Annotated in this window: 52 protein-coding genes (2 of these 52 cut by a window edge); 24 read left to right on the top strand and 28 right to left on the bottom strand. The window is 67.8% G+C overall.

All coding sequences use genetic code 11. The annotated features are described in order from the left end of the window. On the bottom strand, positions 1-471 hold the 5' portion of the coding sequence (locus tag LDL21_RS22005; RefSeq protein WP_067497217.1) for an AIM24 family protein. 153 nt of this gene lie to the left of the window's left edge; 471 of the gene's 624 nt are visible here — the first part of the coding sequence; its start codon is at positions 469-471; its stop codon lies off the left edge, out of view. A gap of 137 nt (positions 472-608) precedes the next feature. On the opposite strand from LDL21_RS22005, the gene LDL21_RS22000 reads away from it, so the two are divergent. Beyond that, positions 609-1952, top strand: coding sequence for a TerD family protein (locus tag LDL21_RS22000; RefSeq protein ID WP_225281581.1), 1344 nt, complete (start codon positions 609-611; stop codon positions 1950-1952). A 30-nt stretch (positions 1953-1982) separates the two neighbouring features. Continuing rightward, positions 1983-3842, top strand: a complete 1860-nt coding sequence (locus tag LDL21_RS21995) for a TerD family protein (RefSeq protein ID WP_225281580.1) — start codon at positions 1983-1985, stop codon at positions 3840-3842. Positions 3843-3848: 6 nt separating this feature from the next. On the opposite strand, the gene LDL21_RS21990 is transcribed toward LDL21_RS21995, so the two are convergent. From LDL21_RS21990 to LDL21_RS21980, 3 genes are all read right to left on the bottom strand, one after another. Next, positions 3849-5546: a glycosyltransferase family 87 protein gene (locus tag LDL21_RS21990; protein ID WP_225281722.1), complete on the bottom strand. Its 1698-nt coding sequence runs from the start codon at positions 5544-5546 to the stop codon at positions 3849-3851. 90 nt (positions 5547-5636) lie between these two features. Then, positions 5637-7811 carry a transglycosylase domain-containing protein gene (locus LDL21_RS21985; protein WP_220139617.1) on the bottom strand — a complete coding sequence of 725 codons (2175 nt, stop codon included), beginning with the start codon at positions 7809-7811 and terminating at the stop codon, positions 5637-5639. Between the two features lie 798 nt (positions 7812-8609). Further along, positions 8610-9029 carry a DUF5318 domain-containing protein gene (locus tag LDL21_RS21980; protein ID WP_181699749.1) on the bottom strand — a complete coding sequence of 140 codons (420 nt, stop codon included), beginning with the start codon at positions 9027-9029 and terminating at the stop codon, positions 8610-8612. Between the two features lie 123 nt (positions 9030-9152). On the opposite strand from LDL21_RS21980, the gene LDL21_RS21975 reads away from it, so the two are divergent. From LDL21_RS21975 to LDL21_RS21960, 4 genes are all read left to right on the top strand, one after another. Continuing rightward, a complete protein-coding gene (locus LDL21_RS21975; protein WP_225281578.1) occupies positions 9153-10217 on the top strand; it encodes a DUF1707 SHOCT-like domain-containing protein in 1065 nt (354 codons plus the stop codon). A 4-nt stretch (positions 10218-10221) separates the two neighbouring features. Beyond that, positions 10222-11010, top strand: a complete 789-nt coding sequence (locus LDL21_RS21970; RefSeq protein WP_181699754.1) for a DUF1707 SHOCT-like domain-containing protein — start codon at positions 10222-10224, stop codon at positions 11008-11010. A gap of 154 nt (positions 11011-11164) precedes the next feature. Beyond that, positions 11165-11722, top strand: coding sequence for a PadR family transcriptional regulator (locus LDL21_RS21965; RefSeq protein ID WP_067497596.1), 558 nt, complete (start codon positions 11165-11167; stop codon positions 11720-11722). After that, positions 11715-12824 carry an inositol-3-phosphate synthase gene (locus LDL21_RS21960; protein ID WP_181699757.1) on the top strand — a complete coding sequence of 370 codons (1110 nt, stop codon included), beginning with the start codon at positions 11715-11717 and terminating at the stop codon, positions 12822-12824. The genes LDL21_RS21965 and LDL21_RS21960 overlap by 8 nt, the downstream gene beginning before the upstream one ends. Before the next feature lie 53 nt (positions 12825-12877). Here the strand turns inward: LDL21_RS21960 and LDL21_RS21955 are convergent, their stop codons facing one another. The 6 genes from LDL21_RS21955 to LDL21_RS21930 all read right to left on the bottom strand — a co-directional run bounded on the left by LDL21_RS21955 (position 12878) and on the right by LDL21_RS21930 (position 19485). Next, on the bottom strand, positions 12878-13309 hold the full coding sequence (locus tag LDL21_RS21955; protein WP_067643408.1) for a GyrI-like domain-containing protein: 432 nt from the start codon (positions 13307-13309) through the stop codon (positions 12878-12880). Between the two features lie 3 nt (positions 13310-13312). Continuing rightward, the gene (locus LDL21_RS21950) at positions 13313-13777 is read right to left on the bottom strand and encodes a GyrI-like domain-containing protein (RefSeq protein ID WP_181699760.1); all 465 of its coding nucleotides are present in this window, start codon (positions 13775-13777) and stop codon (positions 13313-13315) included. Between the two features lie 169 nt (positions 13778-13946). Further along, complete coding sequence (locus LDL21_RS21945; RefSeq protein ID WP_225281577.1) at positions 13947-16220, bottom strand: transglycosylase domain-containing protein; 2274 nt, start codon at positions 16218-16220, stop codon at positions 13947-13949. 65 nt (positions 16221-16285) lie between these two features. After that, on the bottom strand, positions 16286-17185 hold the full coding sequence (locus tag LDL21_RS21940) for a carbohydrate ABC transporter permease (protein ID WP_370465847.1): 900 nt from the start codon (positions 17183-17185) through the stop codon (positions 16286-16288). Beyond that, a complete protein-coding gene (locus tag LDL21_RS21935; RefSeq protein WP_181699764.1) occupies positions 17185-18162 on the bottom strand; it encodes a carbohydrate ABC transporter permease in 978 nt (325 codons plus the stop codon). The genes LDL21_RS21940 and LDL21_RS21935 overlap by 1 nt, the downstream gene beginning before the upstream one ends. A 45-nt stretch (positions 18163-18207) precedes the next feature. Then, complete coding sequence (locus LDL21_RS21930) at positions 18208-19485, bottom strand: ABC transporter substrate-binding protein (RefSeq protein WP_181699767.1); 1278 nt, start codon at positions 19483-19485, stop codon at positions 18208-18210. Positions 19486-19805: 320 nt separating this feature from the next. Here LDL21_RS21930 and LDL21_RS21925 point away from each other — a divergent pair, with 320 nt between their 5' ends. Together LDL21_RS21925 and LDL21_RS21920 are read left to right on the top strand one after the other, a co-directional pair. Then, a complete protein-coding gene (locus LDL21_RS21925; protein ID WP_225281721.1) occupies positions 19806-20606 on the top strand; it encodes a DUF2786 domain-containing protein in 801 nt (266 codons plus the stop codon). Then, positions 20603-21139, top strand: coding sequence for a TIGR04338 family metallohydrolase (locus tag LDL21_RS21920; RefSeq protein ID WP_225281576.1), 537 nt, complete (start codon positions 20603-20605; stop codon positions 21137-21139). The genes LDL21_RS21925 and LDL21_RS21920 overlap by 4 nt, the downstream gene beginning before the upstream one ends. A 393-nt stretch (positions 21140-21532) precedes the next feature. Here LDL21_RS21920 and LDL21_RS21915 read toward each other — a convergent pair whose 3' ends face one another. The 4 genes from LDL21_RS21915 to LDL21_RS21900 all read right to left on the bottom strand — a co-directional run bounded on the left by LDL21_RS21915 (position 21533) and on the right by LDL21_RS21900 (position 24838). Further along, complete coding sequence (locus LDL21_RS21915; RefSeq protein WP_181699774.1) at positions 21533-21955, bottom strand: organic hydroperoxide resistance protein; 423 nt, start codon at positions 21953-21955, stop codon at positions 21533-21535. Positions 21956-21963: 8 nt separating this feature from the next. Next, positions 21964-22395: a MarR family winged helix-turn-helix transcriptional regulator gene (locus LDL21_RS21910; protein ID WP_181699777.1), complete on the bottom strand. Its 432-nt coding sequence runs from the start codon at positions 22393-22395 to the stop codon at positions 21964-21966. Between the two features lie 87 nt (positions 22396-22482). Further along, the gene (locus LDL21_RS21905) at positions 22483-23469 is read right to left on the bottom strand and encodes an o-succinylbenzoate synthase (RefSeq protein WP_225281575.1); all 987 of its coding nucleotides are present in this window, start codon (positions 23467-23469) and stop codon (positions 22483-22485) included. A gap of 199 nt (positions 23470-23668) precedes the next feature. Beyond that, on the bottom strand, positions 23669-24838 hold the full coding sequence (locus LDL21_RS21900; RefSeq protein WP_225281574.1) for a thiolase family protein: 1170 nt from the start codon (positions 24836-24838) through the stop codon (positions 23669-23671). A 92-nt stretch (positions 24839-24930) separates the two neighbouring features. On the opposite strand from LDL21_RS21900, the gene LDL21_RS21895 reads away from it, so the two are divergent. Further along, the gene (locus tag LDL21_RS21895) at positions 24931-25455 is read left to right on the top strand and encodes a winged helix-turn-helix transcriptional regulator (protein WP_372462217.1); all 525 of its coding nucleotides are present in this window, start codon (positions 24931-24933) and stop codon (positions 25453-25455) included. Between the two features lie 56 nt (positions 25456-25511). Here the strand turns inward: LDL21_RS21895 and LDL21_RS21890 are convergent, their stop codons facing one another. Beyond that, complete coding sequence (locus tag LDL21_RS21890) at positions 25512-26594, bottom strand: ABC transporter ATP-binding protein (RefSeq protein ID WP_225281572.1); 1083 nt, start codon at positions 26592-26594, stop codon at positions 25512-25514. Between the two features lie 141 nt (positions 26595-26735). Between LDL21_RS21890 and LDL21_RS21885 the strand changes: the two genes are divergently transcribed. From LDL21_RS21885 to LDL21_RS21870, 4 genes are all read left to right on the top strand, one after another. Next, entirely contained in the window at positions 26736-27530 is a 795-nt protein-coding gene (locus LDL21_RS21885; protein WP_067497643.1) for an LLM class F420-dependent oxidoreductase, read from the top strand. Positions 27531-27609: 79 nt separating this feature from the next. Beyond that, a complete protein-coding gene (locus LDL21_RS21880; RefSeq protein WP_181699787.1) occupies positions 27610-29406 on the top strand; it encodes an ABC transporter substrate-binding protein/permease in 1797 nt (598 codons plus the stop codon). A gap of 40 nt (positions 29407-29446) precedes the next feature. Continuing rightward, positions 29447-30172 (top strand): amino acid ABC transporter ATP-binding protein, encoded by a 726-nt coding sequence (locus tag LDL21_RS21875; protein ID WP_181699789.1) that lies wholly within the window; start codon positions 29447-29449, stop codon positions 30170-30172. 84 nt (positions 30173-30256) lie between these two features. Further along, positions 30257-30553: a hypothetical protein gene (locus LDL21_RS21870; protein WP_067497651.1), complete on the top strand. Its 297-nt coding sequence runs from the start codon at positions 30257-30259 to the stop codon at positions 30551-30553. A gap of 173 nt (positions 30554-30726) precedes the next feature. Here LDL21_RS21870 and LDL21_RS21865 read toward each other — a convergent pair whose 3' ends face one another. The 4 genes from LDL21_RS21865 to LDL21_RS21850 all read right to left on the bottom strand — a co-directional run bounded on the left by LDL21_RS21865 (position 30727) and on the right by LDL21_RS21850 (position 36104). Continuing rightward, positions 30727-31944: a CHAT domain-containing protein gene (locus LDL21_RS21865; RefSeq protein WP_225281720.1), complete on the bottom strand. Its 1218-nt coding sequence runs from the start codon at positions 31942-31944 to the stop codon at positions 30727-30729. 180 nt (positions 31945-32124) lie between these two features. Further along, positions 32125-33636, bottom strand: coding sequence for a tetratricopeptide repeat protein (locus LDL21_RS21860; protein ID WP_225281571.1), 1512 nt, complete (start codon positions 33634-33636; stop codon positions 32125-32127). Between the two features lie 39 nt (positions 33637-33675). After that, positions 33676-34770 (bottom strand): hypothetical protein, encoded by a 1095-nt coding sequence (locus tag LDL21_RS21855; RefSeq protein ID WP_225281570.1) that lies wholly within the window; start codon positions 34768-34770, stop codon positions 33676-33678. Further along, a complete protein-coding gene (locus tag LDL21_RS21850) occupies positions 34770-36104 on the bottom strand; it encodes a hypothetical protein (RefSeq protein ID WP_225281719.1) in 1335 nt (444 codons plus the stop codon). Before LDL21_RS21850 ends, LDL21_RS21855 begins: the two co-directional genes overlap by 1 nt. Positions 36105-36251: 147 nt before the next feature. On the opposite strand from LDL21_RS21850, the gene LDL21_RS21845 reads away from it, so the two are divergent. From LDL21_RS21845 to LDL21_RS21830, 4 genes are all read left to right on the top strand, one after another. Continuing rightward, positions 36252-36764 (top strand): lipoprotein LpqH, encoded by a 513-nt coding sequence (locus tag LDL21_RS21845; protein WP_225281569.1) that lies wholly within the window; start codon positions 36252-36254, stop codon positions 36762-36764. A 47-nt stretch (positions 36765-36811) separates the two neighbouring features. Then, entirely contained in the window at positions 36812-37612 is an 801-nt protein-coding gene (locus tag LDL21_RS21840; RefSeq protein ID WP_225281568.1) for a hypothetical protein, read from the top strand. 123 nt (positions 37613-37735) lie between these two features. Beyond that, positions 37736-39784: a PhoX family protein gene (locus LDL21_RS21835; RefSeq protein ID WP_225281567.1), complete on the top strand. Its 2049-nt coding sequence runs from the start codon at positions 37736-37738 to the stop codon at positions 39782-39784. 155 nt (positions 39785-39939) lie between these two features. Then, positions 39940-40593, top strand: a complete 654-nt coding sequence (locus LDL21_RS21830) for a pentapeptide repeat-containing protein (protein WP_225281566.1) — start codon at positions 39940-39942, stop codon at positions 40591-40593. On the opposite strand, the gene ggh is transcribed toward LDL21_RS21830, so the two are convergent. Together ggh and LDL21_RS21820 are read right to left on the bottom strand one after the other, a co-directional pair. Beyond that, entirely contained in the window at positions 40590-41930 is a 1341-nt protein-coding gene (gene ggh / locus LDL21_RS21825) for a glucosylglycerate hydrolase (protein WP_181699803.1), read from the bottom strand. The two genes, LDL21_RS21830 and ggh, sit on opposite strands and share 4 nt — an antisense overlap. A gap of 54 nt (positions 41931-41984) precedes the next feature. Then, the gene (locus LDL21_RS21820; protein WP_067497675.1) at positions 41985-42530 is read right to left on the bottom strand and encodes a DUF6069 family protein; all 546 of its coding nucleotides are present in this window, start codon (positions 42528-42530) and stop codon (positions 41985-41987) included. An 84-nt stretch (positions 42531-42614) separates the two neighbouring features. Here LDL21_RS21820 and LDL21_RS21815 point away from each other — a divergent pair, with 84 nt between their 5' ends. Beyond that, on the top strand, positions 42615-43304 hold the full coding sequence (locus tag LDL21_RS21815; protein ID WP_225281565.1) for an SDR family oxidoreductase: 690 nt from the start codon (positions 42615-42617) through the stop codon (positions 43302-43304). Positions 43305-43535: 231 nt separating this feature from the next. Next, a complete protein-coding gene (locus LDL21_RS21810) occupies positions 43536-44339 on the top strand; it encodes a polysaccharide deacetylase family protein (RefSeq protein ID WP_225281564.1) in 804 nt (267 codons plus the stop codon). A gap of 52 nt (positions 44340-44391) precedes the next feature. On the opposite strand, the gene leuS is transcribed toward LDL21_RS21810, so the two are convergent. Then, positions 44392-47274: a leucine--tRNA ligase gene (leuS, locus tag LDL21_RS21805; protein ID WP_255675304.1), complete on the bottom strand. Its 2883-nt coding sequence runs from the start codon at positions 47272-47274 to the stop codon at positions 44392-44394. Between the two features lie 130 nt (positions 47275-47404). Between leuS and LDL21_RS21800 the strand changes: the two genes are divergently transcribed. Together LDL21_RS21800 and LDL21_RS21795 are read left to right on the top strand one after the other, a co-directional pair. After that, complete coding sequence (locus LDL21_RS21800; protein ID WP_181699812.1) at positions 47405-47812, top strand: SdpI family protein; 408 nt, start codon at positions 47405-47407, stop codon at positions 47810-47812. A gap of 59 nt (positions 47813-47871) precedes the next feature. Continuing rightward, a complete protein-coding gene (locus tag LDL21_RS21795) occupies positions 47872-48186 on the top strand; it encodes a hypothetical protein (RefSeq protein WP_067643487.1) in 315 nt (104 codons plus the stop codon). Between the two features lie 447 nt (positions 48187-48633). On the opposite strand, the gene LDL21_RS21790 is transcribed toward LDL21_RS21795, so the two are convergent. The 5 genes from LDL21_RS21790 to LDL21_RS21770 form a co-directional block, all read right to left on the bottom strand. Beyond that, positions 48634-49017 (bottom strand): cupin domain-containing protein, encoded by a 384-nt coding sequence (locus LDL21_RS21790; protein ID WP_225281562.1) that lies wholly within the window; start codon positions 49015-49017, stop codon positions 48634-48636. Beyond that, the gene (locus LDL21_RS21785) at positions 49014-50063 is read right to left on the bottom strand and encodes an aminotransferase class I/II-fold pyridoxal phosphate-dependent enzyme (RefSeq protein ID WP_225281561.1); all 1050 of its coding nucleotides are present in this window, start codon (positions 50061-50063) and stop codon (positions 49014-49016) included. The genes LDL21_RS21790 and LDL21_RS21785 overlap by 4 nt, the downstream gene beginning before the upstream one ends. Beyond that, positions 50060-51073 (bottom strand): 3-oxoacyl-ACP synthase III family protein, encoded by a 1014-nt coding sequence (locus LDL21_RS21780; RefSeq protein WP_181699821.1) that lies wholly within the window; start codon positions 51071-51073, stop codon positions 50060-50062. The genes LDL21_RS21785 and LDL21_RS21780 overlap by 4 nt, the downstream gene beginning before the upstream one ends. A gap of 2 nt (positions 51074-51075) precedes the next feature. Next, the gene (locus LDL21_RS21775) at positions 51076-51690 is read right to left on the bottom strand and encodes a DUF8713 domain-containing protein (protein WP_225281718.1); all 615 of its coding nucleotides are present in this window, start codon (positions 51688-51690) and stop codon (positions 51076-51078) included. A 62-nt stretch (positions 51691-51752) separates the two neighbouring features. Next, positions 51753-53462 carry a thiamine pyrophosphate-binding protein gene (locus LDL21_RS21770; RefSeq protein ID WP_225281560.1) on the bottom strand — a complete coding sequence of 570 codons (1710 nt, stop codon included), beginning with the start codon at positions 53460-53462 and terminating at the stop codon, positions 51753-51755. Between the two features lie 141 nt (positions 53463-53603). Here LDL21_RS21770 and LDL21_RS21765 point away from each other — a divergent pair, with 141 nt between their 5' ends. The 3 genes from LDL21_RS21765 (at position 53604) to LDL21_RS21755 (ending at position 55968) form a co-directional block, all read left to right on the top strand. Then, positions 53604-54128 carry an EXLDI protein gene (locus LDL21_RS21765; protein ID WP_067643858.1) on the top strand — a complete coding sequence of 175 codons (525 nt, stop codon included), beginning with the start codon at positions 53604-53606 and terminating at the stop codon, positions 54126-54128. Positions 54129-54232: 104 nt separating this feature from the next. Beyond that, positions 54233-55189, top strand: coding sequence for an ATP-binding cassette domain-containing protein (locus LDL21_RS21760; RefSeq protein ID WP_225281559.1), 957 nt, complete (start codon positions 54233-54235; stop codon positions 55187-55189). Beyond that, complete coding sequence (locus LDL21_RS21755) at positions 55186-55968, top strand: ABC transporter permease (protein WP_225281558.1); 783 nt, start codon at positions 55186-55188, stop codon at positions 55966-55968. Before LDL21_RS21760 ends, LDL21_RS21755 begins: the two co-directional genes overlap by 4 nt. A gap of 42 nt (positions 55969-56010) precedes the next feature. On the opposite strand, the gene LDL21_RS21750 is transcribed toward LDL21_RS21755, so the two are convergent. Continuing rightward, positions 56011-56576: the 3' portion of a YqgE/AlgH family protein gene (locus tag LDL21_RS21750; protein ID WP_225281557.1), read on the bottom strand. 73 nt of this gene lie beyond the right edge of the window; only the last 566 of its 639 coding nucleotides appear in the window; the start codon falls outside the window, past its right edge; it ends in the stop codon at positions 56011-56013.

Below are 56576 nucleotides of genomic sequence, written 5' to 3'. Positions count from 1 at the left end.
GTCGACGATCAGCGGGTACTGCGGCGACACCTCGAGGTGGATCAGCGGCCCACCGGCCGACAGCAGCGCCACCTGGCCCTGACCGCTCACCGTTGTGGTGAAAAGGCCACTGCCCGAAGACATCCCGCCGACGCCGGCGAACCGCACGTCGGTGCGCAGATTGCCCGCGAAGGCCAGCAACTGCTGCGACTCGACCTGCAACGTGTCGTTGTTCAGGTTCACCACGGTGACGTTCTGGCCGTTGACCGCGAAGAACACCCGGCCGTTGCCGGTGCACTCCATCAACGACAGCTTCTCGCCGGTGGCGCGGCGCTTGAGACCGTTGAGCACGCCCTCGCCGCCGCCGAAACCCGCCGATTTGAACTGCACATTGCCCTCGTAGGCAACCATCGAGCCCGCGATCGCGCGGATACTGGTCCCCGCGAGATGTGCCTCGATCACTTTCTTCGATTGTTCGAACAACTGCGCCATTCCTGGCCCCTTTGTAAGGCGGGTGCGACGCCCCGTTCCGACAGCGACGTCACCCTAACCGATCGGGAGGCTGAACGCCCGGGCCCGGTTTCTCGTACAGTGACAACAAGACCGCACCGACAAGCGAAGGGTCGAACTTGTCTGCAACACTCGCCAAAGGCCAGAACGGTCCATTGGCCGTCAGTGACGTGGTGATCTCACTCCAGCTCACGGCACCGGCCGATCTGTCCGCGCTGCTCGTCACCGAGCAGGGCAAGGTCCGCACCGACGCCGATTTCGTGTTCTACAACCAGCCGAGCGGTCCGGGTGTGGACCTGCGACCCGGTCCGGCCGGGCAGCCCGCCTCGCTCGCGGTGTCGCTGTCCGCCGTGCCCGCCGAGATCGACCAGATCCGCGCGGTCATCACCCTCGACGACGCGACGAGCAATTTCGGTCGTTTCGCCCCGCCGACCGCGATCGTCTCCGACGCCGCGGGCAATCAGCTGTACTCGTATCTCATCGAGGGCCTCAACGCCGAGTCGATCGTGATCGCGTTGGAGCTGTACCGCCGTCAAGGTGGCTGGAAGGTGCGCGCCGTCGGTCAGGGGTACGCCGGTGGGTTCGCCGCGCTGGTCACCGATCACGGTGTGCAGGTGGATGATTCGCCCGCTCAGCCCGCCGCCGCACCCCAGCAGGCCGCACCGCCGCCGCCCGCGCCGAGCTACCAGCAGCCCGCGCCCGCCTACGCGCCGCCCGGTGGGGGTTACCCGCCGCCCGCGCCGCCGCAGCAGCCCCCCGCGGGCGGTGGCTATCCGCCGCCGCAGCAGGGTGGTTACCCGCCGCCGCCCGGTGGGGGATACCCGCCCGCCGCCTCGCCGGCCGCGCCGCCGCAGCCGACCGGGGAGGTCAGCCTGAGCAAGGACCGGCCGGTCAGCCTGCAGAAGGGGCAGCGGGTCACCCTGCGCAAGGAAGGCGCCGCGCTCACCTTCGTGAAGATGGGTCTCGGCTGGGACCCGGTGCGCACCCGAGGCATGTTCGGCAACCGCACCGTAGACATCGACCTCGACGCCTCGGTGTGCCTGTTCGCCGACCAGAACCTGGTCGACGTGGCCTACTACGGTCAGCTCTCGTCCAAGGACGGATCGGTGCGCCACCAGGGTGACAACCTCACCGGTGAGGGCGAAGGCGACGACGAGATGATCCTCGTCGACCTCACCCGCATCCCAGCCCACATCTCCACGCTGCTGTTCATCGTCACCTCCTACAAGGGGCACACCTTCGAGCAGGTGCAGAACGCCTTCTGCCGCCTGATCGACGGCACGACCAACGGCGAACTCGCCCGCTACACCCTCGCCGGCGGCATGCCGTTCACCGCGATGGCGATGGCGAAGGTGTACCGCTCCGGTGGTGACTGGAAGATGCAGGCGCTCGGCGAGGGTTTCCAGGCCAAGCATCCCGGCGAGGCCGTCCCACAGCTCGGCCGTTTCCTCGGCCGCGACTGACCTTCCGCACCACACAGCAAGGCAGACACCGTGATTCACCTGAAGGCAGGGCAGAACACCGCACTGACCGCCGACTCCGTGCGCTTCACCGCGCAGACCACGGGCACCGTCGAACTCGGCGCGCTCGTGGTCGGCGAGAACCTGCGGGTGCGCGACGAACACGATCATGTGTGCGCGTCGCGTCCCTCGGCTCCCGGTGTGCGGTTCGGTGGTTCGTCGGTGGAACTAGCCCTGTCCCAGGTGCGTTCGGATGCGCACGCGGTGCTGTTGTTCGTTGCCGCCGGGCACGTGCTCGGGCCGGTGACTGCCTCGTTCGCCGAGAACGGTGTTCCCGCAGCGGAATTCGTCATCTCGCCGACGTCAGGTGAGAGTTCGCTGATCTGTCTCGAAGTGTATCGGCGGGGTCCGGGCTGGAAGTTGCGTGCGCTCGGCCAGGGTTATGCCGGTGGTGTGGCTCAGTTGTTGAGCACACATGGCGTTCCCGGCCAAAGTGCTTCGGGTGCTGCCGCTTTCGGGCACAACGCGGTAAATGGCGTGCCGTCGGCGTCCGGTGGTTTCGGGTCGGGCGCGCAGGGCGATTCATTCAGCGGTAGTGCCCAAGGTGGCGTACCTGGCGGTGCTGCCTTCGGCGGTGTGCCTGGCGGTGCTGCGCATGGCGGCGTGCCCGACGGTAGTGCGCAGGGCGGTGTGCCCGGCGGCGGCGCGCAGGGCGGCATGCCCGGTAGTGCGCAGGGCGGTGTGCCTGGCGGTGCTGCGCACGGCGGTCACGTTCCGGACGGGACGGTGCCGGTGGCACCGGTTCATGGAGCAGGCGCGTCGGCGGGACCGGCTTCGGGCCATGCTGCTGCCTCGACCGAATCGCTCGCCCAACCGACGCCTGCCCCCGGCATCCCCCTCGAAGTCGACCACGGCCTACAGCGCATGTGGATGATCTTCGAGGACGCCGCACGCTCCGCCGCAGCACTCATCTCGGCGCGCGACTACGCCGCCAAACGCTTGGATCAGGAACTGTCGGAAGCGGTGTCGAATCCCGCCACCCGCAACACCCCCGCCGCCGAGGCCGCCCGTCAGGCCGCGCAACGCCGCCACGACGAGCTGATCGGCCGCGCCGATACCGACCACCGTCGCGACAGCGACATGCTCGCCCGCGAGATCGCCGAGGCCGATTCCGTGATGCCCGCGGCCCTGGCCTCCTGGCTCGCGCCCGCCTGGACCACCCGCGCCGCCGCCAGCGACGGCATCCGCCTCGGCGAACTCTACGCACCCGACCGAGGCGACCTCCGTGTCCCGTATTGCGTTCCGGTGCCACTGAACCGGCCGCTGTGGGTCGACACGGAGTCCAGCGCCGCCGCCTCCCGCGTGGTCGGCGCCTTGCTGGCCCGCCTCGTCGCCGCCATCCCCGACCGGCCGACCCGCATCGACCTGATCGACCTCACCGGTGGCCTCCGCAGCCTCGCCACACCCCTGTCCCCACTACTCGCGGGCCCGGTGATCACCGACCACCTCGACATCTCCCCGCGCCTGGCCGAACTGGCCAATGCCGCCGAACTGGCCGAAATCGCCTACCACGCAGGCGAAGTCGCGCCCCCGAAAGAACATCGCATCCTGGTAGCGGCCGACTTCCCCCACGGCTACCAAGCCACCGATGTAGTCCGCCTCGGCCAGCTCATGGTCCGCGGCGACCTCATCGGCCTCTCCCTCCTCATCGTCGGCACCGCAACCCCCGACGCGGCCGACGCCCCCGCCACCCTCCTCTCCCAATCCTGCCGCCACCTCCCCACCCTCCCCGGCACCCCCCTCTTCGACCCCTGGACCGGCAACGCCTGGGAACTCGACCTCGACATGCTCCCCCTCGAACCCGAACTCCAGGCCCGCTACTTGCGGATGTAGGACGGCTCAGAGGATGCGGGGTGGTCCCGCGTCTACTCGGACAGCGTCCGGATGCGCGGCGTCGGTCCAGCTCCGCCGTGGCTGGAGGAAGTGGGGAAGCCAGGGGAGGAGGGGGTCCGGGGCGCGGTCGAGGATTCCTCCCGCGGGGTCGTCTACGTAGTCGCGGCGGACCAGGTCGGCTTCGGGGCGCAGGATTTGGTAGATGATCATGGCGCACAGGCCGACGACGGCCAGGTCACGCAGTACAACCGTGCTGGTGAACCACTGTTCGGGCAGGCCCTTGTTGTCTTCGCCGAGGTAGTAGAACATGCGCGGTACCCAGACGAGGGCATCGATTGTCATCCAGGCCAATAGGATTCGGCGGTGGGGCAGCGCCAGGACGGCGAGGGGGACCAGCCACAGGGAGTACTGCGGGCTCCACACCTTGTTGGTGAGCAGGAACGCGGCGACCACCAGGAAGCACAGCTGGGCGAGGCGGGGACGGCGGTTGGCGGTGAGTGCCAGATAGGCGATGCCCGCGCAGGCCAGCACGAACAGCAGCAGCGAGACCGTGTTCAGGATTGTCGGGGGTTCACCGTGCGACAGCGGACCGTCGAAGCCCTCCCAGCCGGTGAACGAGGAGATCACGTTGTAGATCGAGTCGGGGTCGGCGTGACGGGTGGTGTTGAGGCGGAAGAACTCTCGCCACCCGTTCGGGAACAACACCGCGATCGGCAGGTTCACCGCACCCCACGTGCCGAGTGCCGCCGCCACGGCGAGCGTGGCCGAGCCGAGCGGACGCTGCGCGAAAACCTGTGTCCGCGTCGGTGTTGCGCGCAGCCAGGCGCGGGCCGCGGCGAGACTGTCGATATCGCGTAATCGCAGGCCGGCCTCGGCGGCGGGCAGACGCCGCATCGGATCGGTGCGCAGACACAGCACAATGATCGGTCCGAGCAGCAGCAGCGGATACAACTTCGCGGCACCACCCAGACCGAGCAGCACCCCCGCGAGCACCGGCCGCCGCCGCGCCCACGCCAGCAGTCCGGTGGCCGCGAAAGCCGTTGCCAGGGCGTCGAAATTGGTGAAGATGTGCACGATCACCAACGGCGACACCGCGATCAACGCGGCATCCCAGACCCGTCGCCCGGCTAGTCGCGACGACGCCCACACCGTGATCAACCACCCGACGGCCAACCCGAGCGCGACCACATTGAAGTACACGACAACCGACAGCGCACCGGGCAGCGGCAGGTGATCCCACACATTGCCGACCTGCATGGCCGCGTACTGGTAGAGCCCCGAAAGCACCGGGTACTCCATGTATCTGACCTCGGTGCCACCGTCGGGGGTCGACTCGAGCCAGTACTTCTTGTACGGGAACGCGCCCTCGTTGAGCCGCTCGGCGCCGTAGAGCGGCACCGTGTCGGAGTAGCACATGGCCACGTACTGGCGGCCGTTGTTCCAGTCGAGCATCAGCCCGCCCGCGCCGTCGTCGGTCTGCTGGATGCAGCCGGCCTTCGTCGCCCAGCCCAGCGCGAGGAAGACGACGGTGAAGGCGAACAGCACCCGCAGCGGCGTCCAGAACCGGACCCGCCCGATCAGCGCGTGCTCGCCGACCGGGCCGCCGATCACCGTCGACAGTTGCGAGGTGAGGGAATCGTTGCGGCTCGGGCGGTCTCGCGCGTCGATCGAACGCAGGTCCGGTGCCAGTGGTGCGGGCGACACGTACTGCGGCTCGCGGCCGGGCCAGGTGTCATTCGGCGCCGGCTGGTCCGCGAGTTGCTGATCGGTCACGACATCCGAGGCTACCGGTGGCTATCGGGAGCGCGTCGGTGTGGCTCCCGCGCCGCCGCTCTCCTCGTCGTCGTTGCCGCCGCCGCCACCCGGCCTGCCACCACCGTTGCCGTTGCCGGGGGACTCACCGGGAGTCGCGGTCGGCTGACCGGGCAGCGGGCCGGTGGTCGGCTCCGCCTGCTGCGGCTGCTGCACGGCGGGCTGCTGCACACCGGGCACGGGGATGCGGATGCCGGGCAGGATCTCCACCTGCGACGGCACGATCACCGGCGGCGCGATGGTGGGCGCGGTGGTCTCCGGCGCCGTGTAGGGCGCCGACCATTCCGGCACACCGGCCTGGCCCTTGATCGCGGCAGGCTTGGGGAACGTCTCGGTGGGGGTGCCCGCCAGGGCGCCGTCCATCGTGGCCTTCCAGATGTCGGACGGCAGGCCGGAACCGTAGATGTGCGAGCCGCCGTAGTTCTTCAGCGGGTCACCCTGTTCGGTACCGACCCACACCGCGGTCGACAGCGACGGCGTGTAGCCGACCATCCAGGCGTCGCGGTTGTTGCCGGTGTCGCCGAGCTGGTGGGTACCGGTCTTCGCGGCCGATTCCCGGCCACCGGCCAGGTTGTGGTTGTTGGAGTAGGCCGCGATCGGCTTCATCGCCGCGGTGACGTTGTCGGCGACGGCCGCGCTCACCCGCTGCTCACCGGCCGGTTCACCGCGATCGAGCAGCACCTGTCCGTCGGCGGTGACGACGCGCTGCACGAAATGCGGTGCGTGGTACATGCCGGAGGCGGCCAGCGTGGCGTAGGCCGAGGCCATGTCGAGCGGACGCGACTGGTACTGGCCGAGGATGATGCCGTTGTTGGGGCCAGCACCGTTGGGCTCGGTAAGTGTGGGGCCGACGCCCGGCAGTTCCTTGGCGATACCGAGCTTGTGACCCATGTCGGCGATCTTCTGCGGACCGTTCTGCATGTCGAGCTGCATCCGGTAGAAGCTGGTGTTCAGCGAACGCTTCAGCGACTCGGCGATCGTGCACATACCGCACGACTGGCCCTCGACATTGTTGATCTCGATGCCGTTGACCTTGAGCGGCGAGCTGTCGTACATCTGCGACAGTGGAATGCCCTGCTCGAGGTTGGCGGCAAGACCGATCACCTTGAACGACGAACCGGTCGGCAGCCCCGCGTTGGCGAAGTCGTAGCCCTGGCCGTCCTCACCGCCGTAGTAGGCGCGGACAGCACCGGTGCGCGGGTCGATGGACACCACCGCGGTGCGCAGGTTCTCGGGTTCCCCGTCGAGCTTGTTGCGCGCGGCGTTCACCGCGGCCTCCTGCGCCTTCGGGTCGATGGTCGTGGTGATCTGCAGACCCTCGGTGTTGAGCTGCTGCTCACTGATCCCCGCGGCCGACAGCTCCTCGAGCACCCGGTTCTTCACGTGCCCTTCGGGCCCGGAGTCCAGACTGTTCTCGCCGAGCGACGCGGCGGGCACCACGGCCGGGTACTGCATCGACTGACGTTCGGCCGCGGCGAGGTTGCCGCCCGAGACCATGCCGTCGAGCACGTAGTTCCAGCGCGACTTCGCGCCGGTGGGGTTCTTCTCCGGGTCGAGCAGCGAGGGCAGCTGAATGGTCGCGGCGAGGACGGCGCCCTCGGACACCGACAGCTCCTGCACCGGCTTGCCGAAGTAGGCCTTGGCGGCGGCGTCGATGCCGTACGCGCCACGACCGAAGTAGATGGTGTTCAGGTAGGCGGCAAGGATTTCCTCCTTGCTCCACTGGCGGGCCATCTTGGCCGAGATCACCAGCTCGTGCATCTTTCGGGTCATCGAGCGCTCGTCACCGACCAGCGCGTTCTTCACGTACTGCTGGGTGATGGTCGAACCACCACCGGCGCTCTCCTTGCCGAGGATGTTGTCGCGGGCGGCGCGGGCGAAGCCCGACACAGAGAAGCCCGGGTTGGTGTAGAAGTCGCGGTCCTCGGCGGCGATCACGGCATTGCGCACATGCGGCGGGATCTGGTCGATGGAGACCTCGGTGCGGTTGCCCTGCGGCGGCACCACCTTGCTGATCACGCTCGTCCCGTCGGAGGCGTAGATCATGGCGACCTGATTGGTCTCGAGGTCTTCCGGCTTGGGCACCGAAACGGTGGTGTAGGCGACGAGGAAAACGGCACTCGGCACGACGATGGCCAAGGCCATCAGGACATACATTGTCCGGCGCACGGCACGCCACGGCGATTTCTTGGTCACCGAACCATCCCTACCCGAGCCGTCGTCGCCCCCGCCACCATCGCGGCGATTGCGTGGCCCGACCGGCGGCGGTGTGCCGCCCGCACCGGTGGCGCGGCGTTCACCGGTGGTCGGTCCGCCCGGGCGGCGACCCGCGCCGGGTCGCGCGGCGACTGGAGTGCCACCGGTCCGCGGACGACCTGCCTCCTCGCGCACGGTCCGCGGCGGATGATTCGCCCGCACCGTCGACTCGTCGACACCGGGACGGGGAAGTTTCTGAGTGGCGCCGGCAGCCCCGGCGGCGGGTGCGGCCGGACGACCCGGCGCGGGCCTGCCTTGCGGCGCACCGGGACGCTGACCCGGCTGACCGGGCTGACCCGGCCGACGCGGCGGCACCCCACCCGGCGGCGGCGCAGGCTGACGGTTCTGCGGCTGCGGACCACGCGCGCCCGGCACAGGCCCACGCCCACCCGGGGCGGGCGGACGCCCATCCGGCGCGGGTGGACGCCCACCGGGACCACCCTGCGGACGCGGCGGACCGGCAGGCGGCGTCGGCCGACGCGGCGGCCCCACGGGACGATCACCGGACTGCGGACCTGGTTGTGCGCCCCGCGACGGGCGGCCGCCGCGCGGATCGTCACCGTAGGGGGAGGGCTCGTAGGGCGAACTCACTGACCAGATCTCCATAACTCGTAAGGTTCAACCGGCACACAACATCCGCGCCGGCGAACCGGCGCGGATATCTTGCACCCCGAACTGCGGCGCATCATGCGGCCGCCGTCATTCGGCGGCAGAGCGACGTCCCGCTCTGGGGCTCGCCCGGCGGCGGGCGGGCGCGGGCGCCGACCCGAGCACGTACGACTGCACCAGGTGGTTCCAGCTGCACGAGCGGCACACCTCGACGACATGCACCGAGAATTCCTCGTTCGACTCTGCCATCCGCGTCAACTCGTCGGGTGTGCGCGCCGACCCGGCCGCCTGGCCGAGCCCGTCGCCGAACACCCACGACACCAACGTCAGCTGCTCTTTTCGGCAGATCGGGCAGGTCACCTCGCTGCCGCGACCGTGGAACTTCGCGGCCCGCAGCAGGTAGGGATTGGCATCGCACACCTCGGCGACGCCGACCCGCCCCGCGTAGACATCGGCGAGCAGCGACCTGCGCCGGAGCGCATAGTCCACCACCTGCCGCTGAATTCGCACGATCACCAGAGTAGCCGGGATTGATTTTCACCGCCGGTGCCACCGCTTGTTGCCCCCTGCGGCCTTAGACTCCCGATACCGGGTACTTTCCGGGTCTTTTCGCAGGTGAGGCGTGGCAAGTAGATGGCAGATCCCCCGCAGGCGCATTCCGCCGCCGATTCCCGGACGAGGGCGCGTGATATCGATCGCGCCGAGGTGTCGACCGTGCTTGACGCGGCCTATGCCGAGGGCCAGCTCGGTGCCCAGGAGTACCACGACCGGGTGGAACGGGCCGGTTCGGCACGCACGCTCGGTGAATTGCGTGGTCTGACCGCCGATCTGCAGTCGCCCGCGGTATTCGGCCCGACCACCGAACGGAAGCGCTTCGGTCGCAGGCATTCCGGCGAGTACCCGACCAAGACCAAGGCGCGCGACGCCGACCGGGCACGCACGATCGCCGCCCTCGACACGGCCCGCGCCGACGGTCAGCTCGACGCCGAGGAGCACACGGCGATGACCGAGCTGGCCGCCGAAGCGCGCACGCTCGGTGAGCTGGCCACCCTCGTCGCCGAGTTGCAGCAGCGCCCGGCGGCGCCGGTGAAGCCCAAGGCGCGCAACACCTTCCGCATCGCGACGATCGCGGCCGTCGTGCTCGCGGCGGTCGGCGGCTTCGCCTGGACGATCCGGGCCGACGAACCGGCCGCGGCGGAAGCCGCCGCATCGATCAACTACGACGCGGCCCCACCCCTGGTGATCCCCACCCCGAACCTCAACACCATCGCCGGATTCGTGCAGTTCCGCGACGACTACCGCACCAAGTTCGGCGACGCCGTCGTCGACGAGGCCGTGCTACACGACGAGCACGCCTCGGCGGTCCGCCGCGCACCCGACAACGGCGACTGGACGGTGAGCTACACCTATCGTGGCGGGTTCGAACGCTCGAATTCGCAGGTCACCACCCGTGACCGCCAGGCGGTCGACATCGACCTGGCACAGGTGAATACCGATGCTCTCGGCGCGGTGCTGAACACCGCCGCGACCACCCTTGGCGTCCCCGACGGCGTGGTCTCCCACTACCGGATCGCCAACGACAGCTGGGTCGGCAGGCCCTCGATCACGGTCTACGTGCGCAACGAGGTCTCCCAGTCCGCGCATCTCGTCCTCGCGCTCTCGGGCGAAGTGCTGAAGACCTACCCGTACGAAAGATGACGCCATGAAGACCACCTCCCCGGCGAAGAACCTGCGGGCCCGCGACGCCGACCGCGCCGACGTGTGCGCCCTGCTCGACGCCGCCCTGGCCGACGGTCAGCTCACCGAGGCTGAGCACGGCAGACGCACCGCCACCGCCATGCGCGCCGAGACCTTCGGCGACCTCGACCGCCTCGTCGACGACCTACAGATCCCCGACGGCCTGGCCGCCACCCCGGTAGCGCGCGGAATCCCTCGCGCCCCGCGCCGCTGGTGGCTCCCGGTGGGCGCGGTGATCCTCGCCGGCCTGGTCGGCGCGGGTGCCGGTCTGCTCGGGCGCAGTACCGTCCTCGCGCCGCCGCTGCCCGATCTCACGACCGGCAACGGCTTCGCCCATTTCCTCGCCGACTACCGCGCCGAATACGGAAGCGCGCTCGCCGACGAGTTGACGCTCTACCCGGAGTACGCGCTGGTCGAGCGTGATTCCGGGAAGCCGGGCAAGCAGGACGAGCTGCAATATCGTGGCGATTTCGACCGGTGGGGTTCGCCCGGTTCGCGACCGCCCGACACCCGCTCGTTCGACCTGGCCACCGTCGACCTGGCGAAGTACGCGCGGATGATGTCGGGTGCTCCGCAGACCACCCGCGTGCCCGGCGGCTGGGTGTCACACGTACTCGTCCGGTTCCCACCGGCCGGCGGCAAAGATGCCGAACCCGAGATCAGCATCTACGTCAAGAACGAGGCGGAACAGAGCGGATATCTGAAGATCCGGCTCAGCGGTGAACCCATCGCGGTGCACCCGGCAGACGCCTGACCTGCTGATTCGCCCGAACCGGGCAGTCGGTCCCCTGCTCATGTGAGGGATACGACTACGCCCTGATGTATCGCTCCGATATAGTGGGAAGTCGCATCCATCGGTTAGGTCCGTTCGGCCTGTCAGGCCGTCATAGTCAGGGAGTGAGGTCGGCATGCTCGAGTTGGCGATTCTCGGCCTGCTCCTCGACGCGCCCATGCACGGTTACGAGCTGCGCAAGCGGTTGACGGGCCTGCTCGGGGCGTTCCGGGCCTTCTCCTACGGTTCGCTCTACCCGACGCTGCGCCGGATGCAGGCCGACGGGTTGATCGCCGAGGAGATACCGGAGGGCGCGACCGCGCGCCGTGCGCGCCGCGTCTACCGGCTCACGCCGGTCGGGCGGGAACGGTTCAAAGAACTCCTCGCCGATACCGGTCCGCAGAACTACACCGATGACGGCTTCGGTGTTCATCTGGCCTTTTTCAGCCGCACCCCCGCCGAGGCGAGGATGCGGATCCTGGAGGGCAGGCGACGCCAGGTCGAGGAGCGCCGAGAGGGTCTGCGGGAAGCGATCAAGAAGGCCAGCGGCTCGCTGGATCGCTACACCCGCCAGCTCCACCAGCTCGGATTGGAATCAAGCGAGCGCGAAGTGCGCTGGCTCAACGAGTTGATTGCGGCGGAGCAATCGACGAAGGCGGCACCACAGAAAGAGGGAAAGAGCGGCCATGAGTGATGTCAACAAGGTTGGATCCGGCGAAGTACGCGTCGCGATCGTCGGTGTCGGCAACTGCGCATCGTCGCTGGTGCAGGGCGTGCAGTATTACAAGGACGCCGATGAGAACGCGGTCGTTCCGGGTCTGATGCACGTCCGGTTCGGTCCCTACCACGTCAAGGACGTGAAGTTCGTCGCCGCGTTCGACGTCGACGCCAAGAAGGTCGGCTTCGACCTGGCCGAGGCCATCTTCGCCAGCGAGAACAACACCATCAAGATCTCCGACGTGCCGCCCACCGACGTGACGGTCCTGCGTGGCCCGACCCTCGACGGCATCGGCAAGTACTACGCCGAGACCATCGAGCAGTCCGAGGCCCCCGCGGTCGACGTCGTGAAGGCGTTGAAGGACGCGAACGTCGACGTGCTGGTGTCCTACCTGCCGGTGGGTTCGGAAGAGGCCGACAAGTTCTACGCCCAGTGCGCCATCGACGCGGGTGTCGCGTTCGTCAACGCGCTGCCGGTGTTCATCGCCTCCGACCCGGTGTGGGCCAAGAAGTTCACCGACGCCGGTGTGCCGATCGTCGGCGACGACATCAAGTCCCAGGTCGGCGCGACCATCACCCACCGCGTGATGGCCAAGCTGTTCGAAGACCGCGGCGTGGCGCTGGACCGCACCTACCAGCTCAATGTCGGCGGCAACATGGACTTCAAGAACATGCTCGAGCGTGAGCGCCTGGAGTCCAAGAAGGTCTCCAAGACCCAGGCCGTCACCTCGAACCTGAGCGGATCGCTGGCGGGCAAGGTGCACGACCGCAACGTCCACATCGGTCCCTCGGACTACGTGGAGTGGCTCGACGACCGCAAGTGGGCCTACGTGCGCCTCGAGGGTCGCGCCTTCGGCGATGTGCCGCTGAACCTGGAGTACAAGCTCGAGGTGTGGGACTCGCCGAACTCGGCGGGCATCATCATCGACGCGGTGCGCGCGGCCAAGATCGCCAAGGACCGCGGCATCGGCGGGCCGGTCATCCCGGCCTCGGCCTACCTGATGAAGTCCCCGCCGGAGCAGATCGCCGACGATGTCGCGCGTAAGCAGCTCGAGGCATTCATCATCGGTGCCGACTAGTCACTGAACAGAAAGGCCGGGCGCACATCGGTGCGCCCGGCTTTTTTGTCTGCTCAGTCGAGGGAGACGTACACCTCGACGCTGGTCGGGCCGGTGTAGCGCTCCAGTTCCGCGGTGTGGGAGCGGGTGATGGTCCCGGCGTTCTCGGCCTTGATCACCTGGGCCCACGCGGTGCGCAGGAGGTCGTAGGGCTTGTCGGAGACGACGAATTTGGCGTAGCGGCCCGCGGGAATGCGGGTCAGGACGTCGCCTTCGTCCACATCGTCGAGGCCGGCGACCTCGTAGCCGAGGACGGCTACGGCATGGTCGTTCTGGCCGATGTAGGCGGCGGCCCGGGTGACCGGCTTCTCGCGGGACAGGTAGCGGTCCCAGGTGAAGTTCACCAGGTCGAGATCGCGGGCGGTGACCTCGCGACCGGCCAGCGGCACGGTGAGTCCGGCGATCAGGCTGTTGTCCAGGGTGACGATCTCGAAGTCGGCGGTCATCGGCTATTCCCCGCTCTGCGCGTCGTCGGTCAAGGAAACGAAGATCTCGACGGTGCGTTCGTCGGGGTACTGCTCGCAGTCGCCGGTATAGGCGCGCACGAACTCGCCCGCGGCCTCGGCGTCCCACACCTGCCGCCACAGGGCGACGATGGTGTCGCCGATCTCGTCACCGTGCGCCACGAACCGCGCGTAGCGGCCCGCCGGAATCCGCGCGAGCACATCGCCTACCTGCAGGTCGGCAAGGGTTTTGCATTCGTAGCCGACGATATGGGTGAGGTAGGAGTTGATCTCCGGAGCGAAGTCGACGTAGCCCGTCGCGAACGGTCCGGGTAAGTCCTGTCGTGCCCGTAGCCGCTGCCACGCTTCCACCACTTTGGCGCGTCGCGGCCCCTCCACAGCGAGCGCCGGACTGCGCAGCACTGTGCCCGCGATCAGCATCTCGGGACGGTCAACGACATTGAAATCCACCTGCGTAGCCCCTATGTCTAGTCTCGTCGTCGCTCGAGCGCACATCTTCCCGCATGGATACGACAGGTTCCGCGCCGGGATTCCGCCGGCGCCCGACTCCGGATGCGCACTGGCCAACGATGTTGCCATGTTCGTGCAGATGTGTGGTCACGCCTGTCCAATCCGTGATCTATCGCGGCGCCTCACCACCCAGTCCGGGGAACCATTCGCCGGGTGTACTCGGGCTCGGAGCGGGCGGGATGATGATGATCGGCGCCGGATTGCGTGGTGTGTCGCTCGGCGGGTTGAGGATGTCGAAGCCACCGCCACCGCCACCGCCACCGCCGCCACCGGACGAGGGCGGCGGGGCAGGTACCAGTGACCCGCTGCCGCCCAACGGCGGAGTCGGGAACTCCTCCACCGGCGAACCGGCGAGCGCGGAGTCCATCGTCTGCTTCCAGATGTCGGCGGGCAGCCCCGAACCCCAGATCGGGTTGCCGCGTCCGTCGCGCAACGGTTGCGGATGCTCGGTGCCCACCCACACCGCTGTCGACAGCGACGGCGTGTACCCGACCATCCAGGCGTCCTTGTTGGCCTTGGTCTCACCCAGCTGGGTCGTCCCCGTCTTGCTCGCCGACGGCCTGCCCCCCGCCAGGCCGTGCCCGTTGGAGTAGTTGGCGATCGGTTCCATCGCCCGCGTGGTCGCGTCGGCGATGGCCGGGCTGATGCGCTGCTCCGGCTCCGGAAGTTGTTTGCCCCTGCGGGTTTCCGGCGGACCACGATCGAGCAGCACCCGGCCGTTGCCGGTGGTCACTCGCTGCACGAAGTACGGCTGCCGGTACACCCCCGACGCGGCGAGGGTGCCATACGCCGATGCCATATCGATCGGCCGAACGAGATACTGCCCCAACACGATTCCGTTGAGCGGCGGCTCGCCGTTCTCGGTGAGCGTCTCGCCCTCCACCCCCGGGATGTGCTCGGGGATGCCAGCGAGATGGGCGGCCTGGGCCACCGAGCGCGGACCGTCGGCCATCGTCATGGTGAGCCGGTAGAAGCTGGTGTTGAGCGAGCGTTTCAGTGCCTCGGCCAGCGAACACCGCCCACACGAGTCACCGTCCACATTGGTGATGGTCGTGCCACGGTCGGTGATGGGTGAACTGTCGATCGCCCGCGTCACCGGGATGCCCTGCATCTGGGCGGCGACGAGCGCGAAAACCTTGAAGGCCGAACCGGTTTGCAGCGGCGCCTGGGCGAAGTCGAATCCGGTGCCATCCTCGCCGCCGTAGTAGGCGCGCACCGCACCGCTTCGAGGGTCGATCGACACCACGGCCGCCCGCAATTCCGGTGGCTGCCAAGAGGATCGGGCTCGCACGCTGTCGACGGCGCCCGCCTGCGCGACCGGATCGATGGTCGTGGTGATCTGCAGGGCGCCGGTATTGATGTCGGCGTCGGTGAGTCCGGCGGCGCGCAGTTCCCGCAGCACCATGGTGCGGATGTGGCCCTCGGGGCCCGATGTCTCGGGCTCGGTCGCCACGTCGTCGAGGGCCAGGATCGGCGGGAACACCGTCGCGTCACGGTCACCGGGGGCGAGCACGCGCATCTCGACCATCCCGTCGAGCACGTACTGCCAGCGGGCGCGCAACTGGTCGAAGTGGGTTTCCGGGTCGAGCACCGAGGGCGAGCGGATCACCGCGGCCAGCACGGCGCCTTCGGCCAGTGTCAGTTCCGGCACCGGCTTACCGAAGTACGCCTTGGCCGCCGCCGCGATACCGTAGGCGCCGCGACCGTAGTAGATGGTGTTCAGATACGCGGCGAGGATCTCGTCCTTGCTCCACTGCCGCGACATCTTCGCCGCGATGATGAGCTCGCGCATCTTGCGGGTGACGGTGCGTTCGGAGCTCAGGAAGGCGTTCTTCACGTACTGCTGGGTGATCGTCGACCCGCCACCGGCGTTGTCGTGCCCGGCCAGGTTGTCCCGCGCCGCGCGCAGGAACCCGCTCGTGGAGTATCCGGCGTTGGTGTAGAAGGTGCGGTCCTCGGCCGCGAGCACCGCCTCCCGCACGTGCATCGGCACCTCGGTCAGCGGAATCGGAATCCGGTTGCCTTGCGGCGGAATGATTTTCGCCAGCACCGTGGTTCCGTCGGCGGCCAGCACCGTCGCCGGTTGCTCGACGGCCACTTCGCCCGGTTCGGGGATCTCCGAACTCCAGTACACCGCGAAGAACAGCAGCGCGGGCACACACACGAAGATCACGAACAGCGCGAAGACCAGCCGCCGGATCCGCTGTGCCCTGGTGCGTGGCGGGCGGGGTTCCGGGTCGTCGTCGCCCGCCAGCCGGGCAGCCTGGGCTCGCCGGGCCGCCCCTTTGCGCGGCTGCTGCTCGCGCAGAGGATCCCGGAAGCCCGCGATCGAGGTATACGGCACGTCCTCGTCGGAACGCCCGCGCCTGCCGGCCACGACCATCTCCTCCCGTCGGTGCAGGCGACTTTACCCGCCTGCACCGGCACAACCCGGGAGGAGCGCGCCCGTCAGCTCTTCACGCCGCCCGCGGTGAGGCCGGAGATGATGCGGCGCTGGAAGATCAGCACCATGATCACCAGCGGTACGGTGACGATCACACCGGCCGCCATGATCGCCGCGTACGGCTGGACGAGCGGGTCGTTGCCGGAGAAGCTCGCGATGGCGACCGTCACCGGCTTGGTCTGCTCACCGGAGAGCAACCGGGCGAGCAGATATTCGTTGACCGAGGCGATGAACGCCAGGATCGCGGTGGTGAACACCGCGGGCGCCGCCAGCGGCAGCATGACCAGCCGGAACGCCTGCAGCTTGCTCGCACCGTCGATGCGCGCGGCTTCTTCGAGCTCCCAGGGCAGTTCGGCGAAGAACGACGCCAGGATGTACACCGTCATCGGCAGTACGAACGAGATGTTCGGGATGATCATCGCCTGGTACTGGCCGATCCAGCCGAGGTCGGTGAACAGCTGGAACAGCGGCGTCACCAGCACGACGGCGGGGAACATCGACGCCGACAGGATCAGCCCCGAAACCAGGTACTTGCCCGCGAAGGTCATCCGCGCGAGCGCGTACGCGGCGAGCACGCCGAGCACCAACGCGACCGCCGTCGTCACCGAGCCGATGATCACGCTGTTGAGCAGCGCCTTGCCGAAGTCGTTGCCACGGCTGGTGTCGAAGGCGTTGCGGAAGTTCTCCAGCGTCACGTGGGTCGGCCACGGAGTGCTGTCGAAGGTGTGGGCCGGGTCGCGGAACGCGACAACGGCCATCCAGTAGAACGGTCCGAGCCCCCACACGAGCACGATCGCCACACCGAGGTACAGGCGAACGGTTCCGAGCCGTTTCCGCCACGAAACCGACTGTTCCGCAACGGGTTTGCGTTCGACGGTGGGCTCTTTGGTCATCGAGATGCTCATCAGTTCGCCTTCCGCTGCTCTTCCTGCGTGCGAACGGCGTTGGCGCCCAACACCTTCACCAGCAGGAACGCGATCGCGAACACCAGCACGAAGGTGATCGTCGACAGGGCGGCCGCGCTGTTGGGACCTTGGCGCACCTGGTCGACCACCAGGATCGACAGGGTGCTGGTGGCCGGGTTCGCGCCGGTCATGATCGCGGGCAGGTCGTACATGCGTAGCGCGTCCATGGTGCGGAACAGCACCGCGACCAGCAGAGCGGGCTTGAGCAACGGCAGGGTGATGTGTACGAACCGCTGCCAGGCCGACGCGCCGTCGACCTTGGCCGCCTCGTACACGTCGTTCGGGATCACCTGCAACCCGGCCAGGATCAGCAGCGCCATGAACGGGGTGGTCTTCCACACGTCGGCCACGATCACCGCGAACCGCGAGGCCCACACATCCGAGGTCCACAGGATCTCGGTGCCGAGCACCCGGTTCACCACGCCGTCGTACTGGAACATGAACTCCCACAGCCGCGCGGTGACAGCGGTGGGGATGGCCCATGGGATCAGCACCGCGGCTCGCAACAGCGCCCGGCCACGGAAGGTCTTGCCCATCACCATGGCCATGCCGAGGCCGAGGGTCGCCTCGATCGTCACGGTCACCACCGTGAAGAACAGGGTGACCCCGACCGCCGCCCAGAACTGCGACCCGAGCGTGCCGGTCGGGCACGACACCGTACCCATCAGCGAATTGCATTGCTGCAGTAGCCAATGGGTGTAGTTGTCGAAGCCCGCGCTGCCGCCCTCGACGAACATGCCGGTGGCCGGGTCGATGCCGGCGTCCTTGCGGAACGACATCCACAGCGCCTGGAACACCGGATAACCGATGACCACGGCCAGTGCGACCATCACCGGCGTCACGAACAGCCACGCCCGCCGCGATTGCCTCAGTTGCAGCGCTAGCCCGCGCTGCTTGGCTCCCGAAGGATCCGACACCGTTTCTACTCTCCTACGGTCTGGTCGGGTCCGCTGCGCGTACCGCTACGAACCAGCGGTCTCGATGCCCTTTTGCATGCCTGCGACTGCGTCGTCGACGGACTTCGTGCCGTTCAGAGCAGCATATGCGTTGTCCTGGATGGCCTTTGACACCGCCTCGTAGAACGGCGAGACCGGTCGCGGCACCGCGTTGGCGATCGACTCCTTCAACGCGGGCAGGTACGGCATCTTCGCGATCAGGGCCGGGTCGTCGTAGAGCGAGGTACGCACCGGCGGGAAGGCGCCTTGGGCGACGATCTGCTGTGCCTCTTCGCTGACCATGAAGCGAACGAAGTCGGCGGCGGTGGCCTTGTTCTTGGAGAACGCGCTGATCGCGACGTTGTAGCCGCCGAGGGTCGAGGCGCCGACATCGGTCTTGCCGGGCAGCGGTGCCACGCCGAAGCGGTCCTTCACCGACGAGCCCTCGCCGTTGGCCTGGCCGTACAGGTACGGCCAGGTGCGCAGGAACAGCAGCTTGCCCGACTCGAACGCGTTCGCGCTCTCGCCTTCCTTGAAGCTGATGGCCTCTTTGGGGATGTCGCCGCGCTGGTAGGCGTCGACCAGAACCTTCAGCCCCTCTTTGGATTCGGGGCTGTTCACGGTGGGGGTTTTGCCGTCGGCGCCGACGAAGCTGCCGCCGTAGGCGTTGATGACCTCGGAGGTGTTCACGGTCAGGCCCTCGTAGGGGAACAGCTGACCGGCGTAGCAGCCGATGTTGTTGTCGCGCGCGATCTGGCACTGGGCGAGCATCTCGGACCAGGTGCGCGGCGGGTTGGGAACCAGGTCCTTGCGGTAGTACAGCAGGCCGCCGTTGGTGTTGCGCGGTGCCGCGTACAGCTTGCCGTTGTAGGTGGCGCTGGCGACGGTCGGCGCGAGCAGCGGCGCGGTGTCGATGGCGAAGCTGCCCTCGAGCGGCTGGATCCAGCCCTTGGCGGCGAACTCCGCGGTGTAGGGCACGTCGAGGGCGACCACGTCGTAGCCGTCCTGCTTGGAGCGGAAGTGCTCGGCCATGTCGTCGCGCTGCTGGTCGGCGTCGGCCGACTGCTCCTTGAACGTCACCTGCTCGTTCGGGTGCGCGGCGTTCCAGCGGTCGATGAGCTGCTTGACCATGCCGGTCTCGGAGACGTCCTTACCCTCGACGTAGGTGATCGGCCCACGCCCGGTCAGGTTCTGGTCGAGGGCGTTGCCGCCGTTGTCACTCGAGCAGGCGCTGGCGAACGATGCGGTAAGCAACGCAATCGAGGCAGCAGCCATCGTCGCTCTGGGGACAAACTTCAAGGCCATCGCAGACACTCCAGGGTCGAGACAGTGAGCAGCAGCACAGTGCGTCGGTGCAGGGGCAAACATACAGGATTTGTGGCGGCGCGGGCGCCGCGTGTTCGCGGCCCCGCCGGTCCCGACGATCAGGTACCGTTGCTTGCTCCTTCGTCGCCTACGCAACGGCACCTGATCGTCGGGACGGCCGCGAACCGCCGCTGCGCGGCGATCCCTCCTCGAGGTCGGGATGTGGTGGCGGGGAGTGCGGTTATGCGTGCTGAAGTGTGTCGGTGTGGTGGCCTACCCTCGATCGGGTGACCATTGCATCGTCGGCGGGGCCGGACCGGATGCTCTCCCGGATCGGTGGTTTGCTGCGCAAGGCCGAGGCCACCGACAACGAACACGAGGCCGAGGCCTTTCTCGCGGCAGCACAACGGCTCGCGACGAAGTCGTCGATCGATCTGGCGGTCGCGCGCTCGCATGTGGCGCGGCGCGAACGCAGGTCCACCCCGGTGCAGCGGATCATCCCGATCGGGGAGCCGGGGCGGAAGGGGTTGCGCACCTACGTGCAGTTGTTCGTCGCCATCGCCACGGCCAACGACGTGCGCTGCGATGTCGCGCGCACCTCCACGCAGGTCTACGCCTACGGTTTCGAAGCCGATATCGACGCCTGCGAGGCGCTGTACGCGAGTCTGCTGGTGCAGATGGTGCGGGCCTCGGATCACTACATCAAGTCGGGTGCGTATCGCGAGGCCACGGTGGTGAAGGTGGTCGCCGAGAAGCGGTTCGGCCGCACGGTCCGTCGCAGGGTGCAGGCCCCGGTCGCAGGTGTGACGGCGCGACTGAATTTCCAGATGGCGTTCGCGGCGCGGATCGGCGCTCGACTGGCCGAGGTGAAGGCCGAGGTGGTCGCCGAGGAATCGGCGGTCGAGTCGACCGGAACCGCACTCGCCCTGCGCGACAAGGAACTCGCCCTCACCGACTTCTACACCGCCACCTCGGAAGCGCGCGGCACCTGGCGAGGACCGCAGACCTCCACCGGCCACTCGGCCGCCGCCCGGCAAGCGGGCGACCGGGCGGGCCGCAACGCCCGCCTCGGCCCCTCCACCGAACTACCTGCCGCTCGCGGCAAGCTCACGGGACGATGAATCGCGACGATGTTTCCCGTCCGGCTCCGCGGCGCGACACGCAGCGGGCGCGGGTATACGACGCCGAGCAGTTGGTGCGTGGTGTCTTCGATCGCGCCGAGGAATTCGGGCATCGCACTGTCGATATCTATGGTTCGCAGGTGACCTTGCCGGTCGAGCGGCGATTCGCGTCGGTGGAATCGGTGCAGAGTTATGTCGACAAGGTGCTTACGCTGAATTGGGTTCGAGCCCGATGGGATCGGGCGGTGGTTTCGGTGCGGGTCCGTGCGCGGGCGGGCACGGCCGCGGCACATTACGAACGTGCCGCTGCCGTGCTCGCCGTCCCACTCCATACCGGCGCCACCGCATGGGCGTTGCGGGAACTGGTTGTTCTGCACGAACTCGCCCATCATTTGGCGCCGACCCCCGACGAAGTGTCGCACGGACCCGAATTCTGCACTCGCTATGCGGAATTGGCCGACGGCGTGATCGGTCCCGAGGCGGCTCTGCTGATCCGGGCGACATTCGCCGGTTGCGGAGTCCGCTTCGGGTAAGCCTCGATTACCGGCCCCCGGTGCTGCCCGGGGCGCTGCCGCGCCCGCCCTGTCCGCTTCCGCGCGGACCGGTCGAGGTGCAGGACTTGCTGTCCGTGCAGGGTGAACCGCTCGTCGAACCGCCACTCCCGCCACCGCCGAGCGATCCCCGAGCAGCGACGAAACTCGACTGCGCGGGGTCTGGTGTCGCTGCGGCGGCCACGCCGACCCCCATCACGCTGAACGCGGCGATCATCGCGGCGGCAATTGCTGTTCTCATTGTTTCCCCTTCGTTCTCGGCTACGAGTCGATCGTGCGGGAAGGGGGCTAATGAATTCTCAACGGCCGCTTGTAGATAAGGCTCGAGGCCCCGGTGCAGGCGCACCGGGACCTCGATTGGACGGGTGTTGCCGATCAGTCCTCGGTGACCTGGACGTCGACGTCGATATTGCCGCGGGTCGCGTTGGAGTACGGGCACACCTGATGTGCCTGGTCGGCCAGCTGCTGCGCTTCCTCGCGGGTGAGGTGGGGAAGGGTGACCTCGAGGGTGACGGCGAGCTGGAAGCCGCCCTTGTCGTTCGGGCCGATCGAAACCTGCGCACCCACAGCGGAATCGGCGATATTCGCGCCTGCCTTCTTGCCGACCAGGCGCAGCGCGGAGTGGAAGCACGCGGCGTAGCCGGCCGCGAACAGCTGCTCGGGGTTGGTCCCTGCGCCGTCGCCGCCCATTTCCTTCGGCGGGGCGAGCACCACGTCGAGCTTGCCGTCGGTGGTGCGGGCGGAGCCGGTACGGCCTTCGCCGGTGGCAAGGGCTTCAGCGGTGTAGAGAACCTGCATGGGGAGTCTCATTTCTCGATGAGGGAATCGGTCAGTTTGCGGAGCAGAGTGCGAAGGGCCGCGGCTTCGTCGCCGGTCAGACCCGCGGCTTGCGCCATTTCCGTGGGAATGGCGCAAGCTCGGGCGCGCACGGCCCGCCCGTGATCGGTGAGCACGATGTCGACGCGGCGTTCGTCGTCGGCCGCGCGCCTGCGTTGCACGAACCCGGTTGCTTCCAGCCGCTTGAGCAGCGGTGACAGAGTGCCGGAGTCCAGATCGAGCGCCCTGCCGAGCTCGCCGACGCTGCGGCCGTCGCGTTCCCACAGTGCCAGCATCACCAGGTACTGCGGGTAGGTGAGCCCTAGTTGTTCCAGTTTCGGACGGTAGACCGCCGTCATCGCTCGCGAGGCCGCGTAGAGCGGGAAGCACAGCTGCTCGTCGAGGGTGAGTCCGTCGGTCATGAAAAAACCATAGCGCACAATTAAGTTGTGTGCAACCAAATTGGGCCGATGGCTACCCTCGGTGGCCGAGGCGTCTAGGAGTGGCGCCTACGGACCGGGGTCGGCAGCTGAACCGTCCTCGAGCAATGCGCGCACCCGTTCATACCGCCGCATCCACCACTGGGCCCGCTCGGCATCCGGATGCCGGTATCGATCCATCGCAGCGGGATCGGGTTCCGGCGCACTGGTCGGCACCGCCAACCACCCGTCCACCGGTCGCAGCGAATCGGCAACGAGATCGCCCTCGAACAGCGCGAGAGTGCCGAGCCCACAGGCGAATTCGAGCTCCGGCAGCGTCCCGGCCAGAGCGATCTGGGCTGCCAGCCCCACACTCGTCTCCAGTGCCGACGACACCACCGTCGGCAGCCCGGCGGCCTCGGCAACCGCGAGCGCCCGCCGCACCCCACCCAGCGGCGTGCATTTGAGCACCGCAACATCCGCCGCGCCTGCCACCGCAACGCGCAACGGGTCCTCCGCCCGCCGGATCGACTCGTCGGCCGCGATCGGCACCGAGACCCGCGCCCGCACCTCAGCGAGTTCCTCGATGCTCCCGCACGGTTGCTCGACGTACTCCAATCCGCCTGCCGCCGAATCAAGTTCCCGAATTCGCCGCACCGCTGTCTCGACATCCCACGCCGCATTGGCGTCGACCCGGACGGCGCCGGAATCCCCGAGCGCCGCCCGCACCGCCGCCACCCGCGCCAGATCTTCGGCCGACGAATCAGGATGATCGGCGACCTTAACCTTCGCTGTCGCACAACCGGATTCACGGACGATTCGCGCCGCACGCTCGGGATCTACGGCAGGCACAATGCAGTTCACCGGCACCCGCTCCCGCACCGGCGCAGGCCACCCGATCGTCGCCTGCTCGACAGCGGTAGCCAACCACCCCGCCGCCTCCCGATCGTCGTACTCGGGAAACGCGCAGAACTCTCCCCACCCGTTCTCCCCGCGAATCAGCATCCCCTCGCGCACGGTGATCCCCCGAAACCGCGTACGCAGCGGAATCGCGTAAACAAAGGTCTCGAAGTCCACGCCATCACCCTAAGCGTTGCGCAGTGTCGGAGAGGGTGACCTGCTCTGCCTACTTGTACGCCGGACCGTAGAAGTCGGGTCGCAGGCCAGACGGCAGAAACGGGCGCGGTCGGATACGGCGCACCGGTGACGGGTCTCGGCCGTAGCCGAGGACGACCGTCGGCGGCGGCATCCGAGTGGACGCCGCCGGCGACCGCATTCACAACCTTTCGATGATGGTCGCGTTGGCGAGCCCGCCCGCTTCGCACATGGTCTGCAAGCCATAACGCGCGCCACGCTGGTGCAGGGCGTGTACCAGGGTGGTCATCAGACGTGCCCCGGAGGCACCGAGCGGGTGACCGAGGGCGATGGCACCGCCGTTGACGTTCACCTTGCTGTGGTCGGCGCCGGTTTCCTGCGCCCAGGCCAGGACGACGGGCGAGAACGCCTCGTTGATCTCGATCAGGTCGATGTCGGACAGGTCGAGGCCCGCCCGGCGCAGCACCTTCTCGGTCGCGGGGATCACCGCGGTGAGCATGAGCAACGGGTCGTCGCCCGCGACGGCGAAGCTGTGCAGCCGGGCAAGCGGGCGCAGGCCGAGCTGCTCGGCCCGCTCGCCCGACATGATGAGCACGGCCGAACTGCCGTCACTGACCTGGCTGGCGGAGGCGGCGGTGATCTCCCAGCCGATCTGCGGGAAGCGCGCCGCCATGGCCGGGTCGTAGTAGGCGGGCTTCAGCTTCGCCAGCGTTTCGAGGGTGGAGCCGATGCGAATGCCCTCGTCGGCGGTCAACCCGTTCAGCGGGGCGAGTTCGTCGGCGAAGAGCCCATCTTTCGTTGCGCGGGCGGCCTTTTCGTGGCTGTTCAGCGCGAACTCGTCGAGCTGGGTGCGGCTCAGCCCCCACTTGGCGGCGATGAGCTCGGCGCTGATGCCCTGCGGGACCAGGTCCTCCGGATACCGTTCCGCGAAGGCGACCCCGGACAGATCGGCGGCCCCGACCGCACTGGCGCCCATCGGGACTCGCCCCATGGACTCGACGCCTGCCGCGACGACGATGTCGTACGCGCCCGCGATGACGCCTTGGGCGGCGAAGTGGATGGCCTGCTGGCTGCTTCCGCACTGCCGGTCGACGGTGGTCGCCGGCACCGACTCGGGGTACCCCGCGGCCAGTGCGGCCCGCCGGGTCATATTCACGCCCTGCTCGCCGACCTGGGTGACGATGCCGCCGATCACGTCGTCGACCAGCGCCGGGTCGATGCCGCTGCGCTCGATCACCGCGCGCAGGCTGTGGGCGAGCAGGTCGACGGGATGGACGTCGTGGAGTGCGCCGTCGGGTTTGCCCCGGCCGATGGGGGTGCGTACCGCTTCGACGATGACCGCGTCTCGCATGGGAGTCCTCTTCCCTCTGGCTATATCAGACAATAGCCAGATTAGACGCTAGCTATCATTTGCTCAAGTCAGGGAGGCGTATGATGACGGCTATGGCAGCGGTGATGGAAGGACCCTTGGCCGATCTGAGTAGGTGGGAGACCGAAGGCTGTTCGATCGCCAGAGCCATGGAGCTCATCGGCACCCGCTCGGCCGTCCTCATCCTGCGCGAGGCCTACTACGGCACCACCCGCTTCGACGGCTTCGCCCGCCGCGTCGGCATCACCGACGCGGCGGCGGCGAGCCAGCTCCGCAAACTCACCGCGGCGGGCATCCTGGAAAAGCACCCCTACCAGGAAGAAGGCAAGCGCACCCGGCACGAGTACGTCCTCACCCAGATGGGCAGGGACCTACTCCCGGCGGTCGTGGCGCTGTGGCAGTGGGGCGACACCTACCTCCAGCCGGGCCCGGCGCCGCTACTGCGCGTCGATACCGAAACCGGCGAACCGGTCCGTGCGCGGCTCACCACACCCACCGGCGAACCGGTCGAACTCGAACAGCTCACCATTCGCGTCAACCCGGACTACCTGCGTGCCCGCAAGAAGGCGGGCCGCCGACCGGAGGGCACCGGTGCCTGATCGGTACGACGACGGAAGCCGACCGCACCGATGATGCGGTCGGCATGTCCGGCCGATCAGCGCAGCCGCTGACCGTTCTCCGTGCTGAAGAAGTAGAGGTTCGCCGGATCGGTGGACAGCGAAAGCCGCTCGCCCTTGGCCGGTGGGTTACGCCAATCCACCCGCGCCACAAGGGTTTCCCCGGACGTGCCGCTCGCACCGGTGGACAGTGCCCGGCCGTAGACGTAGGCGTCGGAACCCAGTTCCTCCACCACGTCCACCTCCATCTGCATCCCCTGACCGCCGACCTCGAGATGCTCGGGACGGATGCCGAGGACCACCGAACCCTCGCCCGCGTCGGCCACCGCGCGCGGTACCGGGACGGGGTAGCCACCGATGGTGACGGTGCCGTCGGTGACTGGCAGGGTGAACAGATTCATCGCGGGCGAGCCCATGAACCCGGCCACGAAAACATTCGCAGGGTCCCGGTACAGGTCGCGCGGCGACGCGCACTGCTGCAGCAGGCCGTCCTTGAGCACGGCGACGCGGTCGCCCATGGTCATGGCCTCGACCTGGTCGTGGGTGACGTACACCGTCGTCGTCCCGAGCCGCCGCTGCAACTGGGCGATCTGGGTGCGGGTCTGCACGCGCAGCTTGGCGTCGAGGTTCGACAGCGGCTCGTCCATCAGGAACACCTGCGGCTGCCGCACGATCGCGCGCCCCATCGCCACGCGCTGGCGCTGACCACCCGAGAGTGCCTTGGGCTTGCGGTCCAGGTATTCGGTGAGGTCGAGCAATTCGGCTGCCGCGCGCACCCTTTCGTCGCGCTCGGTCTTGGACACCTTGGCCAGCTTCAGCGCGAAACCCATGTTCTCCGCGACCGACATGTGCGGGTAGAGCGCGTAGTTCTGGAACACCATCGCGATGTCGCGATCCTTGGGTTCGGCGTGGGTCACATCGTTGTCGCCGATGAGGATGCGCCCGCCGTTGACCTCCTCGAGGCCGGCGAGCATGCGCAGCGAGGTCGACTTGCCACAGCCGGAGGGGCCGACGAGGACGAGGAATTCGCCGTCGGCGATTTCGAGGTCGAGGGCGTCGACGGCGGGTTTGCCCGCACCGGGGTAGAGCCGGGTGGCGCCTTCGAAGGTCACGGTAGCCATGCGTAGATCATTCTTCCCATCCCGGCAGGAACGTGCCGGACGATCCGAGAACAGGGTCGGCTCGGATCGTAGCGGCCCGGTGCTCCGGACGTGCTGCGGTAGCCTCGGTCCCGGAGCCCACCGAGTACCGAGGAGCGCGGTATGAGTCGTCCAGTTCGTATCGGAGTCCAGCTTCAGCCCCAGCACGCACCGGATTACGGGCTGATTCGTGATGCGGTGTTGCGGGCCGAGGACGCCGGGGTGGACATCGTCTTCAACTGGGACCATTTCTATCCGCTCACCGGTGATCCGGCGGGCGCGCATTTCGAATGCTGGACCATGCTCGGCGCGTGGGCCGAGCAGACCGAGCGGGTCGAGTTCGGTGCGCTGGTCACCGGCGGCGGCTATCGCAATCCCGATCTGCTCGCCGATATGGCGCGCACGGTCGACCGGATCAGCGGCGGCCGGTTGATTCTCGGCATCGGTGCGGGCTGGTTCCAGCGCGACTACACCGAGTACGGGTACGAATTCGGTACGGCCGGTAGCAGGCTGAACCTGTTGAAGGACAACATGTCCCGGCTCACCGCCCGCCTGCGCGTGCTTAGTCCGCCGCCGGTGCGCGACATCCCGATCCTCATCGGTGGCGGCGGCGAGCGCAAAACGCTGCGCCTGGTCGCCGAGTACGCCGACATCTGGCATTCCTTCGTCGACGTGGAGACGCTGGCGCACAAGAACAAGATCCTGGCCGAGCACGCCGCCGCCGTCGGCACCGACGAGAGCCGCATCGAACGGTCGGTGCAGTGGCAGGGCCGGGCGCAGGCCGAACAGTTGCGCGCGGCGGGTGTGAGCCTGTTCACCATCGGCGTCTCCGGTCCCGACTACGACCTCGCCGAGGTGCGCCGCGCGATCGAGTGGCGCGACGAAGTGAACCCGGAATTACTGGAAGGCCTCGCATAAAATCTTTGACCTGCCCGGATGCACCACACCAGGCGCGGGTGGCGAGTGGGGACACGGGCGGGCATTAGGGTCTATCGGCATGGCAGGTGTGCGTGCTGTGCGAACCCGGGCGCGGATTGCCGCGCTGTTGCTCCTCGTCGGCGTGGCCGCGACCGGATGCGGTGGCTCCGGTGGCGAGACGTCGACGGGTGACCTGTGCTCGCCTCCGGGCCAGAGCGCGGCGGCCGCGGCGCCGACCAATCTCGCCTCCTCCGAGACTGCGGGCACCGACCGCTACACGACCCCGACCACGGTGCCGCTCGAGTCGATCGACACCAGCAAGCTCGGCCTGCTCAGCCCGGGCAAGCTCAGCGTCGGCACCCTCTCGGACGCGCCGCCGAGCATCTGTGTGAACGGGCAGGGCACCTTCACCGGTTTCGACAACGAACTGCTGCGTGAGATCGGCGCGAAACTGGGCCTGCAGGTGGAGTTCTCGGGCACCGAGTTCGCCGGGCTGCTCGCCCAGGTGGCGGGCAAGCGCTTCGATGTCGGTTCGTCCAACATCACCACCACCGATGCCAGGCGCGAACTCGTCGGCTTCACCAACGGCTACGACTTCGGCTATTTCTCGCTGGTGGTTCCGCAGGGTTCGGCGGTCAAGGGCTTCGGTGATCTGAACTCGGGTTCGCGGATCGCCGTGGTGCAGGGCACCGTGCAGGACGAGTTCGTGGTGAACCAGCTGCGCCTGGACCCGGTGAAGTTCCCCGACTACAACACCGCGTACGCGAATCTGAAGTCCGGCCAGGTCGACGCCTGGGTCGCCCCGTCGGCGCAGGCCGAGGGCGCGATCAAACCCGGCGACGGAATCGTGGTGTCGGAGAACACCTTCAGTCTCGACAACTTCGTCGGCTACGCGGTGGCCAAGAACAACCAGCCGCTCATCGACGCCCTCAACGCGGGCTTGGACGCGGTGATCGCCGACGGCACCTACGCGCGCCTCTACGCCGACTGGGTGCCGCGCGAGCTGCCACCGGGCTGGAAGCCGGGCTCCAAAGCCGCACCGGCGCCGCAGCTTCCGGACTTCGCCGCCATCGCCGCGAGCAAAGACCCCGGCGAAGCCGAAGTGGCGCAACAGAAGTCGACCATCCAGCAGTTGAAGGACACCTTCTTCGACTGGTCGCTGTACACCAAGGCCTTCCCCGACCTCATCAAGACCGGTCTGCCGAATACGCTGATCCTGGCCGTGGTTTCGGGTGTCCTCGGCACGGTGCTCGGCATGCTGCTCGCGGTGATGGGAATCTCGCGCACCCGCTGGTTGCGCTGGCCCGCCCGCGTGTACACCGATATTTTCCGCGGCCTGCCCGCCGTGGTCATCATCCTGCTGATCGGGCTCGGTATCGGCCCGGTGGTTCGTAATGTCACCGGCGGCAATCCGTACTGGCTCGGCGCGGTGGCGTTGGCCTTGCTGGCGGCGGCTTACATCGGGGAGATCTTCCGGTCCGGTATCCAGTCGGTGGAGCCGGGTCAGCTCGAAGCGGCCCGCGCGATCGGGTTCGGGTACCGCCAGGCGATGACTCTCGTGGTGATCCCGCAGGGTGTGCGCCGGGTGCTGCCCGCGCTGATGAACCAGTTCATCGCCCTCATCAAGGACTCCTCGCTCATCTACTTCCTCGGGTTGCTCGCTTCCCAGCGCGAGCTGTTCGCGGTCGGCCGCGACCTCAACGCCCAGACCGGCAACCTGTCCCCGCTGGTCGCGGCGGGTCTGATGTATCTGGTGCTGACCATCCCGCTCACCCACCTGGTGAACTACATCGACCGCCGGATGCGCACCGGAAAACCGGTTCCCCCGGTCGATCCGCTCGAACAGGCCGTCATCACGGAAGGCCGGGGCGCATGACCGCCACGCCCGCCCGCGCTTGCGAAGGAGTTACAGCTCGATGAGTGCATCCCTGACCGGTACCGGCCTGCATCTGACGCTGGGCAACAATCACATCCTGCGCGGCGTCGACATCCACGTCGACGCGGGCCGGACCACCACCGTCATCGGGCCGTCCGGTTCCGGCAAGTCGACCCTGCTGCGGGTGCTCAACCGCCTGCACGAACCCGATTCCGGCGACATCCTGCTCGACGGCGAATCGGTGCTGCGCGAGAACCCCGACCGGTTGCGTCAGCGCATCGGCATGGTGTTCCAGCAGTTCAACCTGTTCCCGCACAAAACGGTCGCCGACAATATCGCCCTCGGACCGCGCAAACTGCGCGGGCTCTCGACCGAGCAGGCACGGGCGCTCGCGGTGGAGCAGCTCGAGATCGTCGGCCTTGCCGACAAGGCCGACGCGCGACCAGGTTCGCTGTCGGGTGGTCAGCAGCAGCGCGTCGCCATCGCCCGCGCCCTCGCCATGAAACCGGAACTGATGTTCTTCGACGAGGCCACCTCCGCGCTCGACCCCGAGCTGGTGAAGGGCGTGCTCGCGCTCATGGCCGACCTCGCCGCCGGCGGCATGTCGATGATCGTGGTGACCCACGAGATGGGGTTCGCGCGCAGCGTCTCCGACAGCGTGGTGTTCATGGATCAGGGCCAGGTCGTGGAGACCGGCGCGCCCGGCGAACTGTTCGACGATGCCAAGACCCCGCGTCTGCGCCGCTTCCTCGATCAGGTCCTCTGACCAGCACGAAGGGCTCGCAGCAACGTATGCGCAACTGCTAATGTCGGGAGAGTTGCAAGCTCGATTCGACCCGGAGGAGAGCAGATGACCACCGCGCACGCCGAACATCCGCAGCACACCCACGTCCACGGCCCCACCTGTGGGCACGTCGCCGTCCCCCACCAGGACCACGTCGACTACGTCCACGACGGGCATTTGCACCGCGAACACGAGGGCCACTTCGACGAGTGCGAACCCTCGTCACACGTCGCCTGCTCCAACCACGACCACGTCCACGGCCCCGGCTGTGGGCACGTCGCCGTCCCACACAACGACCACGTCGACTACATCCACGACGGCCACCGCCACGCACCCCACGACGGGCACTACGACGACCACTGACCGCCCCGGCCCGCTGTGGTGCCGCCGGCCGCAGCCACTGCGGGTCTTCGAGGATGTCGCTGAAAGCGAGGGCGGCTGAACCGAGACATCGCCGTCGCGGCCGAGACCGGGGTTGCGGTCGGGATCGCCGGTTGAGCGGTCGCGGTGGTTGCACCGCCGACCAGGCAAGCTGGTCAATCGGTGACAGTGGCGAAGGCCGACCAGAGGAGCGGGGAGTTCTCGGGGGTCGGGGTGGTTTGCCATGCTGCGAGCTGGGTTCGTTGCCAGTTCAGGAGGGTCGATACCGGGGTGGGGGAGTCGTGGGCGGTGTCGACGGCGCGGATGGCGGCTTGCAGCGGGTAGCCGGTCGTCGCGGTGAGGGTGTGGAAGGCGTGGTCGGTGGGCAGCGGCCAGCGGGTGGCGGTGACTAGTTCGGCGCCTGCCGACAGCGCTGCGGTTGTCAGGCCGAGGGCTTCGGTGAAGCGCTGGTCGCCACCGCTTTCGCAGGCGATGAGCGCTACCCGGCTCGGCATCGGCCACAGGTCGCGGCCGGGGACCGGGGTGGGGTCGAGGGTGTAGGTGCCGAGCAGCAGGTCCTTGGCCGACAGCGGGCGGTGGGAGCGGGTCGGCGCCGCGAAGCCACGAGTGTCCGTGGTGCACGCCAGGTGCAGTTGCGCGTGCTCGCTTTCCCCGGACTCCGGTGCGGGTGCGGTGACATGGCCGACGTAGATCAGGCGGCTCGCGCCCGCGCGGAGTGTGTCGGACAGCCAGTCGCGGTCCAGATCGGTGCGACGGAACAGTTCCACCGTATCGGCGACCGTCGGCACGACGCGGTCACCGTAGGTACTGAAATGTTGCGCCACAACGGAATCCGCACTCGGGCGGCCGAGCACCGACCCGAGCTCGGAGTCCGCGCGGAAACCGGGAACTCGCGGATCCAGCACCGCCACCACCGGCAGGTCCCGGGTCTCACTCCAGCGCCGCACCATTCGATCCGGTGCCCGAACCACCGACACCGGCGCCAGCAGGCTCACATCGGCGATATCGAGGAGCCGGATCGCCGGATCGGGCGCGATGATCTCCCACGGAACCTGGGCGAGCCGAGGCGACGGCTGAATCCGCAGATGCGGTCGAGTGCCCCGCTGCGACAGTTCGTACAGTTGCACCGCCAGCCCGTATGGGAGCAGTGCCCGCGACAATGCCTGCGCCAGTGCGTTTTCCGCCTCGGGATCGACCAGTGCGCCCTCGGTCATCACCCGGCTCAACTCGTCCGGGCGGCTGGGATCAGGCACAGCTGCGGCCAGCTGTCGCAACACCGCACGCACATCATCACGCGGCAGCATCGCCACCCCGCGCGCCGAAGTGTCGCCGACCCACCTCCAGGAAACGTAGACGTCGCCGGCATCGGCCATCCGGATCAGCGTGGTCGGCTGTTCAATGCTCACGGTCACTCACTCATTGCTCTCGGGGGTCGACAGCCGCAGACACAGACTCGTGGCGCGCAGGCACTCGCCGGCTTGCCGATTGCCGGGCGCCGGCTGGTTGCTTGCGGGGGAGCGGGCGCCGGCTCGTTGCGCTCGGGAGTGCGGCGGTCACAGGGCGATCACCCGTTCGTCGCGGATCAGCCGGCCGTACCGCTGCTCGGCGTGGGAAATGTAGTCGGACAGAAGGAGTCGACCGTTATCGGAAAGGCGGGGCGGTGGGGCCACGGGGATTCCTGCTGCTGCGGCTACGTCGGCGAGGGCGGTGCCGAGGTGAAGGGCTGGGGTCGCGTCGTCGGGTGGGGGCGGGTCGAGCAGCTCGAATTCGAGAGTGGCCGAGGGCGGTTCGGCCAGGAGCCCGACATCGAGAGCTGTTCCCGCGCAACGGCTGTCGACCAGGTCTGCAACCAATTGCCCGTCCCCGGTGCGGGCCGCGCACTGAAAGGCCAGGCGCATGGCGGGTTCGGCGACCGTGCGGTGCCAGTGTTCGCGCTGGTTCCCGTTGGGCAGGGTGTGGCGGACCGCATCGATGGCCAGCGCGGCAGGGACCGCGAGGGTGAGCGCGCGCGACAGTGTGGCCGGATCGGGCTGAGCGTCGGACTCGATCCTCCGGTGCAACAATTCGGCGTGCCAGTAATCGAGCTGCGCGCAGTGCATTCCGAGACCGTGTTCGGCGTAGACCTCGAACGACATCGCGAGCAGTTCCTCCGCGAGGGCGAGGTCGTCCTCGGCGGCGGCGACGGTGGCCAGCCGCAACCGCACATCGGCCGCGTCGAGCACTGCACCGGCCTTGTCGAAACAATCGAGCGCATGCCGATATCGGGCGCGCGCGGTGTCGAAGTCACCCCTGCCTTCGGCCAGGTAGCCGTAGGTTTTCGCGCCGATACCCGCGCGATGCTCCAGCTCGGCTCCCGCGAAGAACCCCTGGCTGGCCGCCAACGGCTCCTCGGCATCGCCGAAGCGGCCCGACCGCACGAACATGATGGCCAGGTTCTGCTGGGTTTCGGCCACGGCCGCGGCATCGCCCGCCGCCTCGAACGCGGCCAGCGCCTGCTGCGCGAAGTCGACGGCCAGCTCACGTCGGCCGATCTCGAACGACGCGGCCGCCAGATTCATCAGCGGATGACCGATCAGCTCGGGCGCCAGCCGGCGCGTGACGTCGAGCGACTCGGCGGCGAGCTCATTGGCCCGCGCCCACTGCTGGCGGTGCAGCGCGACAGCCGTCAGCGAGAGCAGGCACGCCACCGGCAACAAGCCCTGGTCGGTGCCGTCGGCGAGCAGCAGCCGGGCCTCTTCCAGCGTCTCCTGGGCGGAATCGAGTTCACCCAGATGCTGGTATGCCTGCGACAGATTGACCAGTGCGGCCGGTCGTTGATGCGCCGCGTCGGCCGGCATCACGGCAAGCGCGGTCCGCATCAGACTCACCGACCGTCGATGCTCGCCCAGCTCGTCGGCCATGCTCGCCGCATTGATCAGCGCGGCGCTGCGCAATCGGGGCGGTGCGTCCTGCGCGGCGCGTTCGAAGATCTCCAGCGCCCCGAGCACGTCACCACGCTGGTAGGCCGCATAGCCCGCGGCGAGCTGGTCGTCGTCGCCGTCCGATGTTCTACCGGTCGCTGCCATCGCATCGGCTCCTTGTCGTTCGGGCGGTGCCTGCGCGCATCAGAAGTCCTCGTCGGACTCGGCCGCTGCGGATTCGGCGGTGAGCAGCGGGTCGGTGGTCTGGCCGGTGAGCCGTCTGCGGACGAAGTCGCGGATGCGCGCACGCTCAGCGGATTCGTCGTGGGTGCTCTCCGGGCCGACGCCGGGGACGAAAACCGAGAGAGTGGTGAAGGTTTCGACGCCCTCCGGTAGCTGGATCTCGGCCGACCAGCTGTCTGTCCGCAGCTTCAGCCCGATGGTGACGAAGAGCTCGGTTCCGATGTCGAAGCCGAGCCCGACGCGAGGGCGCAGGTGCTCGGGAACATTCGGTGGGCAGTCCGGTGCGGCAACAACCGTGACGCGCACCTTGGACCCACCGGAACTGCGTACAACGTTCCAGGACAACGTATTCCCGCCTGCGTCGAACAGCCCCGGCGGGCATCGCCGCCAATCCCAATCACCACTTCCACGTGTCATGACAAGGCCGTCGCCGGCCCGCGTCCCGCCTGCGGCAAGCGCGTAATCATCAGCGCGAGAGGTTGATTCATGCCCCGCTTCGGCCATCGGGCCGGTCGCGTCGTCACCCGACTGCGTCGACCGGGCGGGTGGAGCGGACTGTTGGGCGGGCGCGTCTCGCCGGTAGGTGAGGTCGGCAAGGTCCTCGCCCGTGCCGATCCCTATGAGCTCCGAGTCCGCGAGCACCATCTCGCACCTCTCGGAAAGCTGCCGAATTTCCTCGTCCAGAAGGTTTGGGTCGAGGGCCGGTATCCCGTCGACAGTCGATGCGGGCCACCATCGAGAAGCCCAGTGCGCGTAGGCCAGCCGCCGCAAAGCGACCACCAGATCCGCGCGCGCTGGTTCGGTGGCGAGCTCGCCGTCGACACCGTCAGCCACCGCCAGCGCGACGCTCTCCCCATAGATCGCCCACAGCCAGTCCTGCGCGGCATCCGCATCGTCGAGCACAGCGGCAGGCATCTGCCGATCGTCGAGAACGCTCCAACTGAGATGTCCACCAACAACTTCGAGAACCATCGCGTCCAACGGTGCCGAGATATCGGTGATCAAGGGGCCGGGACCGACGGTCACCAACCCCTCGGAGCGGCTGAGCCGAATCATCAACTGGCCCTCGCCTCTTCGATATCGACAGTCGCGACGGTGAGCGCCTGTTTCACCCGCGTCCGATGATCGAGCATCACCGACCGCGCCACCCCATCGAGCAGATCCCACAGCTCGGCCGGATCGAACACCGCGAGCTCGCGTACGTCCCGGCCGTGCAACCGCACCCACAACCTGCGCAGATACGGGCGCCACGGTATCCGCAGCTCAGCGGCGACCACGTCCAGCGGTCCGCTCGCTATCTCACCGAGGTGCACCGAGTAGCGCCGCGCTTGCAGGACATATGCTTCCCGACGCCATCGCGCGTTCACCACCGCGTGCGCCCGCGACCCGCGTTCACCGCGAGCGTCGGACATCACGACCGGGTTCGGTGCTACCGACATCGCACCCAACGGTGAAAGTCCGAGCGCCAGTTCACAACCCGCTGACGCCGTCACCCGAAGAGATTCGTCGAGCAACCCCCACGGCGAACAGCTCCGGGTCACCTCGGTGCTCACCAACGTCGGCAGTTCGGGCAGGTCGGTCCGGTCGATGCTGCCCTGCAGAACGGTGAAGACACGTTCGTAGATGCTCCGGTCGAACGGGAGCGCGAGGGTGGCGGTCGATGCGGTGGCGCCGACAACGGGGCGTGGTGGGCATTCGTGCAGGGTCAGGCCCAGGTCGTCGGCACCGTGCCTGGGATGCGGGCGCCACAGGGCGATTCCTCGGTGGGTGCCGACCTTGTCCTCGATCAGCTCGTCGAGCAGCGGGCCGGCGTCGGCGGGGTCACCCTCGCGGGCCAGAGTGCTCGCGTCGAGTAGTTCGATCAGCGCGGAGGCGAGGTCGCGCGCACCAGAGCTCGCCAATGGCCGTGTGCGCCAAGCGGACTCGATGAGCGATGTCAGTTCGGCGAGCCGGTTCGGTTCGGTCACCAGGTTTTTCAGCGCCGTCGTCGTGCGCCCGCCCGTTCCCTCGTGCACCTCGCGTAGCACCGCGACGGCACGCTCGCGGGCATCCGCTCCCGGTTCACCGTGCAGAGTCGCCAGTTCGAAGCACCGCTGGAAGTACAGATCCTGCGCGTTGCCCTCGGTGATCCGTAAGGCGCGCCGCGCCTGCTTGAGCACGGTGAACCAGCTCGCGCAGGCCCGCAGCGCATCGGAACGCGCGAGTACCAGGGAGGTCAGCAAGGTGACGCCGTCGGCGTCGAGGACGCTGCCCGCGCACCGCGGATGCTGCACCGGCCGGATCACCAGCGGGTCGAGGATCAGTTTCACGGTGCGCCGCAACGGCGCACCCTGTGGTCCGCTCAAGGCGTCGACACCGTCGAGCCCGCGCCACACCTCGTCGAGCACCATGGCGCGGGGTCTTCGCATTCGACCAGGGTAACCGCAGGTCAGCCGACTGTCCGAGGGAAAACTTGGGATCGGTAGGCGGCGCGCGATTTCTACCTTTCTCGCAACGGGTTCACCGACCCGCTCACACCGAGAGAGAACGGAAACACCATGAACACCAAGCTGATCGCCACCCTCGCCGCCGCCTCCGCCGCGACCGCCCTGTTCGTCACCGGCTGCAGCGACACCGGCAGCTCCACCAGCACCCCGTCCAGCACCGCCGCCCCGGCGCCGGCCGCGGGCAGGTCCACCGCCAGCGTCGACGGCAAGGAACTGACCGCGAAGTTCGACACCACCTGCGCCAAGCAGGCCGGAACACTGGCACTCGCCCTCACCGACACGGCCAACGCCACCTACGGCAGCCTGTCGGTGAGCGCGACGCTGGAGGGCGAAACGGTGCAGGCCGTCGCCATCGCGGGCAGCCAGGGCGGGTCGAGCGGCATGCCGTACGCCGTCGGCTACGGCAACGGCCAGCCCGGCGGCTCGGCCACCCTCGCCAAGGACGGCAACACTTTCCGCGTCACCGGTGAGGGCGTCGGCGCCCCCGACATGACCAACCCGCTGGCGGGCCCGTCGACGGTGAAGTTCGACATCACCTTCGCCTGCTCCACCATCGTCGGCTGACCTGACCCCCTGATCGCGATCCGGTCGCATCCATCCCGAGGAGAATCATGAAATCCAAGCTGCGTGCGGCCGCGGTCGCCTTCGGAATCCTGGCCATCGGCTACTACCTCTACTACGGCCTCACCTACACCCCCGACGAATTCACCGGCACCATGCTCGGCTGGGTCGGCCCGCAGATGGCGTTGCCCATCATCGCGCTGACGATCGTGCCGATGGTCTTCGCCTTCACCGGCGACGGCATCTTCGAGGCCTTCACCGGTCACAACAGCTCGGAGTTCCGCAGCGGTGAGATCGGTATCGGCACCATCACCTCGTTCCGCCAGACCGGGGTGTCGGTCAACGACCAGCCGCAGGTGCGGATCGAATTCCGGGTCGAAGGCGCCGACGGCAAGACCTTCGACTCCCACGCGAAGATGATCGTGCCGCTCACCGAACTGGCACTGCTGCGACCCGGTGTGGTCCTGCCGGTGCGATACCTGCCCGGCCGCACCGACAAGGTGGAGGTCGACCGCTCCGGCGATGCAGGCGCCGCCCAGCGCGCCATGAACGAATCGCTCATCCGCAAGGGCATCACCACCCGGGACAAGCTCGACATCGCCGAACGCGGCATCGCCGCCCAGGCGGTGGTCCGCAGTCTGGATGTGCCCGGCCGGATCCGGGGCGGGTACACCGAGGTGGTGCTCGGACTGGTGGTCACCCGGCCCGACGGCACCACCTTCCAGACCGGTGCCGAGAAGTACCTGCCGCCGACCGCGATCGGATCGGTGCAGGTGGGACGCATCATCGGCGTCCACTACCTGCCCGGTGACGAACAGGAGGTGGTGATCTCACTGCCCATCAATGCCTGACCCACCACCCACTCGGCGCGTGCTGCCCACGCGCCGAGTTTTGGTCGTGCGTTCACCTTCACGTTCCCGACGGCTCGCCTGCGCTGCCTACCGTGCCGGAAACCGCACTAATCAGGAGTAACCGTGAGTCTGAAACCGCTCGCCCTTTTCGTCACCCACGACGGTCAGTCGTCACGCTCGGCCATCACCTGCGAATACAAGTGCGGCAACGCCTGCTTCCACGAGGTCCCCAACACCTCCGACGGCGAGTACTTCGGTGACATCGTCGCCCGGCTGAACCGTCGCGGACTCATCAAGGGCGGCGCCGCGGCAGTGCTCGCCGTCGGCGCCGCGAGCGTGCTCGCCGCCTGTGGCGACGACAGCTCCGACACCGGTTCGGCCGGCTCGCCCGGCACCGGCACCGGCTTCACTCCCGTCGCGCCGAACAAGGAAGACGCCGTCGTCGTCCCCGAGGGCTACGAGCAGTCGGTACTGATCCGCTGGGGTGACGCGGTGATCGAGGGCGCACCCGCCTTCGACTTCGAGAAGCAGACTCCGGCCGCCGCCGCCAAGCAATTCGGCTACAACTGCGACTTCGCCGGCCTGCTGCCCATCGAGGGCGAGGTCGACAAGTACGTGCTGGTCGTGAGCCACGAGTACAGCACCGAGCCGATGATGTTCCGCGGCTACAACAAGGACGCGCCGACCCGCGAGCAGTTCGAGATCGCCCTCGCCTCGCACGGCCTGAGTGTTGTCGAGGTACACGGGCAGGCCGGCTCGGGTCAGCTGAAGCCGGTGTTCGGCAAGTACAACCGTCGCATCACCGCGACCACCGAGTTCGAGGTGCGTGGTCCGGCCGCCGGGAGCGCGCTGCTGAAGACCAAGGCCGACCCGACCGGTACCAAGGTGCTCGGCACCCTGAACAACTGCTCCGGTGGGGTAACCCCGTGGGGCACCGTGCTTTCCGGTGAAGAGAACTTCAACCAGTACTTCGGCAACGCCGAGAAGGTGACCGATGCCGATGTCGCCAAGAAGCTGAAGCGTTACGGCATCGAGGGTGGCGCGTCGGAGCGTCGCTGGGAGAACTTCGATCCCCGTTTCGATCTCACCCAGGAACTCAACGAGGTGAACCGCTTCGGTTACGTCGTGGAGGTGAATCCGTGGGATGCCTCGTCGGCGCCGGTGAAGCACACCGCCCTCGGCCGCTTCAAGCACGAGGCCGCGACCATCCACGTCACCGCCGACGGCAGCGTCGTCGCCTACAGCGGTGACGACGAGCGCTTCGACTACATGTACAAGTTCGTCTCCGCCAAGAAGGTGCAGCCGGGCGTCGGTGCGTCGAGCATGCGCCACAACATGACCATCCTCGACGAGGGCACCCTCTACGTCGCCAAGCTCACCGGCGACCACGCCGCCGAGATCGACGGTTCCGGCAAGGTCCCCACCGGCGGATTCACCGGTAAGGGCGAGTGGATCCGCCTGCTCGAGACCGGCGCCGACGGCAAGGGCAAGTCGTTCGTCGACGGCATGTCGGCCGAAGAGGTCGCCGTGTTCACCCGCCTGGCCGGTGACAAGGTCGGCGCGACCAAGATGGACCGCCCCGAGGACTTCGAGACCAACCCGAAGACCGGCAAGGTGTACGTGGCGCTGACCAACAACACCAAGCGCGGCGAGGAAGGCAAGCCGGGTCCCGACGAGGCCAACCCGCGCAAGCTGAACAAGAACGGTCAGGTCCTCGAGCTCACCGACAATCACACCGGCACCGAGTTCACCTGGACCCTGCTGCTGGTCTGCGGTGACCCCGCCGCCGCCGACACCTACTTCAGCGGTTTCGACAAGTCCAAGGTCAGCCCCATCTCCTGCCCCGACAACCTGGCCTTCGACCCCTACGGCAACCTGTGGATCTCCACCGACGGCAACGCCCTGAAGTCCAACGACGGCCTGTTCGCCGTGGTCCTCGACGGTCCCAACCGCGGTGAGACCAAACAGTTCCTCACCGTCCCCCGCGGCGGCGAGACCTGCGGTCCGATCATCACCGAGAAGCAGGTCATCGTCTCCGTCCAGCACCCCGGCGAGTCCGACGACGCCACGGTCGACAAGCCCCTGTCGAACTGGCCCGACGGCGGCACCACCCAACCCCGCCCGTCGGTCGCGGTGGTCTGGAAGAAGAACGGCGGTCGCATCGGCGTCTAACCCGCGCCGACACCCGATCTGCTGACGAAGCCGCTACCCGACTGGGCGGGTAGCGGCTTTGTCATGTCCTCGCCGCCGGATCAGGACTCGTCGGTGGGTGGACGTATGTTGGGGCGCACGGCGGCGATGGGAGTGGTGTGAAGGTGGGTAGGCGGGTGCGGTTCGAGCCAGGGGTGGCGGTGCTGGGGGAGTTGCGGGCCGCGGTTTCGCCTGATGACGATCCGGTCGGGGAAGGTGAGGTTTCCGGGGTCGAGTATCGGGACGTCGATTTCGCCGATGCGCAGGTGTACGGGTTCGGTGCCGAGGGGTGCCGGTTCGTGAGTGTGCGGTTCCCGACCTTGTTGCGGCAGGCCACCATCGCGGAATCGGAATTGCAGGTGTGCGATCTGGCGAATGTGCAGGCCGATGATTCCTCGATGTTCGAGAGTGTGGTCGGCAACGGCCGGATCACCGGGTTGTCGTGGACCGCAGGGGTTCTGCGTGACGTGCTCGTGGAGTCGACGCGGGCCGACATGGCCTCGTTCGCCGAATCCCGTTTGAGCAAGGTCGTTTTCCGGGATTGCGATCTGCGCCAGGCCGACTTCCAGCGCACCGACTTCCGCAATGTGCGCTTCGAACGCTGCAATCTCGCGGGTGCGCGGTTCACCGGAGCCCGCATCCAGCAGGATCTCCGTTTCGAAGAGTGCGATCTCACCGGCATCTACGGGGTCACCGCGTTGCGTGGCGCGACGATTCAGGGCGGCGACCTCGAAACGCTCGCCGCCACGCTGGCCCGCGAACTCGGCATCACGGTGGAGCTCGGGAGCTAGCCCAGCCAGTCGAGGACCGAGGCGGCCGTCCAGGACTGTTGCATGCTGCCCAACGGGGCGCCGGTGAAAGGTTCGTAGTACTCGGCGAAGCTGCCGTCGGCGGCTTGGCGCAGACCCTCGGCGCGCAGAAGGTAGGAGCGTTCGGCCCAACCTCGGCGGGCGAAGGCCCACGAGAACAGCCAGCTCATGACCGGCCAGACGGGGCCGCGCCAGTATTCCCGGGGCCGGAAATCCTTGGCGACAGGGGAAGTCGAGGGCGGGAGGGCGTAGCGCAGGTCGGGGTGGCCGCAGAATCGTGGGCCCTCGAAGGTGTTGAGCAGGGCGCGTTCGGCGGGCCGGGACAGGCCGCCCGAGATCAGCGGCGCGAACATGGCCAGCGTCTCGGTACTGATCCACCGGCCCAACCGCACGTCGTAATCCTTTGCGGCACCGGTCCGTTCATCGGCCGTGGCCGCCACACCCTTGCGGAAGCGCGCCGCCCAGCCGTGCAGTTCCCGCACGTCGGCATGCGGCTGCTTGTACTCCTCGCCGATATCGGCGAGCACCTCGCAGGCCAGCGCGAAGATCGCGGAGACGAACACGTCCTCCACGGCGAAACTCATCACCGAGGTGAGCTGGAAGTCGTCGTAGTTGGCGCGCCGCATCTGTTCGACCAACCACAGGTACCGGTCGTACTCACGATCGCTCGGACGTTGGGTCGGGTCGGAGATGACGACGGTGTCGGCCCGGCGATACGGCGGAAGATCCACGCCGGGAACGACATTGGCGTAGGCGCGGTCCCAGCGCGGCGAGTTGTCCATGCCGGATTCCCACCCGTGGTACAGCGTGATCCGGCCATTTTCCTTGGGGTCGCGCGCATGGGCGAGCCACCGGTGCCAGCGCACCAGATCCGGCCACCGCCGATTCAGGAACTCCTGCGCCACCGCCCGCGTGGAACGCCCGTGCCTGCGCGAATGGTCGAGAATGCGCTGCACGGCGATGGCGTGCACCGGTGGCTGGGTGATGCCGGAGGTGTCGGGCCCCTCCGGGGCGTTGGCGGCCAGCCTGCGGCACTCCCAACGCGCGGGCCCGGGGAAATACCCGTCGACACCGTTGGCGAACACGATGTGCGGGATCATCCCGTTCTTCCACTGCGCCGACAGCAGCGTGTCGAGTTCGACGACCGCCCGCTCCACGCTCAACGGCGCGAGCCCGACCGCGACGAAGGCCGCGTCCCAGCTCCACATGTGCGGATACAGGCGCGGCGCGGCACTGGTCATGGTGCCCAGGTCGTTGCCGCGCAGAAGGTAGGCGGCGCGTGCCGCGAGCTGCGTGGGGGTGAAACCCGGGTCGGTCATCTCCCTATTCTGCGGCGGAGCAGCACCGATGGCATCCCGACATGACTGTGACGATCAGTACCCGGTCTCGCGGGTGACATTCTGCGACGCCGTGCCGACCGAACTGAGCATGGTGGTGATGCACAACCCGAGCACCAGGTTGATGACCGCGGTCGCGATCTTGGCCTCGATATCGGCGACGAAGGTGAACGGCAGGATCACCGCCACGGCCGTGAGCAACAGGCAGATCCAGGTGAAGAACGTCATCGGACTCGGCATCGCCAGCAGCAGCACCATCAGCAGCGCGGTGGCCAGCAGGGCGGCACCGGCGGCGGCGACGGCATACGACGTGGTGGAGACGGTGCCGTAGGCGCCGGCACCCTCCGGGGAGAGGATCGCGATGCCGAGCACACCGCGCACGAGCATGATCGCGACGACCGCGAGCAGCGCGGCGACGACGGCCGTCCCGATGCCGCCCGCCCACAGCTTGCCCACATTGACCTTGGGCTCCTGGGGTTCGCCCGGCTGCGGGGCGTACTGGCCCTGGCCGTAGTGCGGCTGGCCCTGCTGCTGCGGATACTGCGGGTCCGAGGGTCCGTAGTTGTACCGGGGATCGGTCATAGTGCGACGGTACTAGTGCACGCCGACATCCGCCCGAGGAACGCACAGGTGTCGGCGTCGACGCGCCGGATTAGCGTGGGGCCTATGACGGTGACAAGTACTCCCGCCCCGATTGCCCTCATCACCGGCGCGAGCCGCGGCCTCGGCGCCGCCATCGCCCGCGAGCTCGCGCCGACCTACGATCTGCTGCTCGGCGCCCGCTCCGCCGACGCGCTCACGTCGATCCTGGACGAGCTGCCGGGCGCGACCGGTTGGCCGGTGCCGCTCACCGACTATCCGGCTGTCGCCGAGGCCGCCGCGCGCATCGAGCGGCTCGACGTGCTCGTGCACAACGCGGGCATCGCCGACCTCGGCACCGTCGCCGAAACCTCGCTCGACCAGTGGCGAAACACCCTCGAGGTGAATCTGATCGCCGTCGCCGAACTCACCAGGCTGCTGCTTCCCGCGCTGCGCGCCGCGAACGGGCATGTGGTGCTGATCAATTCGGGTGCGGGCCTGCGGGCCAACGCGGGGTGGGGTTCGTACGCGGCGAGCAAGTTCGGGTTGCGGGCCTTCGCGGACGCGTTGCGTCTGGAGGAGCCGCAGTTGCGCGTCACCTCGGTGTTTCCCGGGCGCATCGATACGGATATGCAGCAGGCGATCGTGGCCGATGAAGGGCGTGAGTACCGTCCGGAGGAATTCCTGACCGCCGAGACGGTGGCGCGGGCGGTACGAAACGCCGTCGACACTCCGCGCGACGCGCATCCGACGGAGATCGTTCTTCGCCCGCGCTGAAACATTGGCGGCTGGCGCCGCGGTTCTCGGCGCTCGACTCCGCCTCTTCCCTCCCTCCGGGCACTCCTTCGTCGCGCCCTCCGGTCAGTCCAGAGTCGGAGGCGCGCCGAGAACAGGACAGGCCTGCTGAGCATGGGTGTTCGTCCAAATGTGCTCCCTGGTTCTTCTGCTCGAGGGAATCTCGGGTTACGGTCCGCTGAGCTGTGCCGATGTGGTCTCGAGGAGGAGTGGATGGACAGACGTCGAATGCTGACCTTGCTCGCCGCGGGGACGGTCGGGGCACTGGCCGGTTGTGCGAGTGCGGGCGGCGAGACCGCGCCCGTGGGCGAGGCGGTCGTGCCTGTCCCACCGCCGCCCGCACCGGCGCCGCCGCGACCGGCACTGCCCCCGCCGCCCGCCGGTCCGAAGTCGATCATCGGCGCCGAGACCATCACCGCCCTGCCAGGCCAGGGCACCAGCATGGCCCTCACCGTCGACGACGGCGCGAGCCCGGAGGTGGTCGGCGCCTACATCAAGTGGGCCGAGGACACCGGCGCCCGCTTCACCTTCTTCGTCACCGGTTCGTTCGAGGCCTGGACCATCCACCGCGATGCCCTGCGCCCGCTGGTCGACTCCGGTCAGATCCAGCTGGGCAACCACACCTGGAGCCACGAGGCACTCACCAAGATCGGCGCCGACGGGGTCGTCGACCAGCTGAGCCGCACGAAAACATTCCTGCACAACAACTTCGGTGTCGACGGCACCCCGTACTACCGTCCGCCCTTCGGCTATCACAACGCCACGGTCGACAAGATCGCCGCCGACCTCGGCTACACCGTGCCGACCATGTGGTACGGCTCCCTGTCCGACTCGGGTCTCATCACCGAGGAGTACCTGATGGAGTGCGCCCGAAAGTACTTCGCCGCGCAGACCATCATCATCGGCCACGCCAACTTCCCGCCGGTCACCCACTGCTACGGGCAACTCGTCGACATCATCCGCGAGCGCAACCTGTCGCTGGTCACGCTGAACGACGTTCTCGAGGTCCGAGCCTGACGAAAATGGGCCGGCGAGAACAGAACTCGCCGGCCCATCGGTAGCTCAACGGCTACGGCACGATGTTCACCATCTTGCCGGGCACCACGATCACCTTGCGCGGGGCCGCGCCCTCGAGCAGTGCCACGACCTTCTCGTCGGCCAGCGCGGCTGCCTCGATCGCGGCCGGGTCGGCGTCGGCGGGCACCTGGATCCGGCTGCGCACCTTGCCCTTCACCTGAATCGGGTACTCCACCGAATCCGCCACGAGCAGCGCCGGATCGGCGGTGGGGAACGGACCATGGGCCAGGGAAGCGTTGTGGCCCAGCCGTTCCCACAGTTCCTCGGCGATGTGAGGCGCCAGCGGAGCGAGCATCAGGACCAGGGGTTCCACGGCCGCGCGCGGTGCGCCGTCGGGGTAGTTCTTGGTCAGGTGGTTGGTCAGCTCGATCAGCTTCGCGCCCGCCGTGTTGTCGCGCAGGGCGGCCAGATCCTCGTCTACACCGGCGATGGTGCGGTGCACCAGGCGCAGCGTCTCGTCGGACGGTGCGGCGTCGGTGGCCTTCACCGCGCCGGTCTCCTCGTCGACCACCAGTCGCCACACCCGCTGCAGGAACCGGTGCGCGCCGACGACGTCCTTGGTCGCCCACGGACGCGAGGTGTCCAACGGGCCCATCGACATCTCGTAGAACCGGAAGGTGTCGGCGCCGTACAGGTCGCACATCTCGTCGGGGGAGATGGCGTTCTTCAGCGACTTGCCGATCTTGCCGTATTCCTGGGAAACCTCGATCTCGACACCGTCGGGACCGGTCCAGAAGAACTTCGAGTCCCGCTCCACCACCTCGGCGGCGGGCACGTACGCACCGCGCTCGTCGGTGTAGGCGTAACCCTGCACATAACCCTGGTTGTAGAGGCGGCGGTAGGGCTCGCTGCTCGACACATCACCCAGGTCGAACAGCACCTTCTGCCAGAACCGCGCGTAGAGCAGGTGCAGCACCGCGTGCTCGACACCGCCGACGTACAGGTCGACACCACCCGGGTCGTTCGGGCCGTGCTTGTCGGTGCGCGGGCCGAGCCAGTACTTCTCGTTCTCCTCGGCGCAGAACGTCTCGGTATTGGTCGGGTCGGCGTAGCGCAGCTGGTACCAGGAGCTACCCGCCCAGTTGGGCATGACATTGGTGTCGCGGCGGTACTGCTTGGGGCCGTCACCCAGGTCGAGTTCCACGTTCACCCAGTCGGTGGCCTTGGCCAGCGGCGGGGACGGCTCGGAGTTCGCGTCGTCGGGATCGAAGGTGACCGGCGCGAAGTCCGCCATCTCCGGAAGTTCCACGGGCAGCATGGATTCCGGCAGGGCGTGCGCGACACCATCGGCGTCGTAGACGATGGGGAACGGCTCACCCCAGTACCGCTGCCGCGCGAACAGCCAGTCGCGCAGCTTGTACTGGATGGTGCCGGTGCCGTGGCCCTCGGCTTCGAGATGGCCGATCATGGCAGCCTTCGCCTCGTCGACCGAAAGACCGTTCAGGAAGCCGGAATTCACCAGCTCGCCCTCACCCGACCAGGCCGCCTCGGTGATGTCGCCGCCGGAGATGACCTCCACGATCGGCAGGCCGAGGGTGGTGGCGAAGTCCCAGTCACGCTGGTCGTGGCCGGGCACCGCCATGATGGCGCCGGTGCCGTAGCCGCTCAGCACGTAGTCGGCGATGAAGATCGGCACCTGGCTGCCGTCGGCGGGGTTGGTGGCGTAGGAGCCGAGGAAGACGCCGGTCTTCTCCTTGTTCTCCTGCCGCTCCAGATCCGACTTGGCCGCGATCGACTTCCGGTACGCCGCAACGGCTTCCGCCGGCGTGGCGCTGTCGTTGGTCCAGCGGGTGTCGGTGTCGGCGGGCCAGGCGGCGGCGGTCAGCTTGTCGACCAGCTCGTGTTCCGGCGCGAGCACCACATAGGTGGCGCCGAACAGGGTGTCGGGCCGGGTGGTGAACACCTCGATCGTCTCGCCCTCGGGCGCGTCGAAACGCACCTGCGCACCGCGCGAACGCCCGATCCAGTTGCGCTGCATGGACTTCACGTTGTCGGGCCAGTCCAGCTCGTCCAGGTCGTCGACGAGGCGGTCGGCGTAAGCGGTGATCCGCATCATCCACTGCCACATGCGCTTACGGAACACGGGGAAGTTGCCGCGTTCGCTTCGCCCGTCGGCGGTGACCTCTTCGTTGGACAGCACCGTGCCAAGACCGGGGCACCAGTTGACGATCGAATCCGACTGGTAGACCAGGCGATACGAATCGAGCAGGGCCGCCCGCTCGGTGGCGCTCAGCGACGCCCAGTCGCCCTCGGCCACCGGACGCGCACCGCTGGCGAACTGCTCTTCGAGCTCGGCGATCGGCCGGGCACGACCGGCCTCCTGGTCGTACCAGGCGTTGTAGATGCGCAGGAAGATCCACTGCGTCCACCGGTAGTACTCGGGATCGGTGGTGGCGAAGGAGCGACGCGGGTCGTGGCCCAGGCCGAGCCGGTCCAGCTGACGCTGCATCGTCGCGATGTTCGACTCGGTGGTGACGCGCGGGTGCGCACCGGTCTGCACGGCGTACTGCTCGGCGGGCAGACCGAAGGCGTCGTAGCCGAGCGCGTGCAGCACATTGCGCCCGCGCATGCGGTGGTAGCGGCCGAACACGTCGGTGGCGATGTAGCCGAGTGGGTGGCCCACGTGCAGACCCGCGCCCGACGGGAACGGGAACATGTCCTGGATGAACAGCTTGTCGTCGGGGGTGTCGCCCGCGAGCGGCCCGACCGGGTTGGGCGCGTTGAAGGTGCCGCGTTCGGCCCAGTTGCGCTGCCAGCGCTGTTCGATCCGCCCCGCCAGCTCGGCGTTGTACCGGTGCTGAGGTACGTCACTCTCGGTCGCACGAGTGTCCTGCACGGTCCCGCCTTCTTGTTCTCGCCGATCAGGGGTAAACATCGTCTAACAGGGTAGAACGTTGCGGCCAGTTCATTTCCGAAGGGCCGTATAGCGGGGCGCGCTGTGCGGCGGGTCACCTCGGTGGGGAGCACCGGATCGGTACTCGACAAGGGTGCGCTAGCCTGCATGAATGGTCGTCGTCGCTCTCCTGCTGTTCGCGCTGGCCGCGGTCGCCATCGCGACCGGTGTGCTCGGACTGCTCGGCAAGTTGCCCCGCAATCGTTTCCTCGGTGTCACCACCGAGGCGGCCCTGCACAGCGACGACAACTTCCGCATCGCCAACCGCATCGCCGCCCCCACCTCCGTCGGCGCGGGCGCCCTGCTGTTCGCCGGCGGCCTCGTGGTCCTGGTCGCGGGCGGTTTCGCCGCCCTCGGCGTAGCCGCCGCCGTCGCCGTGATCGCCATCTTCACCCTCGGCGCAGGCGCGAACGCCGCCGCCCGCACCGTAGAACCCCTCATGCCCCCCGCCCCGGCCGGCGGCTGCGGCTCCTCCTGCGGCAGCTGCTCCCTACGCGACACCTGCGCCCCCGCCAACTGATTCCTGGTCCCGCCGCCGCCCTTCCGGTACAACGGAAGTAGGTACTTACCGGGGGGTTCATGATGATTTTCGGAGTGGTGGTTCTCGTAGCGTTCGGTGGCGTGGTCGCCGTCAGCTTCATTCCTTGGCTCGGCATCGCCTTGTTCGTGCTCGCGGGGGTGCTGTTCGTCGTCGGCATCGTGCAGAGCAGGCGTGAGCGGGTCCTGTTGACGAAGCCGCAGGCTCGTCGTGCCGGCGCGGCGGGTGCCACTGGTGGCGGTTGGTCGGCGGCGGGGTTCTTCGACTGGGGCGGTGGCGGTGGTGGTCACTCCGGAGATGGCGGTGGCGGTGGTGGCGGCTGCGGCGGGGGTGGTGGCTGCGGAGGCGGCAGCTGACCGGGTGGCGCTGCTAGTTCGCAGTAAGTGAATCGCAAGGTGGCGCACCTAGATTCGGGATCGAGAGGCAGATCCCGAATCAGGAGGAGCCATGAGTTTTGTCGATCTCGTCGGCACGGTTCTCAGTGTTGGCGTCGCTGTACTGGTTGTGGCGATGGTGGTATTCGTTCCGCTGGCCATTCTCGCCGCGATCTTGCAGGCGGCACTCGGTTCGGGATCTCGGCAGTCTCCGCAGTACCGGCCGGGCCCGCGTCAGCGCCGGAACCGGAACGACCGCTGGTCCAGTGGTAGCGACTGGACCTACAACGGCGGCTATTCGGGTGGCTCGTCCAGCGGCTGGTCGGACGGCGGTTCGTCGAGCAGCAGCTGTGACTCCGGTTCGAGTTCGTCCAGCAGCTGTGGCGGGGGTGGCGGCAGCAGTTGCGGTGGAGGCGGCGGCTGCTGATGTCAGCCGTTGGGTGGGGGAGGCACCTGGCGCGACAGCGGCGCACCCGCCGGGTTCACGTAGAGCACGAGGATGCGGACCTCGGTGGTCCCGTTGTTGCGGGCGACGTGGGCGTTGTCCGGCCCGCACGGCTCCCGGAACAGCCGGAACCGGCGATATTCGGCGGGGCCGCGAGCAAGGTAGGGATGATCGAGCACACCACGGGTGACCAGCACGAACAGTGTTCCGTCGTGGAAATGCCAGCCGCTGGTGCCGCCGGGAACGATACGGGTGCGGCGGACGACGATGTCGCGGCCCGCCAGCCGCAGGCGCAGCAGCGTACGGCTGGCGGTGCCGACCGCCGGAGCCGGGTTGGCGACGAACTCTCGGGTGCACCTGCGGATCATGTCGTCATGAAACCACCTCCACGCAGCCAGGCGAGGGCAGCGTGCACGGCGCGTCCCGCCGCCGGATCGCCTACCGCGATGCGGGCGCTGCCGTCGGGATAGGCCTTGGCTTTGATCCCGGCCCGGCGCAGCGCCGTCGCCACGCCGGGGCCCGGCAGGTACAGGAAGTTCGCCTGACTTTGCGGAATGTCGAAACCGCATGCCCGCAACGACAAGCGCAACACATCGCGTTCACGATTGATGTGCTCCACCCGCTCACGCAGTTCCTCGCCTGCCGCGTAGGCGGCCCGCACGGCGGCGACCGAGGCGGTGGTGACCCCGAACGGCAACTGCTGCGCTCGGACCCGCTCGATGAGCGCACCGCGCCCGACGCAGTAGCCGATACGCAGCCCCGCCAGCCCGTACGCCTTGGAGAACGTGCGAAGAACGAGCACGTTCGGATGCCGGGTCAGCAGAGCACGCAGATCGAGCCGATCGCCCGCCGCGAGGAATTCGACGTAGGCCTCGTCGAGCAACACCGGCACCCGCTGTGGCACCGCCGCGACGAACTTGCGAACGGCGCCCGCGTCGAGCACCGTCCCGGTCGGATTGTGCGGCCTGCACAGCACGACGAGCGCCGTCCGCCGGTTCACCGCCCGCCGCATGGCGGTGAGATCCTGGTTTCCGGAGAGATCGAGCGGCACCGGGACGACCGCCATCCCGGCCATCTCCGCCATGATCGGATACCCGTCGAATGTCGGTGTGCCAGTGACGAGTTCACCGCCACCCAGGGCACGCATCACCTGCATCGCGACCCCGGTGGCCCCGGCACCGACCACCACGTCGGCGGAGGAGACACCGAGATGCGTGGCGATGATCCGGGGCAGTTCCTGCGGCAGAAACTCGGGGTACCGATTGGCCTGGGTGAGCGTCTCTTTCACCGCCGCGAGAACAGAAGGCAAAGGCGGAAAGGGATTCTCGCTGAGTCCGAGGTCGAACGTGGTCGGTACCGGTTCGCTGCCGAACCGCTGCGACGGGATGGTCGGCTCGACCAACCGCACACTCATCGCGCCGCTCCCCAGCGCACCGCCGCGGCACCGGCGAAGTCACCCGCGTGCGCGAACGCCGACAGCAGAACAACCGAACCGTTGCGCAATCGTCCGGCCTGGTTCTCCACATCGAGCGTCACGGGAATGCCCGCGGCGAAAAGGTTGCCGCACCGGTCGAAGGTGTCCGGGTGGCGTTCGGCGGGCAATTCCAGCGCGTCGTGCCAATTGCGCAGGAACAGCCGATTGGGCTGATTGGTGACAAAGGTATCGATATCGCGGCTCTTCACCCCGATCCGATCACACACCGCGAGCGCCACTTCCGGGACGAGCCGGTTGCCGCGCGCGAACACCTTGGTGATCTTCGATTCGGAGAAACTCACGCACCCCTGGCCCTCGCCCGGTTCCCAGTACTTGCGGGTGCCGTTGGTGGTGAAGTCCATGTCGCCGGCGAATTCGGGGTAGGTGCGGCATTCGATATCCAGAATCGGCGCCGAATCGTCCTTGCGCAGCAGGCCGATTCCGCAACCGTCGCCGGGCACCGGCGCCTGGGCGAGTTTGCGGATATCGGGCTGGGTGAACACCGGGCCCGCGCAATTCTGGGCCGCGACGATCAGCGCGGTCTTCGCGTCGCTGGTCGCCATCATCATCCGCGCCATCGCCATCATGTGCACGAAGGCCGCGCAGCCGCTGTTGTGCACGTCGAGCACCTGGGTGGGGCGCGCACCGAGCCTGCGGGCCAGCTCGGGTGCGGCGCCGAGCACCGGATTGTCGGGCAGCTGGGTGTGGGTGATGATGATGTCGATCTCGGCGGCGAGGTCGGCGCCGTGGCGTTCGCGCAGCACGTCGAAGGCGCGTTCGGCCATGTCGACGGCGGTTTCGTCGCGCCCAACATGGTGGCGGCCGGTTGGCGAACGGAACATCACGTTCTTGGCCATCCGCTCCGAGCGGGAGAACTGGGTGAAGTATTCGGTCGGCACCGGGTCACCGGGCAGGTAACTCGCGACATCGACCAGACTCACTGACGGCATACTCACTGCATCCACTCCGGCTTGATCGGCAGCCCGTTGGCCGCGCGGTATTCACAAATGGCCTTGAGGTTGTCCAGCTCCAGCTGATGACCGGCGGAGAACATCTCCCAGAAATCGCCGACCCACACCGGCCGCTTCGGCGGCGCGGTCTCCGGATAACCGTTCTCGTCGTAGAAGGGGTGCTTGCAGTTCACCCACAGCACCACCGAACCGGGCTTGTCGAACACCAGTTTCGCGTCGACCACCCGCATCAGGTAGATCATCCACAGGTGTTCGGACTGGTCCCACGCGCAGTGGTAATCGACGGTCATCGCGTCGGCGTGGGCGACGGTGCGGGTGAAACACTTCGTCTCGTCACCGAGCCGGTCGTAGGAAAGCCACAGCCCCGGTTCGTCTGTTTCGGTGAATCCACGCAGGCTGTAGGTCCATTCCTCGAGCGAGCGGGTGTCGGCGAGGTACTCGAAGACCTCGCGTGGCGGTGCGTCGATATAGGTCTGGACCGGGCAGTAGTCACCGAAGATCTGGTCGTGCGGGTACACCGAACGCAGCATGTCCATGATGATCGGGGTCGTCGCCTCCCGATCCGAGTTCTCGATGCGCAGTACGCCGGGCACCATCCGGTCGGGAATGTCGCTGAGTGCGGGCAGGGCACTTGTTGTCACGGTGTTCTCCTCGTCGGTCAGGAAAGGAAGGGCAGGAACGGCGGGATTTCGTCGGGGTCGCAGCGGATTTCGACGAACGACGGACCGTCGGTGGTCAGGCAACGGCGCAGGGTCGCGTCGAGTTCGGTGGGTTCGTCGACGGTGTGGGCGGGTAGTCCGGGGAACATGGCGGCGATGCCCGCCCCGAGACGTGTGGTGCGGAAACGGTTGAAGCTGTAGCGATCTCGGTAATAGATCTGCTCACGGGTGACGCACATGGCGTGCGCGTTGTTGTTGAACACCACGAAGGTGATCGGCAGGTCGTATTCGACGGCGGTGTGGATCTCCATGCCGTGCATGAAGAACGACCCGTCGCCGGCGATCACGACGGTGCGGTGGGCGGCACCGCGGGCGAACGCCGAACCGATTCCGGCGCCGAACGCGTAACCCATGCCACCCATGCCGAGCGCGACGACGAATCGTCCACCCTCGGGCACCCGTAGGTAATGCACCACCGAGGCGCCGGTGTTACCTGCATCGACGAAAAGGTCGGCGCCCTCGGGTAATTCGCGCTGAATCGCCTCCACGACTGCGCGGTAGCGCAGGCCGGGGCCGTCGGCGGCCGGAACGGACATGAGGGTGAGGTCGGTGTTGTGCGGTTCGGTGCGTGTGGTTACGGCTGAGTCGTGGCCGACCACGGGGTGGTGTCGCTCGGGACGAAGGACGGTCAGCGCGGTGGCGAGGTCGGTGCTGGTGGCGTGCGTGGCGGGAAAATGGGGCGCGAGCGCGCCCACGCTGAGCAGGGGTAACGCGGCGAGAGCGGCGTCGAGGCCCGCACGGGTGGTCACCGGCAGGCGGGTGCCGACCAGCAGGCAGGCGCTCGCCGTTTCCAGCGCATCGAGCAGGTCGGCGTGACCCATGCTGCCCGCGACGCCGCAGAAGCCGGGGCCGGTGTTGGAATACACGTCCTTCGCGTCCGGTGCCACACCGATCGAGGCATCGAGTGCCTCGACCAGTTCCGCGAGTTCGATGCGGGCATTGTCGCGGGCGACCTGATCGCCCGCGATGACCACGACCTTTCCCAACCTGCGGGCGGCGGCGAGCTGAGTGGCGACCTCGGCAAGGGCGCTGTGCTGGTGGATGGCCGAGGTGGTCGGTACCGTGACTGCCCGGCCGACCGTCGCGGGCCGTTGACCATTGCTGTGTGCCGCGATCAGATCCGGCATCATCTGCTGCTGAATATCCTTGGGTAGCAACAACACCGCAGGCCCACCGGACTCGGCTGCCGCGATTGCCTCGACGAGTTGCCCAGGCACCTGCGCCGGTTCGGTGACCCGCGCGCAGTATCGGCTCACGGTCGCGAACAATGCTGCCGCATCGAGAGATTCGGCCAGCCCACTGGAATCCTGGAACGCGCCGCGACCTTCCAGGCTTGTCGGCGGCTGACCGACCAGCGCGAGTACCGGCACCCGCGATGCAAATGACTCGGCCAGCCCCGCGACAAGATTCACCGCCCCGCCGCCAGAGGTCGCGGCGACGACTCCGAGTCCACCGGTGCTGCGCGCGTACCCGTCGGCCATGGTCGCCGCCGAGAACTCGTGTTTGGCGATGATTCCGGCCGGGTGGCCGCCCGCGTCGAAGATCGCGTCGTAGAGGTCTTCGATATTGGCGCCGTCGACGCCGAAGATCTGGCCGATGCCCCGGTCGGCCACCGCCCGCACCAGGTAGTCCACCACACGGTCCGGCATCGGCACTCCTTCTCCGCCACGAAGATCCACAGCGGTGATCACTGCTGTCACCTGGGATTACGTGGCACGCCGACGCCGAGTTCAGAGGGTGGGCGAATACCAACCCTTGTGTGTACGTATACATCTATGTATATTGAGTTCATGCCCAACAAGACGATCTACGTATCCGACGACGATCTGCCGGTGTTCCAGCGGGCACAGGAGCTCGTCGGCGGCAACCTCTCCAGCACGGTGGTCAGCGCACTGCGCAAGCTCATCGAGTCGGAGGAGGGTCGCGCGGCCGGGTTCGACGAGGTCGTGCTCCGGGTCGGTCGCGACGGCGTGCGGCAGGTGCGCTTCCAGGGCGTTCTGCTGGGCGAATGGCGCGATATGACCGACAAGCGAACGCTGCATCAGCAGGTGTATCGCAGCCGCAAGGGCAAGTTCGTGCTCGCCACCCATACCGCGAAGTGGAAGGACTACCCGTCCGACGACCTCGGCGATCTGAAGGACTGGAAGAACTGGCGGCGCCTGCTCGGCATCGGCGAGCAGGCCACCGACTGGGGCGACTACGAGTACGAGATCCTCGACGATCTGAAAGACCTGAAGGACCGCATCCCCGACAACCTGTACCGCAAGGTCGAAGAAGTCACCGCGCACCCGCGCATCGAAGACCTCGACATCTAGCGCACCACAACAACTCCCACCGACACCGCAGCCCGAGGGGGCGGTGTGGTTAAAACATGCACTTATTCGCACCGATGAATGCAATCTTCTGGAAAGGGACGACCATGGTTCACCCCGCCATCACCGCCCGCGGCCTGCGTAAGGCGTACGGCGAGCACACGGTCCTCGACGGCATCGACATCACCGTCGCCGAGGGCACGATCTTCTCCCTGCTCGGCCCCAACGGCGCGGGCAAGACCACCACCGTGCAGATCCTCACCACCCTGATCGGCGCCGACGACGGCGAGATCCGGGTCGGCGGCCACGACGTGCGCGCCTCGGTCGACGACGTGCGGGAACTCATCGGTGTCACCGGTCAGTTCGCCGCCGTCGACGAGTTGCTCACCGGCCGCGAGAACCTCGAGCTCATGGGTGCCCTGAACCACCTTCCGAAGCGGGAGATCCGCAGTCTCGCCACCGAATTGCTGGAACGGTTCGACCTCGTCGAGGCCGCCGACAAGCCGGCGAGCACCTACTCCGGCGGGATGACCCGCAGGCTCGACCTGGCCATGACCCTCGTGGGCAATCCGCGCATCATCTTCCTCGACGAACCGACCACCGGTCTCGACCCGCGCAGCCGCCGCTCCATCTGGGACATCATCCGCTCGCTCGTCGACGACCTCGGCGTCACCGTCTTCCTCACCACCCAGTACCTGGAGGAAGCCGACCAGCTGGCCGACCGCATCGCGGTGCTCGATCAGGGCCGCATCGTCGCCGAAGGCACTGCGGCAGAACTCAAACGGCTCATCCCCGGCGGACACATCCGCATCGACTTCGCCGACCGTGCCCGCCTCGACGCGGCGCGCTTCGCCCTCGGTTCCTCGGCGCAGGTGCTCGAAGGCAGCGACGGCCTCACTCTCGCCGTGCCGGGCGACGGCGGCGTGCGTTCGCTGCGCGCGGTGCTCGATGTGCTCGACGCCCATCACATCGAGGCGGGTGGCATCTCGGTGCACACCCCGAACCTCGACGACGTATTCCTCACCCTCACCGGCAAGCCGACCATCCAGGAGACCGTGCGATGAGCACCCAGACCGTCCGGCGCGATCACACGTTCGCCGACACCATGACGATGTTGCGCCGCAACATCACCCACGCCAAGCGCTACCCGAGCATGACGTTCAGCATCATCATCATGCCGATCGTGCTGCTGCTCGTGTTCAACTACGTGTTCGGCGGCGCGCTCGAAAAGTCTTCCGGCGGTGAGTACATCGACTACCTGGCCCCAGGCATGCTGTTGCTGCTGCCCGCCTACATGACGGTGTCGGTGGCGGTGTCGATAGCCACCGATGCCAGTAAGGGCATCGTGAACCGCTTTCGGGTGATGGCGATTTCGCAATCCTCGATGCTCACCGGTCATGTGCTCGGCGCGCTAATCCAAGCGATGGCGGGCATCACGGTGATGACCGCTGTGGCGCTGCTGATCGGATTCCGGCCCAACGCCAACGCTCTGGAATGGGTGGCGGCCTTCGGGTTGCTCGCGCTGGTGACCTTCGCCTTCGTCTGGCTCGCCATCGCCCTCGGTTTGCTGTCACCGAACGCCGAAAGTGCCAGCAACGCACCGTTTCCCATCGTGATGATGCCGTTCCTCGGCAGTGGCCTGGTCGCCACCGACACCATGCCGGTCGGCCTGCGTCAGTTCGCCGAGTACCAGCCCTTCACCCCCATCACCGAAACCCTGCGCGGACTGCTGATGGGCACCGAGATCGGGGTGAACGGCTGGGTGTCGCTGGCCTGGTGCGCGGCGATCGCCGGTGGCGGGTTCCTCTGGTCGAAGTCGATCTTCCGCAAACAAACCCGCTGAGAGACAGCAAGATCCGGCCACCTCGCCAGGGGTGGCCGGACTTCAGTTGCGTTCCAGCTCGATCGGGTGGGTTGCCAGCAGCGACAGCGGCAGCGGCTGACGCCGCAGCACCCCCGCCCACAGGTCGTGGCGATCGGTCGCGACCGGGTCCGACGGCAATGCCGACACCACCACCCAGTCGTCGTTGTCGAGTTCGCCCTCGAGCTGCCCCATCGACCAGCCCGCGTACCCGGCGAACACGCGGATGCCCTCCACCAGCGGGGCGATCTCGGCGGGATCGGCGTCCAGGTCCACGAGCACCACCCGCCCGTCCACCCGGCGCAGCCCGCGCACCTCACCGATCTCGGCGCCGACCCGGAGCACGCCGAGGCACAGCGCGGCGTCGCGTTTCACCGGTCCACCGATGTAGAGCTCGGTCGGCTCGGCCACCAGATCCGCCCACAGCGGCAGCACATCGCGCACCGGGGTCTCGCTCGGGCGGTTGAGTACCACGCCGAGACTGCCCGCGTCGTTGTGCTCGATGACGTACACGACTGTCCGCCGAAAAGTAGGTTCTACCAGTTCGATCGCGGACACCAGCAGGTTACCGGCACGGATGCGGGCACCGA

This window comes from Nocardia rosealba, assembly GCF_020216065.1.
Classification (GTDB): domain Bacteria; phylum Actinomycetota; class Actinomycetes; order Mycobacteriales; family Mycobacteriaceae; genus Nocardia; species Nocardia rosealba.
Note: the sequence above shows the minus strand (reverse complement) of the source record. Positions and strands in the feature narration are given on the sequence as shown.

Bases quoted from the DNA above. Each gene is read 5' to 3' on its own strand.
- LDL21_RS21985 (WP_220139617.1), bottom strand. From the start codon at position 7,811: ATGTATGTCCTGATGGCCTTGGCCATCGTCGTGCCGAGTGCCGTTTTC.
- LDL21_RS21975 (WP_225281578.1), top strand. From the start codon at position 9,153: ATGGCAGATCCCCCGCAGGCGCATTCCGCCGCCGATTCCCGGACGAGG.
- LDL21_RS21970 (WP_181699754.1), top strand. From the start codon at position 10,222: ATGAAGACCACCTCCCCGGCGAAGAACCTGCGGGCCCGCGACGCCGAC.
- LDL21_RS21965 (WP_067497596.1), top strand. From the start codon at position 11,165: ATGCTCGAGTTGGCGATTCTCGGCCTGCTCCTCGACGCGCCCATGCAC.
- LDL21_RS21960 (WP_181699757.1), top strand. From the start codon at position 11,715: ATGAGTGATGTCAACAAGGTTGGATCCGGCGAAGTACGCGTCGCGATC.
- LDL21_RS21955 (WP_067643408.1), bottom strand. From the start codon at position 13,309: ATGACCGCCGACTTCGAGATCGTCACCCTGGACAACAGCCTGATCGCC.
- LDL21_RS21945 (WP_225281577.1), bottom strand. From the start codon at position 16,220: ATGGTCGTGGCCGGCAGGCGCGGGCGTTCCGACGAGGACGTGCCGTAT.
- LDL21_RS21940 (WP_370465847.1), bottom strand. From the start codon at position 17,185: ATGAGCATCTCGATGACCAAAGAGCCCACCGTCGAACGCAAACCCGTT.
- LDL21_RS21930 (WP_181699767.1), bottom strand. From the start codon at position 19,485: ATGGCCTTGAAGTTTGTCCCCAGAGCGACGATGGCTGCTGCCTCGATT.
- LDL21_RS21925 (WP_225281721.1), top strand. From the start codon at position 19,806: ATGCTCTCCCGGATCGGTGGTTTGCTGCGCAAGGCCGAGGCCACCGAC.
- LDL21_RS21920 (WP_225281576.1), top strand. From the start codon at position 20,603: ATGAATCGCGACGATGTTTCCCGTCCGGCTCCGCGGCGCGACACGCAG.
- LDL21_RS21915 (WP_181699774.1), bottom strand. From the start codon at position 21,955: ATGCAGGTTCTCTACACCGCTGAAGCCCTTGCCACCGGCGAAGGCCGT.
- LDL21_RS21910 (WP_181699777.1), bottom strand. From the start codon at position 22,395: ATGACCGACGGACTCACCCTCGACGAGCAGCTGTGCTTCCCGCTCTAC.
- LDL21_RS21900 (WP_225281574.1), bottom strand. From the start codon at position 24,838: ATGCGAGACGCGGTCATCGTCGAAGCGGTACGCACCCCCATCGGCCGG.
- LDL21_RS21895 (WP_372462217.1), top strand. From the start codon at position 24,931: ATGGCAGCGGTGATGGAAGGACCCTTGGCCGATCTGAGTAGGTGGGAG.
- LDL21_RS21890 (WP_225281572.1), bottom strand. From the start codon at position 26,594: ATGGCTACCGTGACCTTCGAAGGCGCCACCCGGCTCTACCCCGGTGCG.
- LDL21_RS21885 (WP_067497643.1), top strand. From the start codon at position 26,736: ATGAGTCGTCCAGTTCGTATCGGAGTCCAGCTTCAGCCCCAGCACGCA.
- LDL21_RS21880 (WP_181699787.1), top strand. From the start codon at position 27,610: ATGGCAGGTGTGCGTGCTGTGCGAACCCGGGCGCGGATTGCCGCGCTG.
- LDL21_RS21875 (WP_181699789.1), top strand. From the start codon at position 29,447: ATGAGTGCATCCCTGACCGGTACCGGCCTGCATCTGACGCTGGGCAAC.
- LDL21_RS21870 (WP_067497651.1), top strand. From the start codon at position 30,257: ATGACCACCGCGCACGCCGAACATCCGCAGCACACCCACGTCCACGGC.
- LDL21_RS21865 (WP_225281720.1), bottom strand. From the start codon at position 31,944: ATGGCCGATGCCGGCGACGTCTACGTTTCCTGGAGGTGGGTCGGCGAC.
- LDL21_RS21860 (WP_225281571.1), bottom strand. From the start codon at position 33,636: ATGGCAGCGACCGGTAGAACATCGGACGGCGACGACGACCAGCTCGCC.
- LDL21_RS21855 (WP_225281570.1), bottom strand. From the start codon at position 34,770: ATGATTCGGCTCAGCCGCTCCGAGGGGTTGGTGACCGTCGGTCCCGGC.
- LDL21_RS21850 (WP_225281719.1), bottom strand. From the start codon at position 36,104: ATGGTGCTCGACGAGGTGTGGCGCGGGCTCGACGGTGTCGACGCCTTG.
- LDL21_RS21845 (WP_225281569.1), top strand. From the start codon at position 36,252: ATGAACACCAAGCTGATCGCCACCCTCGCCGCCGCCTCCGCCGCGACC.
- LDL21_RS21840 (WP_225281568.1), top strand. From the start codon at position 36,812: ATGAAATCCAAGCTGCGTGCGGCCGCGGTCGCCTTCGGAATCCTGGCC.
- ggh (WP_181699803.1), bottom strand. From the start codon at position 41,930: ATGACCGACCCGGGTTTCACCCCCACGCAGCTCGCGGCACGCGCCGCC.
- LDL21_RS21820 (WP_067497675.1), bottom strand. From the start codon at position 42,530: ATGACCGATCCCCGGTACAACTACGGACCCTCGGACCCGCAGTATCCG.
- LDL21_RS21815 (WP_225281565.1), top strand. From the start codon at position 42,615: ATGACGGTGACAAGTACTCCCGCCCCGATTGCCCTCATCACCGGCGCG.
- LDL21_RS21810 (WP_225281564.1), top strand. From the start codon at position 43,536: ATGGACAGACGTCGAATGCTGACCTTGCTCGCCGCGGGGACGGTCGGG.
- leuS (WP_255675304.1), bottom strand. From the start codon at position 47,274: ATGTTTACCCCTGATCGGCGAGAACAAGAAGGCGGGACCGTGCAGGAC.
- LDL21_RS21800 (WP_181699812.1), top strand. From the start codon at position 47,405: ATGGTCGTCGTCGCTCTCCTGCTGTTCGCGCTGGCCGCGGTCGCCATC.
- LDL21_RS21795 (WP_067643487.1), top strand. From the start codon at position 47,872: ATGATGATTTTCGGAGTGGTGGTTCTCGTAGCGTTCGGTGGCGTGGTC.
- LDL21_RS21790 (WP_225281562.1), bottom strand. From the start codon at position 49,017: ATGATCCGCAGGTGCACCCGAGAGTTCGTCGCCAACCCGGCTCCGGCG.
- LDL21_RS21785 (WP_225281561.1), bottom strand. From the start codon at position 50,063: ATGAGTGTGCGGTTGGTCGAGCCGACCATCCCGTCGCAGCGGTTCGGC.
- LDL21_RS21780 (WP_181699821.1), bottom strand. From the start codon at position 51,073: ATGCCGTCAGTGAGTCTGGTCGATGTCGCGAGTTACCTGCCCGGTGAC.
- LDL21_RS21775 (WP_225281718.1), bottom strand. From the start codon at position 51,690: ATGGTGCCCGGCGTACTGCGCATCGAGAACTCGGATCGGGAGGCGACG.
- LDL21_RS21770 (WP_225281560.1), bottom strand. From the start codon at position 53,462: ATGCCGGACCGTGTGGTGGACTACCTGGTGCGGGCGGTGGCCGACCGG.
- LDL21_RS21765 (WP_067643858.1), top strand. From the start codon at position 53,604: ATGCCCAACAAGACGATCTACGTATCCGACGACGATCTGCCGGTGTTC.
- LDL21_RS21760 (WP_225281559.1), top strand. From the start codon at position 54,233: ATGGTTCACCCCGCCATCACCGCCCGCGGCCTGCGTAAGGCGTACGGC.
- LDL21_RS21755 (WP_225281558.1), top strand. From the start codon at position 55,186: ATGAGCACCCAGACCGTCCGGCGCGATCACACGTTCGCCGACACCATG.